Origin of the sequence: Cellulomonas sp. SG140 (genome assembly GCF_025770785.1) — a bacterium.
GTDB lineage: Bacteria > Actinomycetota > Actinomycetes > Actinomycetales > Cellulomonadaceae > Cellulomonas.
Genome location: NZ_JANZLA010000002.1, coordinates 498,361 through 555,085 on the forward strand (window position 1 = coordinate 498,361; position 56,725 = coordinate 555,085).

55 protein-coding genes and 1 pseudogene (1 of these 56 cut by a window edge) are annotated in these 56,725 nt (G+C 70.6%); 40 read left to right on the top strand and 16 right to left on the bottom strand.

Annotation, left to right across the window (positions count from 1 at the left end; translation table 11 throughout):
* Window positions 1-457, bottom strand: the start of a protein-coding gene (locus N0B34_RS06100; RefSeq protein WP_263730416.1) for a glycoside hydrolase family 3 N-terminal domain-containing protein. Its footprint begins 1,832 nt before the window's first position; only the first 457 of its 2,289 coding nucleotides appear in the window; its start codon is at window positions 455-457; its stop codon lies off the left edge, out of view.
* Between the two features lie 350 nt (window positions 458-807).
* On the opposite strand from N0B34_RS06100, the gene mscL reads away from it, so the two are divergent.
* The 3 genes from mscL to N0B34_RS06115 all read left to right on the top strand — a co-directional run bounded on the left by mscL (window position 808) and on the right by N0B34_RS06115 (window position 3,059).
* A complete protein-coding gene (gene mscL, locus N0B34_RS06105; protein WP_263730417.1) occupies window positions 808-1,191 on the top strand; it encodes a large conductance mechanosensitive channel protein MscL in 384 nt (127 codons plus the stop codon).
* Between the two features lie 224 nt (window positions 1,192-1,415).
* Entirely contained in the window at window positions 1,416-2,885 is a 1,470-nt protein-coding gene (locus N0B34_RS06110) for an NAD(P)/FAD-dependent oxidoreductase (RefSeq protein ID WP_263730418.1), read from the top strand.
* 3 nt (window positions 2,886-2,888) lie between these two features.
* A complete protein-coding gene (locus N0B34_RS06115) occupies window positions 2,889-3,059 on the top strand; it encodes a hypothetical protein (RefSeq protein WP_263730419.1) in 171 nt (56 codons plus the stop codon).
* On the opposite strand, the gene cobA is transcribed toward N0B34_RS06115, so the two are convergent.
* Genes cobA through N0B34_RS06155 form a run of 8 tightly spaced genes read right to left on the bottom strand, consistent with a single transcriptional unit; the run spans window position 3,028 to window position 11,886 of the window.
* Window positions 3,028-4,305, bottom strand: coding sequence for a uroporphyrinogen-III C-methyltransferase (gene cobA / locus N0B34_RS06120; protein WP_263730420.1), 1,278 nt, complete (start codon window positions 4,303-4,305; stop codon window positions 3,028-3,030). The genes N0B34_RS06115 and cobA overlap by 32 nt on opposite strands.
* Window positions 4,302-5,219, bottom strand: coding sequence for an ABC transporter permease (locus N0B34_RS06125; protein WP_263730421.1), 918 nt, complete (start codon window positions 5,217-5,219; stop codon window positions 4,302-4,304). Before N0B34_RS06125 ends, cobA begins: the two co-directional genes overlap by 4 nt.
* Window positions 5,209-5,985 (bottom strand): ABC transporter ATP-binding protein, encoded by a 777-nt coding sequence (locus tag N0B34_RS06130; RefSeq protein ID WP_263730422.1) that lies wholly within the window; start codon window positions 5,983-5,985, stop codon window positions 5,209-5,211. The genes N0B34_RS06125 and N0B34_RS06130 overlap by 11 nt, the downstream gene beginning before the upstream one ends.
* A gap of 3 nt (window positions 5,986-5,988) precedes the next feature.
* Window positions 5,989-7,116, bottom strand: a complete 1,128-nt coding sequence (locus N0B34_RS06135; RefSeq protein WP_263730423.1) for an ABC transporter substrate-binding protein — start codon at window positions 7,114-7,116, stop codon at window positions 5,989-5,991.
* A gap of 60 nt (window positions 7,117-7,176) precedes the next feature.
* Window positions 7,177-8,484, bottom strand: a complete 1,308-nt coding sequence (locus N0B34_RS06140) for a sulfate adenylyltransferase subunit 1 (protein ID WP_263730424.1) — start codon at window positions 8,482-8,484, stop codon at window positions 7,177-7,179.
* A complete protein-coding gene (gene cysD, locus N0B34_RS06145; protein ID WP_263730425.1) occupies window positions 8,484-9,446 on the bottom strand; it encodes a sulfate adenylyltransferase subunit CysD in 963 nt (320 codons plus the stop codon). The genes N0B34_RS06140 and cysD overlap by 1 nt, the downstream gene beginning before the upstream one ends.
* Complete coding sequence (locus N0B34_RS06150; RefSeq protein ID WP_263730426.1) at window positions 9,443-10,156, bottom strand: phosphoadenylyl-sulfate reductase; 714 nt, start codon at window positions 10,154-10,156, stop codon at window positions 9,443-9,445. Before N0B34_RS06150 ends, cysD begins: the two co-directional genes overlap by 4 nt.
* A complete protein-coding gene (locus N0B34_RS06155; protein WP_263730427.1) occupies window positions 10,153-11,886 on the bottom strand; it encodes a nitrite/sulfite reductase in 1,734 nt (577 codons plus the stop codon). Before N0B34_RS06155 ends, N0B34_RS06150 begins: the two co-directional genes overlap by 4 nt.
* Before the next feature lie 460 nt (window positions 11,887-12,346).
* Here N0B34_RS06155 and N0B34_RS06160 point away from each other — a divergent pair, with 460 nt between their 5' ends.
* Both N0B34_RS06160 and N0B34_RS06165 read left to right on the top strand, forming a co-directional pair.
* On the top strand, window positions 12,347-13,846 hold the full coding sequence (locus tag N0B34_RS06160) for an arylsulfotransferase family protein (RefSeq protein WP_263730429.1): 1,500 nt from the start codon (window positions 12,347-12,349) through the stop codon (window positions 13,844-13,846).
* A 251-nt stretch (window positions 13,847-14,097) separates the two neighbouring features.
* Window positions 14,098-15,240: a tyrosine-type recombinase/integrase gene (locus tag N0B34_RS06165; RefSeq protein ID WP_263730430.1), complete on the top strand. Its 1,143-nt coding sequence runs from the start codon at window positions 14,098-14,100 to the stop codon at window positions 15,238-15,240.
* A gap of 185 nt (window positions 15,241-15,425) precedes the next feature.
* Here N0B34_RS06165 and N0B34_RS06170 read toward each other — a convergent pair whose 3' ends face one another.
* A complete protein-coding gene (locus N0B34_RS06170; RefSeq protein ID WP_263730431.1) occupies window positions 15,426-16,706 on the bottom strand; it encodes a hypothetical protein in 1,281 nt (426 codons plus the stop codon).
* A gap of 288 nt (window positions 16,707-16,994) precedes the next feature.
* Complete coding sequence (locus tag N0B34_RS06175) at window positions 16,995-17,222, bottom strand: excisionase family DNA-binding protein (protein ID WP_263730432.1); 228 nt, start codon at window positions 17,220-17,222, stop codon at window positions 16,995-16,997.
* A 285-nt stretch (window positions 17,223-17,507) separates the two neighbouring features.
* On the opposite strand from N0B34_RS06175, the gene N0B34_RS06180 reads away from it, so the two are divergent.
* From N0B34_RS06180 to N0B34_RS06260, 17 genes are all read left to right on the top strand, one after another.
* Window positions 17,508-17,948 carry a hypothetical protein gene (locus tag N0B34_RS06180; RefSeq protein WP_263730433.1) on the top strand — a complete coding sequence of 147 codons (441 nt, stop codon included), beginning with the start codon at window positions 17,508-17,510 and terminating at the stop codon, window positions 17,946-17,948.
* Window positions 17,949-18,034: 86 nt separating this feature from the next.
* A complete protein-coding gene (locus N0B34_RS06185) occupies window positions 18,035-18,895 on the top strand; it encodes a hypothetical protein (RefSeq protein WP_263730434.1) in 861 nt (286 codons plus the stop codon).
* Between the two features lie 357 nt (window positions 18,896-19,252).
* Window positions 19,253-19,696: a hypothetical protein gene (locus tag N0B34_RS06190; RefSeq protein WP_263730435.1), complete on the top strand. Its 444-nt coding sequence runs from the start codon at window positions 19,253-19,255 to the stop codon at window positions 19,694-19,696.
* Between the two features lie 476 nt (window positions 19,697-20,172).
* Complete coding sequence (locus N0B34_RS06195; protein WP_263730436.1) at window positions 20,173-20,613, top strand: hypothetical protein; 441 nt, start codon at window positions 20,173-20,175, stop codon at window positions 20,611-20,613.
* 38 nt (window positions 20,614-20,651) lie between these two features.
* Window positions 20,652-21,329 carry an SAF domain-containing protein gene (locus N0B34_RS06200; protein ID WP_263730437.1) on the top strand — a complete coding sequence of 226 codons (678 nt, stop codon included), beginning with the start codon at window positions 20,652-20,654 and terminating at the stop codon, window positions 21,327-21,329.
* On the top strand, window positions 21,326-22,093 hold the full coding sequence (locus N0B34_RS06205; protein WP_263730438.1) for a hypothetical protein: 768 nt from the start codon (window positions 21,326-21,328) through the stop codon (window positions 22,091-22,093). The genes N0B34_RS06200 and N0B34_RS06205 overlap by 4 nt, the downstream gene beginning before the upstream one ends.
* The gene (locus N0B34_RS06210; protein ID WP_263730439.1) at window positions 22,090-23,529 is read left to right on the top strand and encodes a CpaF family protein; all 1,440 of its coding nucleotides are present in this window, start codon (window positions 22,090-22,092) and stop codon (window positions 23,527-23,529) included. Before N0B34_RS06205 ends, N0B34_RS06210 begins: the two co-directional genes overlap by 4 nt.
* Window positions 23,526-24,383, top strand: coding sequence for a type II secretion system F family protein (locus N0B34_RS06215; protein WP_263730440.1), 858 nt, complete (start codon window positions 23,526-23,528; stop codon window positions 24,381-24,383). Before N0B34_RS06210 ends, N0B34_RS06215 begins: the two co-directional genes overlap by 4 nt.
* Window positions 24,380-25,279 (top strand): type II secretion system F family protein, encoded by a 900-nt coding sequence (locus N0B34_RS06220; protein ID WP_263730441.1) that lies wholly within the window; start codon window positions 24,380-24,382, stop codon window positions 25,277-25,279. The genes N0B34_RS06215 and N0B34_RS06220 overlap by 4 nt, the downstream gene beginning before the upstream one ends.
* 12 nt (window positions 25,280-25,291) lie before the next feature.
* Window positions 25,292-25,492: a hypothetical protein gene (locus N0B34_RS06225; RefSeq protein ID WP_263730442.1), complete on the top strand. Its 201-nt coding sequence runs from the start codon at window positions 25,292-25,294 to the stop codon at window positions 25,490-25,492.
* Window positions 25,492-25,905, top strand: coding sequence for a TadE/TadG family type IV pilus assembly protein (locus tag N0B34_RS06230; protein WP_263730443.1), 414 nt, complete (start codon window positions 25,492-25,494; stop codon window positions 25,903-25,905). The genes N0B34_RS06225 and N0B34_RS06230 overlap by 1 nt, the downstream gene beginning before the upstream one ends.
* The gene (locus N0B34_RS06235; RefSeq protein WP_263730444.1) at window positions 25,902-26,330 is read left to right on the top strand and encodes a TadE/TadG family type IV pilus assembly protein; all 429 of its coding nucleotides are present in this window, start codon (window positions 25,902-25,904) and stop codon (window positions 26,328-26,330) included. The genes N0B34_RS06230 and N0B34_RS06235 overlap by 4 nt, the downstream gene beginning before the upstream one ends.
* Entirely contained in the window at window positions 26,327-26,770 is a 444-nt protein-coding gene (locus N0B34_RS06240; protein ID WP_263730445.1) for a pilus assembly protein TadG-related protein, read from the top strand. The genes N0B34_RS06235 and N0B34_RS06240 overlap by 4 nt, the downstream gene beginning before the upstream one ends.
* Window positions 26,767-29,685 (top strand): LysM peptidoglycan-binding domain-containing protein, encoded by a 2,919-nt coding sequence (locus tag N0B34_RS06245; RefSeq protein ID WP_263730446.1) that lies wholly within the window; start codon window positions 26,767-26,769, stop codon window positions 29,683-29,685. Before N0B34_RS06240 ends, N0B34_RS06245 begins: the two co-directional genes overlap by 4 nt.
* A 296-nt stretch (window positions 29,686-29,981) precedes the next feature.
* The gene (locus N0B34_RS06250) at window positions 29,982-30,422 is read left to right on the top strand and encodes a very short patch repair endonuclease (protein WP_263730447.1); all 441 of its coding nucleotides are present in this window, start codon (window positions 29,982-29,984) and stop codon (window positions 30,420-30,422) included.
* Between the two features lie 66 nt (window positions 30,423-30,488).
* Entirely contained in the window at window positions 30,489-31,679 is a 1,191-nt protein-coding gene (locus N0B34_RS06255) for a DNA cytosine methyltransferase (protein ID WP_263730448.1), read from the top strand.
* A 78-nt stretch (window positions 31,680-31,757) separates the two neighbouring features.
* A complete protein-coding gene (locus tag N0B34_RS06260; RefSeq protein ID WP_263730449.1) occupies window positions 31,758-32,606 on the top strand; it encodes a hypothetical protein in 849 nt (282 codons plus the stop codon).
* Between the two features lie 556 nt (window positions 32,607-33,162).
* Here the strand turns inward: N0B34_RS06260 and N0B34_RS06265 are convergent.
* Window positions 33,163-35,145 carry an ATP-dependent nuclease gene (locus tag N0B34_RS06265; protein WP_263730450.1) on the bottom strand — a complete coding sequence of 661 codons (1,983 nt, stop codon included), beginning with the start codon at window positions 35,143-35,145 and terminating at the stop codon, window positions 33,163-33,165.
* Between the two features lie 595 nt (window positions 35,146-35,740).
* On the opposite strand from N0B34_RS06265, the gene N0B34_RS06270 reads away from it, so the two are divergent.
* From N0B34_RS06270 to N0B34_RS06335, 14 genes are all read left to right on the top strand, one after another.
* A complete protein-coding gene (locus N0B34_RS06270; RefSeq protein ID WP_263730451.1) occupies window positions 35,741-36,040 on the top strand; it encodes a DUF6112 family protein in 300 nt (99 codons plus the stop codon).
* A 1-nt stretch (window position 36,041) separates the two neighbouring features.
* The gene (locus tag N0B34_RS06275; RefSeq protein ID WP_263730452.1) at window positions 36,042-37,157 is read left to right on the top strand and encodes a type IV secretion system protein; all 1,116 of its coding nucleotides are present in this window, start codon (window positions 36,042-36,044) and stop codon (window positions 37,155-37,157) included.
* Entirely contained in the window at window positions 37,154-38,575 is a 1,422-nt protein-coding gene (locus N0B34_RS06280) for an SCO6880 family protein (RefSeq protein WP_263730454.1), read from the top strand. Before N0B34_RS06275 ends, N0B34_RS06280 begins: the two co-directional genes overlap by 4 nt.
* Window positions 38,572-39,852: an ATP-binding protein gene (locus N0B34_RS06285; RefSeq protein WP_263730455.1), complete on the top strand. Its 1,281-nt coding sequence runs from the start codon at window positions 38,572-38,574 to the stop codon at window positions 39,850-39,852. The genes N0B34_RS06280 and N0B34_RS06285 overlap by 4 nt, the downstream gene beginning before the upstream one ends.
* Window positions 39,852-40,952, top strand: coding sequence for a DnaB-like helicase N-terminal domain-containing protein (locus N0B34_RS06290; RefSeq protein WP_263730456.1), 1,101 nt, complete (start codon window positions 39,852-39,854; stop codon window positions 40,950-40,952). The genes N0B34_RS06285 and N0B34_RS06290 overlap by 1 nt, the downstream gene beginning before the upstream one ends.
* A complete protein-coding gene (locus N0B34_RS06295) occupies window positions 40,949-42,757 on the top strand; it encodes a type IV secretory system conjugative DNA transfer family protein (RefSeq protein ID WP_263730457.1) in 1,809 nt (602 codons plus the stop codon). Before N0B34_RS06290 ends, N0B34_RS06295 begins: the two co-directional genes overlap by 4 nt.
* Window positions 42,754-43,482 carry a hypothetical protein gene (locus tag N0B34_RS06300; protein WP_263730458.1) on the top strand — a complete coding sequence of 243 codons (729 nt, stop codon included), beginning with the start codon at window positions 42,754-42,756 and terminating at the stop codon, window positions 43,480-43,482. The genes N0B34_RS06295 and N0B34_RS06300 overlap by 4 nt, the downstream gene beginning before the upstream one ends.
* A 1-nt stretch (window position 43,483) precedes the next feature.
* Window positions 43,484-43,762, top strand: coding sequence for a hypothetical protein (locus N0B34_RS06305; RefSeq protein ID WP_263730459.1), 279 nt, complete (start codon window positions 43,484-43,486; stop codon window positions 43,760-43,762).
* Between the two features lie 251 nt (window positions 43,763-44,013).
* Complete coding sequence (locus N0B34_RS06310; protein WP_412175701.1) at window positions 44,014-44,355, top strand: ArsR/SmtB family transcription factor; 342 nt, start codon at window positions 44,014-44,016, stop codon at window positions 44,353-44,355.
* Window positions 44,352-44,660, top strand: coding sequence for a zf-TFIIB domain-containing protein (locus N0B34_RS06315; RefSeq protein ID WP_263730461.1), 309 nt, complete (start codon window positions 44,352-44,354; stop codon window positions 44,658-44,660). Before N0B34_RS06310 ends, N0B34_RS06315 begins: the two co-directional genes overlap by 4 nt.
* A gap of 7 nt (window positions 44,661-44,667) precedes the next feature.
* Window positions 44,668-45,630, top strand: coding sequence for a cation diffusion facilitator family transporter (locus N0B34_RS06320; RefSeq protein ID WP_263730462.1), 963 nt, complete (start codon window positions 44,668-44,670; stop codon window positions 45,628-45,630).
* Window positions 45,631-45,845: 215 nt separating this feature from the next.
* Window positions 45,846-46,277: an ArsR/SmtB family transcription factor gene (locus tag N0B34_RS06325; RefSeq protein WP_263730507.1), complete on the top strand. Its 432-nt coding sequence runs from the start codon at window positions 45,846-45,848 to the stop codon at window positions 46,275-46,277.
* Window positions 46,274-48,232 carry a heavy metal translocating P-type ATPase gene (locus tag N0B34_RS06330; protein WP_263730464.1) on the top strand — a complete coding sequence of 653 codons (1,959 nt, stop codon included), beginning with the start codon at window positions 46,274-46,276 and terminating at the stop codon, window positions 48,230-48,232. Before N0B34_RS06325 ends, N0B34_RS06330 begins: the two co-directional genes overlap by 4 nt.
* A gap of 44 nt (window positions 48,233-48,276) precedes the next feature.
* Window positions 48,277-48,612, top strand: a complete 336-nt coding sequence (locus N0B34_RS06335) for a YnfA family protein (RefSeq protein WP_263730465.1) — start codon at window positions 48,277-48,279, stop codon at window positions 48,610-48,612.
* Window positions 48,613-48,753: 141 nt separating this feature from the next.
* Here the strand turns inward: N0B34_RS06335 and N0B34_RS06340 are convergent, their stop codons facing one another.
* On the bottom strand, window positions 48,754-49,143 hold the full coding sequence (locus N0B34_RS06340; protein WP_263730466.1) for a heavy metal-responsive transcriptional regulator: 390 nt from the start codon (window positions 49,141-49,143) through the stop codon (window positions 48,754-48,756).
* A 98-nt stretch (window positions 49,144-49,241) separates the two neighbouring features.
* Here N0B34_RS06340 and merA point away from each other — a divergent pair, with 98 nt between their 5' ends.
* The 3 genes and pseudogenes from merA to N0B34_RS18035 all read left to right on the top strand — a co-directional run.
* Window positions 49,242-50,681, top strand: a complete 1,440-nt coding sequence (merA, locus tag N0B34_RS06345; protein ID WP_263730467.1) for a mercury(II) reductase — start codon at window positions 49,242-49,244, stop codon at window positions 50,679-50,681.
* A gap of 35 nt (window positions 50,682-50,716) precedes the next feature.
* On the top strand, window positions 50,717-51,367 hold the full coding sequence (gene merB, locus N0B34_RS06350) for an organomercurial lyase MerB (protein ID WP_263730468.1): 651 nt from the start codon (window positions 50,717-50,719) through the stop codon (window positions 51,365-51,367).
* 284 nt (window positions 51,368-51,651) lie between these two features.
* Window positions 51,652-51,807, top strand: a pseudogene (locus N0B34_RS18035) (mercuric reductase); the annotation flags it as partial.
* Between the two features lie 20 nt (window positions 51,808-51,827).
* On the opposite strand, the gene N0B34_RS06355 reads toward N0B34_RS18035, so the two are convergent.
* The 3 genes from N0B34_RS06355 to N0B34_RS06365 all read right to left on the bottom strand — a co-directional run bounded on the left by N0B34_RS06355 (window position 51,828) and on the right by N0B34_RS06365 (window position 55,656).
* A complete protein-coding gene (locus tag N0B34_RS06355; protein ID WP_263730469.1) occupies window positions 51,828-52,982 on the bottom strand; it encodes a hypothetical protein in 1,155 nt (384 codons plus the stop codon).
* 1,196 nt (window positions 52,983-54,178) lie between these two features.
* Complete coding sequence (locus tag N0B34_RS06360) at window positions 54,179-54,526, bottom strand: helix-turn-helix domain-containing protein (protein WP_263730470.1); 348 nt, start codon at window positions 54,524-54,526, stop codon at window positions 54,179-54,181.
* A 17-nt stretch (window positions 54,527-54,543) separates the two neighbouring features.
* Window positions 54,544-55,656 (bottom strand): tyrosine-type recombinase/integrase, encoded by a 1,113-nt coding sequence (locus tag N0B34_RS06365; RefSeq protein ID WP_263730472.1) that lies wholly within the window; start codon window positions 55,654-55,656, stop codon window positions 54,544-54,546.
* A gap of 211 nt (window positions 55,657-55,867) precedes the next feature.
* Between N0B34_RS06365 and N0B34_RS06370 the strand changes: the two genes are divergently transcribed.
* Window positions 55,868-56,716, top strand: coding sequence for an ImmA/IrrE family metallo-endopeptidase (locus N0B34_RS06370; protein ID WP_263730473.1), 849 nt, complete (start codon window positions 55,868-55,870; stop codon window positions 56,714-56,716).
* Window positions 56,717-56,725 lie beyond the last annotated feature (9 nt).

Sequence of the window (56,725 nt, forward strand, 5' to 3'; positions counted from 1 at the left end):
CGAACGTCTCGTCCACGCGGCCCCAGCGCAGGTCGCGCGCGATGCAGAGCACGGGGGAGAACGTCCAGTGGATGCCGGTCGCGGCCACCTCGACCGCCGTCACCCGTGCGGCGCGCTCGAGCAGCTCGGGGTCCCAGGTGGCTGCCATGCCCAGCTGGGTGGGGAAGATCGTCGCGCCCTCGAAGAACGAGTGGCCGTGGATGCAGTCCTCGGCCACCAGGAGGGGGATGCGCAGCCGGGTGCGTTCCGTGAGGTCGTGCGCCTGCAGGACGTTGGCCGGGGAGGCGTGCAGGATCGAGCCGACGTGGAAGTCCCTGACGAGCGGTTCGACGCCGTCCTTGGCGTTGAGCTGCAGCATCTGCCCGACCTTCTCGGGCAGCGTCATACGGGCGAGCAGATCGGCGACCCGGGCGGGAACCGCGAGGGTGGGGTCCTGGTACGGCAGGGGCTCGGTCACGACGACGGGTCCTCTCTCTGCTGCGCGACGCGATCTCGAATCGATTCGAGGTTGGTCGGCGGCCACTGTAGCGGTTTCGCGGCACGGTGTGGAAGCGCTCCCGCGCGCTGGGTCGCGGCGAGCAGGAGCCGTGGAGAGGAGGGGACCCGTCGGGTGCGCGGCGCCGCCGTCGCTGGACGGCTGCGGGGCCACCGGCCCGGGTGCTCGGGCGCCGAGCGGACGATTCCGGGGCGGCTCGATGCGACCGCAACGGTGGCGGGACCTGCGGGAACGGGTGGAGCATCGCCCCGAGGCTGACCGGCAGAGGCGGCCCGGGGGACAACGCCACACCAGACAGAGGAGCAGCAGCCATGAAGGGCTTCAAGGACTTCATCATGAGGGGCAACCTCGTCGAGCTCGCCGTCGCCTTCATCATGGGCGCCGCCTTCGGGGCGGTGGTCACCGCGTTCACCAAGGTGATCATCGAGCTGCTGGCGAAGGCCGGCGGTGCCCCGAACTTCGACCAGTGGAAGCCGGGCGGGCTGGTGTCCGTCGGGCCGTTCCTCACCGCGCTGGTCGCGTTCCTGATCCTGGCGTTCGTCGTCTACTTCTTCATCGTGAAGCCGTACGAGGCGGCCAAGCGGCGGTTCGTCCGCAAGGAGGAGGTGGATGCGACGCCGGACGAGGACACGCTCCTGCTGCGCGAGATCCGCGACGCGCTCGTGCGCGGAGGCGAGGGTCCGGCGCGCGTGTAGCGCGTCGGTGAGCGGGTCGGCAGCCGACCGGGATGCGCCCGCCGAACCGCGTCCCAGTCGGCTGCCGAGCCGGACCCGCGGGGCATCGGCCGGCTCGGCAGCGTCCCGTCGGACGCCAGCGGGACTAGGTTCGAGGTGTGGCCCGCGCAGCGGCGGGACCGTCTTGGCGGACCGACGCTCGCACGGGAGTTCGTGAGCCTCAGTCCCGCCTCGAAAGGGTCGTCATGGCCGACATCGTCGTACTCGGCGCCGGGGTCTCCGGGCACACCGCCGCGCTCCACCTCGCCCGGCAGCTGGGGCGGACCGGCCCGGGCAGCGCCCACACCATCACCGTCGTCTCCCCGAACTCCCGCTGGAACTGGATCCCGTCCAACATCTGGGTCGGGGTGGGGAAGATGCGCAAGGAGCAGGTGGTGTTCCCGCTCGAACCCGTCTACCGCCGGAAGGGGATCGAGTTCCGGCAGGCGCGCGCGGTGGCGATCCGGCCGCTGGGCGACGACGACGACCCGCGCGGCGCGGTCGACGTCGTCTACACGGGCCAGGGCCGAGCGGGCGAGGAGGAGCGGCTGCGGTACGACTACCTGATCAATGCGACCGGGCCCCGGCTGAGGTTCGAGGCGACCGAGGGTCTGGGACCGGAAGGTCACAGCGTGTCGGTGTGCACCGCGGACCACGCCGCCGGGGCTGCGCGGGCCCTCGACGCCGTGGTGCAGCGCCTGCGAGCCGGGGAGCGCCAGACGCTGGTCGTCGGGATGGGGCACGGCACGTGCACCTGCGAGGGCGCCGCCTTCGAGTACGTGTTCAACGTGGACCACGTGCTCCGGGACGCCGGTGTCCGGGACCGCGCGACGCTGTACTACCTGACCAACGAGGCGCACCTCGGCGACTTCGGCGTCGACGGGATGACGTTCGAGGACAAGGGCTTCCAGACGTCGAGCGAGCTGTGGACGTCGTCGCTGTTCCGGGAGCGTGACGTCAGGCCGATCCTGGGGGCCCACGTGGAGCGGGTGGACGAGGGTCTGGTGAGCTACGAGACCCTCGACGGGAACCGCCACACGCTGCGCTTCGACTTCGCGATGCTGCTGCCGCCGTTCGGCGGGGTGGGCCTGACGGCCTACGACCGGGAGGGGCAGGACATCACGGCGGAGCTGTTCGCGCCGAGCGGTTTCATGAAGGTCGACGCGGACTACACCGCCCGGCCCTACGAGGAATGGCGTGCGGCCGACTGGCCGTCGACCTACGAGGTGCCCGGGTACCGGAACGTCTTCGCCGTGGGTATCGCGTTCGCGCCGCCGCATCCGATCTCACGCCCCCGGAAGAGCGTGAACGGAACCGCGATCGCACCGTCGCCCCCGCGGACCGGCATGCCCTCGGGCGTGATGGGACGCAACGTCGCGATGACGATCGTCGACCGCATCCACAAGGGTCCGTCCGCCCTGCCGCACCGGGCGTCGATGGCGAACATGGGCGCAGCCTGCGTGGCGTCCGCAGGGTCGGACCTGCGCACCGGTTCCGCTGCGGCGATGACGATGATGCCGATCGTGCCCGACTACGACCGTTACCCGACGGGTCGGGTGCTCACCGACACCCGCGGCGAGATCGGGCTCAGCGGGCACTGGGTGAAGCTGATGCTGCACTTCCTGTTCATCTACAAGGCCAAGGGTCGTCCTGGCTGGTTCCTGATCCCGGAGTGAGAGATGACGAGCCTGAACGCACTGCCCGGCGACCAGCCGGTCGTGGACCTGACGACAGCACCGTTGCCGACCGCGGGCACGCTCCGGCGTCGACGCAACGTGCCTTATCAGCTCACGCGCTTCGTGGTGTTCAACGCGCGCATCATGCGGATGGTGCTGCGGGGGAGCCACTGACGTCACGGCGACCGGCGTGCGCGTCCCTCCAGGCAGGGGAGAGGCGGACGACGTCGCCGACGACGGTGACGGCGGGCGATCGCACGCCGACCCGTTCGGCCAGGTCGGCGATCGTCCCGAGGGTCCCGACCGTCGCGCGTTCGCCCGGCCCGAAAGCGTCCTCGACGATCCCGACGGGCGTGTCGTCGGGGCGGCCTGCGGCCCGCATCGCCCGGCAGGCCCCGGCCAGGCCGGCCACCCCCATGAGGAGCACGACCGTGTGGTCGCGAACCGCGGGGACGGCGCCGATGTCGTCGTGCGCCGTCACCACCGTGAAGCCGCTCGCCACACCGCGGTGGGTGACCGGGATGCCGGCCACCGCGGGAACGGCCACGGCGCTGGTCACCCCCGGCACGACCTCGACCGGCACGCCGGCGCGGCGGCAGACCTCGGCCTCCTCGGAGCCACGGCCGAAGACGTACGGGTCGCCGCCCTTGAGGCGGACGACCCGCCGGCCGGCGAGGGCGTGCTGGACGAGAAGGGCGTTGATCTCGTCCTGCGGCACGGCGTGATGACCGGGGGTCTTGCCGACGTCGACCACCAGCACGTCCGGGTCGAGCTCGGCGAGCACGGCGTGCGGGGCGAGCCGGTCGACGACGACCACGTCGGCCTCGGCGAGCAGGCGTCGGCCGCGGAGAGTCAGAAGGCCGGGGTCACCGGGGCCGCCGCCGACGAGGGCGACCGAGCCGACGGCGCGTGCGGCCGTGCTCGTGCCCGCAGCAGGGCGGCGTCGCCGGCGCAGCGGCAGGGAGCCCGACTTCAGGAGCGCGCCGATGGCGTCCCGCAGCCCGCTCGCGCGCCGAGGGTCGCCGCCGGCGTTCACCGCGACCACGACGTCGTCCACCGTGGCGACCGCCGGCACCCAGGCCGTCGCCTGCGCCGCATCGCCGGCGTGCACGCACCAGACCCGGGCGGCGTCCGCATCGGCGAGCACCTGTCCGTCGACGTCCGGATCCCCCGTCGCGGTGTGCACCAGCCACGCCCCGTCCAGGTCACCGCTCCGGTAGCGGCGGCCCGACCAGGTGATGGTGCCCTCGGCGGCGAGGTCCGCCAACGAGGGGTCAGCCTGGGGCGCGACCACGTGGACGGCGGCACCGGCGTCGACCAGGGTGCGTGCGCGCCGCGCGGCGACCGGTCCACCGCCCACCACGAGGACCCGGCGTCCCGCGACGGAGAGGGTGAGCGGGTACTGCGGAAGGTCCGTCATCGTGCGGTCTCCGCCGACAGCCCGCGCCGGCGCAGCAGGCCGCGCTCGACCGGGGCGAAGAACGCGAGCTCCACGGTGACGCCCACCACGAGGATCAGCACGATCGCCGCGATCACGGTCGTCATGTCGCTCAGCTCGCGGCCCTGCTCCAGGAGCGAGCCGAGCCCGAAGCCGATCCTGCCGCCGACCGCGATGATCTCGGCCGCCATGAGGGAGCGCCACGAGAACGCCCATCCCTGCCGCAGGCCGGCGACGTACCCCGGCAGCGCCGCCGGCAGCAGGACGTAGCGGACCTGCTGCCATGGGCCGGCACCGAGCACGCGGCCCACCCGTCGGAAGAGCGGCGGGACCTGGTCGACCCCCGACACGAGGCCGTTGACGATCGACGGCACGGCGCCCATCAGCACGACGAAGTACACCGTGGCGTCGGACAGCCCGAACCAGATGATCGCGGCGGGTACCCAGGCGACGGACGGCAGCACCTGCAGCCCGGAGATCAGGGGCCCGACGGACACCCGCAGCCAGCGCACCCGCGCGACCAGCAGCCCGGCAGGGGTGGCGATCGCCACCGCGACGACGAACCCGGCGAGGCCCCGTCCCAGGCTGGTCAGCAGGGCGGTCTGGGCGTCGCCCGCGCGCCACAGCCCCAGGAGCGTGCCGGCGACGTCGGCGGGCCCCGGCAGCACGTACCGAGGCTTGACGCCGAGAGCCACGAAGGCCTGCCAGCCGGCGAGCAGCAGCACCAGTGCCAGGGCCGGGGGCCACGCACCGGTCAGCCGGCGGCGGACGCGGCCCGCACGGTCCTGGTCGACCGTCTGCAGCGCGTCGAGCCCGGCCTCGAGCCGGCGGTCCACGTCGGAGGGATCGGTAGCCGGTGCGGGCGGCACCGTCCGGACGGTGCTGTCAGACGGCATGGCGGCGGATCTCCTTGCGCAGGTGGTCGGTGATCTCGACCGCGAGGGCGGCGACCTGGGGCGCCTCGATGCGCCGATGACCCTCGATGTCGACGGTCCACTCCCGCACGATGCGCCCGGGACGGCTCGACATCAGCAGCACCCGCTGCCCGAGACGGACGGCCTCGCGGACGTTGTGGGTGACGAAGACGACCGTCCGGCCCGTCCGCAGCCAGATGCGCTCGAGCTCGTCGTGCAGCAGGTCGCGGGTGATCGCGTCGAGCGCGGCGAACGGCTCGTCCATCAGCAGCACCGGGCGGTCCTGGGCCAGCGCCCGGGCCAGTGCGACCCGCTGGCGCATGCCGCCCGACAGCTCGTGCACCCGCTTGGCGCCCGCGCCGGCGAGGTGCACGAGGTCGAGCAGCTCTGCCGCACGGACTGCCAGCTGGGCGGCGGGCACGCCGTTCAGCCGCAGGGCGAGCTCGATGTTGCGGGCGGCGGTGAGCCACGGGAGCAGCGCCGGTTCCTGGAACATCAGGGCTGCGCTGCCACCGGGCACGTGCACGGTGCCGGCCGTCGGCCGCTCCAGGCCGGCGAGGATCGACAGCAGCGTCGACTTGCCGCAGCCCGAGGCCCCGAGCAGGCAGACGAACTCGCCCGGGCGCAGGGTGAGGTCGATGCCGTCCAGCACGGGTGCGCCGGTCCCGGCGTACTGCTTGCTGACGCCCTCGACCCGGAGGGCGTCAGCGACGGGACCCGCGTCCTGGGAGATGGCGGTGGAGGTCATGGGTCATTCCTTCCCGAGGCCTGCGGCCGACGCCGGTGCCGCGCCGGACTGCCTGCGCAGCTCGTTGAGCAGGCGCAGGTCGTAGATGCCGTCGATCGAGGCCTGGTGCGCGGTGCCTGCGGCGACGGCGTGCGCCAGGGACGTCTTGAGCGTCGCGGCGAGCGGATCGGTGGAGAAGGCGGTCTCGGCGAACGCGCGTGCCAGCACCTGGTCGGACAGGGGTTTGCCGCCGGTGGCGACGAGCTGGGCGTTGACGGCGCTCGCTGCTGAGCCCGGGTTGGCGTGCAACCAGTCGACCGAGTCCTGCAGGCCCTGCAGCAGGGCGCGGACCGTGTCCGGGTGGGCGGCCAGGTAGCGGCGCGACACGATCAGGTGCGTGGTGACGAAGCTGCCGCCCGGCCACAGGTCCTTCTCGTCGACGAGCACGTGGGCGCCGCCCTCGAGCACCAGCCGGGACGCCCACGGCTCGGGCAGCCACGCCCCGTCGATCCGGTGGTCGGTGAACAGCTGGAACGTCTGCGCGTCGTCCGTCGGTGTGATCGTCACGTCTCCGCTGCCGCTGAGGGGGCTGCGGAGCCCCTGGTCGTGCAGCCAGGACCGCAGCGCGACGTCCTGCGTGCCGCCCAGCTGCGGCGTCGCGAGGTCGGTGCCCACCAGGTCGTGCACCGAGGTGATCCCGGTGCGGACGACCAGCTCGGCGCCTCCCGACGTGCTGCCGGCGACGATCCGCAGCGCGTCGCCGCCGGACCGGATGAAGCCGTTGATCGCCGGGTTCGGCCCGACGAAGGCGGCGTCGACCGCACCGGCGTTCAGCGCCTCGATCGCGGCGGGACCGGCGTTGAACACCTGGGTGGTCAGGGTCGGGGTGCCGGCCGCCTTCAGCCGGGCGGCGAACAGGCCGCGGCCGACGCCGACGAGCGCGGGGGCGTGGGTGACGTTGGCGAAGTAGCCGAGGCGCAGCTCACCGGCCGGGCCGGTCTGCACCGGCGCCGCGGCACCCGCGGCGGGGCTGCAGGCGGCGAGCGTCGCGGCCACGACGGTGACGGCGGCACCGCTCAGCAGGCGGCGCAGCCGACGCCGTGACGATGCGGGCTGGATAGCCCGCCCGCTGGGGACGGTGGTGCGGGACATGCAGGTGCCTCTCGGTGGGTGTGCTCGGGCAGCAGGGACCCGCCTCAGATCGCGTCCGGATCAGATCGCGTACTGGACGGGCCGTGCGCCCGGACACCGCGCCGCGCTCAGCGGGTCACCGACCATCCCGGCGGCGAGCGTCATGCCGTCGTGCGCGTCGACCAGCAGGAACGCCCCCGTCCGCCGCGCCACGACGTACTCCTCGGCGGCGACCGGCGAGGCCAGGCGCAGCCGCACCTGCCCGATGTCGTTCAGCTCCAGCGCGTCGGCCGGCTCGAGCTGCGCGGTGTCGAGGTCGAGACGTCCGTCGACCTCGCGCACCACGGCCTGCACGGTCCTGGTGGTGTGCTTCACCAGCACGCGTGCGCCCGGCCGGAGCGGCCGGTCCGACAGCCAGCAGACGGTCGCCTGCAGGTCCTGCGTCGTGGTCGGTGCGTCGACCGCGGCGGCGAGCAGGTCACCGCGGGCGATGTCGAGGTCGTCCGCCAGGCGCAGCGTCACCGACTGGGGCGCGAACGCGACCTCGAGGGGACCGTCCGCGGTGTCGATCGCCTGCACGGTGCTGGTGCGACCGGACGGCAGCGCGACGACGGGGTCGCCGACCGACACCACGCCGGCGGCGATCTGACCGGCGTAACCGCGGTAGTCCCGCAGCAGGGGGTCGCGCGCCGCGTCCTGCGGGCGCAGCACCACCTGGACGGGGAAGCGGAAGGCCTCCGTCGCCGGATCGACGCCGGCAGGCAGCTCCTCGAGGAGCTCGAGCAGGCTCGGTCCGGTGTACCAGGCGGTGCGCGCCGAACGGTCGACGACGTTGTCGCCGTCCAGGGCGGACACGGGCAGGGTGCGGACGTCGTCGAGGCCGAGATCGGCGGCAGCGGCCTGCACCTGCGCCGAGACGTCGGCGAACACCGCCTCGTCGAAGCCGACCAGGTCGATCTTGTTCACCGCGACGACGACGTGCGGCACCCGCAGCAGGGACGCGACGGCGAGGTGGCGGCGGGTCTGCTCGAGCAGGCCCTTGCGGGCGTCGACGAGCAGGACGACGACGTCGGCCGTGCTCGCACCCGTGACCGTGTTGCGGGTGTACTGCACGTGACCCGGGCAGTCGGCCAGGATGAACGACCGGCGCGGGGTGGCGAAGTAGCGGTACGCGACGTCGATGGTGATGCCCTGCTCGCGCTCGGCACGCAGGCCGTCGGTCAGCAGCGCGAGGTCGGTCGCCTCGAGCCCGCGGTCGCGGCTGACGCGTGCGACGGCGTCGAGCTGATCGGTCAGCACGGACTTGGAGTCGTAGAGCAGACGGCCCACCAGGGTCGACTTGCCGTCGTCCACGGATCCGGCGGTGGCCAGGCGCAGCAGCGTCGCCATCAGAAGTACCCCTCCTTCTTGCGGTCCTCCATGGCGGCCTCCGACAGGCGGTCGTCGGCACGGGTCGCGCCTCGTTCGGTCAGCCGCGTGGCGGCGACCTCATTGACCACGTCCTGCACGTCGGCCGCGTCGCTCTCGACCGCGCCGGTGCAGGACATGTCGCCGACGGTCCGGTAGCGGACCCTCCGGACCGTGACGGGCTCGTCCTCCCGCGGCTCGGTGTACGGACCGACGGCGATCCACATGCCGTCGCGCCGGAACACCTCACGGTCGTGCGCGTAGTACAGGGACGGCAGCGCGATGCGCTCGGCCGCGATGTAGCGCCAGATGTCCAGCTCGGTCCAGTTGCTCAGCGGGAAGACGCGGACGTGCTCGCCGGGTGCGTGGCGGCCGTTGTAGAGGTTCCACAGCTCGGGGCGCTGGTTGCGGGGGTCCCACTGGCCGAACTCGTCGCGCAGGCTGTAGATCCGCTCCTTGGCCCGCGCCTTCTCCTCGTCCCGGCGGCCGCCGCCGAACACGGCGTCGAAACGGTGGTCACGGATCGCGTCGAGCAGGGGGAGCGTCTGCAGCGGGTTTCGAGTGCCGTCGGTGCGCTCCCGCAGCCGGCCGTCGTCCAGGTAGTCCTGGACCCGCGCCACCTCCAGCCGCAGGCCCAGGCGGTCGACCGTCGCATCCCGGTACGCCAGCACCTCGGGGAAGTTGTGCCCGGTGTCCACGTGCAGCACGGGGAACGGTACGGGTGCCGGCCAGAACGCCTTCAGCGCCAGGTGCAGCATCACCACGGAGTCCTTGCCACCGCTGAACAGCAGGACGGGGCGCTCGAACTCGGCGGCGACCTCGCGGAAGACGTGGACCGACTCGCTCTCGAGGGTCTGCAGCTGGGTCAGCCGGCGCGGCGGCAGCGCCTGGTCGACGGTCCGGCCGGCGGCCGGTGCGGCCGTGGCTGTGGTCGTGGTGCTCATCGGTGGATCCCGCATTCGGTCTTGGCGAGGCCGGCCCAGCGGCCGGATCGGGGGTCGTCGCCCGGGGCGACCCGGGCGGTGCACGGCTGGCAGCCGATCGACGGGTAGCCGTCGCTCAGCAGGGGGTTGAGGGGCACCTCGTTGGCCCACGCATAGGTCAGCAGCTCGTCGAACGTCCATGCCGCCAGCGGGTTGATCTTCACCAGCCCGTGCGCGGCGTCCCAGGTGACGATCGGCGTGCTCGTCCTGGTCGGCGCCTCCTCGCGACGCACGCCGGTCACCCAGGCCTCGTAGCCGGCGAGCTGCTCGGCGAGGGGTTCCATCTTGCGCAGCCGGCAGCAGGCCGCCGGGTCCCGCGCGAAGAGGTCCTTGCCGTGCGTGGCGTCCTGCTCGGCGACCGTCTGCCGCGGCAGGACGTCGACGACGCGCACCGGCAGCTTCTCGGCGACGACGCGGCGGGTCTCGATCGTCTCGGGGAAGTGGTAGCCGGTCTCGAGGAACAGCACGTCCACCCCCGGAGCGGCCTGCGCGACCAGGTGGGGCAGCACGGCGTCGGCCATCGAGCACGCCACCGCGAGCAGCGGGCCGAACTCCTGCGCGGCCCAGGCGGCGACCTCCGTGGCGGGCGCTTCGGCCAGCCGGGGGGCGGCCTCCTCGACCACCGCGCGGAGCTCGTCGTCGGTGCGGCGGGTGCGGGTCGGTGCGGTCACTGCAGTGCCTCCTCGTCGGCGCGGTGGGCCCACTCCGCGAAGGTCTCGGGCCGGTCGGGACCCTCGGCGCGGTCGGCGACGTACCGCCGCACCACGCGCTCGACGTAGTCGGCGACGCCGTCGACGGTCACCTTGAGACCGCGCACGGTGCGGCCGAGCCCCGGCTCCTCGCGGTCCGCCGACGCGAGGCCGCCCCCGAGGTGCACCTGGTAGCCGGGCACCTGCTCACCGTTCTCGCCCTGGACCAGCTGACCCTTCAGGCCGATGTCGGCGGTCTGGATCCGGGCGCAGGAGTTGGGGCAGCCGTTGATGTGCAGGGCGATCGGGGTCAGGGCGTCGAGGTCTCCGAGCCGTTCCTCGAGCGAGTCCACGACGCGCACGGCCGCCGCCTTCGTCTCGACGATGGCGAGCTTGCAGAACTCGATGCCCGTGCACGCGATCGTCGACCGGCGGAACGGACTCGGCTCCGCCTCGAGGCCGTTGGCGCGCAGCCCGTCGACCACGGTGCCGACGTGCTCGGCCGGCACGTCCAGCACCAGGAGCTTCTGGTACGGCGTCAGGCGCAGTCGGGTCGAGCCGACGCTCTCCGCGAGGTCGGCGATCGCCACCAGGGACGGCCCGGAGACCCGCCCGACGTAGGGCGCGGCGCCGACGTAGAACCGCCCGTCCTTCTGCTCGTGGACGCCCACGTGGTCCCCGGACCGGGTCGGTGGCGGAGCCGGTGGACCGTCGGGCAGGGCATAGCCGAGGAACTCGTCCTGCAGCACCTGACGGAACCGCTCGGCTCCCCAGTCCGCGAGCAGGAACTTCAGCCGCGCCCGGTTGCGCAGCCGCCGGTAGCCGTAGTCGCGGAACAGGCGCGTCACCGCGAGCCACACCTCGGGCACGCGCTCCTCGCTGACGAACGCCCCGAGCCGCTCACCGAGCCGCGGCGCCACGCTCAGGCCGCCGCCGACCCACAGGTCGAAGCCGGGGCCCAGCTCGGGGTGCACCACGCCGACGAACGCGACGTCGTTGATCTCGTGCACGACGTCCTGGCTCGGGTGGCCGGTGAGCGCCGTCTTGTACTTGCGCGGCAGGTTCGACAGCTCCGGGTCGCCGATGTAGCGCCGGGCGATCTCGTTGATCGCCCACGTCGGGTCGATGATCTCGTCGGCCGCGATGCCGGCGACGGGGCTGCCGAGGATCACGCGTGGGACGTCACCGCACGCCTCGGTGGTGCTGAGCCCGACCGCCTCGAGGCGACGCCAGATCTCGGGCACGTCCTCGATCTGCACCCAGTGCAGCTGGATGTTGTGCCGGTCCGTGATGTCCGCCGTGCCCCGCGCGAACTCGGTGGAGATGCCGCCGACCGTCCGCAGCTGCTCCGTGGTGAGCGCCCCGCCGTCGACACGCACCCGCAGCATGAAGTAGCGGTCCTCGAGCTCCTGCGGCTCCAGCGTGGCGGTGCGTCCGCCGTCGATCCCCGGCTTTCGCTGCGTGTACAGGCCCCACCACCGGAACCGCCCGTGCAGGTCGTCGTCGGCGATCGAGTCGAAGCCCTGCTGCGCGTAGACCTGCTCGATCCGCTCCCGGACGTTGAGGCCGTTGTCCTGCGCCTTCATCGCCTCGTTGCCGTTGAGCGGCTCCCGGCCGTCGACCGCCCACTGCCCGTTGGGCTTGGACGACTGGTGGGCCGGACGAGCGGTGCGAGGTGCTCGGACGGTGCTGGTGGGGGACGAGGTGGACATGGTTCTCCTCGGGTGACGAGCGGTTCAGCGCGCACGTGACCCGCCCACCGGATCGGGGGCGGGGCGTGCGGGTGCAGCCGGCGAGGGCTGGCGTGGCGCAGCGACAGACGCTCGACGGCGCTGCGGTCCTGGCCAAGGACGCGGACGAGGGCCGCGTCAGGGGGTGGTCAGCGACAGAGCTGACACGAGCGCCGAGGCGCGCAGACGGCGCGGCCCGGAGCCGGTCGACAGCTCGCCGTGGGCACGAAGGTGCTCACGGCGGCGGCGCGGGACGCGCTGGGTCGACCGGTCATGCGTCGAGGCTAGGAGCGGTGTCCACGATGTGTCCACGAGTGCCCACGGAGTGGGACGTTCGGCTCTTGCGACCGACCTTCGCCGCGGGCCGGCGCGGCCCCCGGGACACAGGCAGGGGACCGGCTCCGCACAGGCGGGCTCCAGGACCCCGTGCGAGGGTGCCTCGATGCGTCCCTCGATCACGCCCCGTGCCGGGTGGTTGCTCGCAGCCGTCCTGACCGTGGCGCTGACCGGCTGGGCACCGGCGGTGCAGCACCCCGCCGCGGTGACCCCGACGCCGACCTCGTCCGCCGTGACCAAGGCCCCGGCTCGGCACTTCGTGTCCCGCCCGGACCTCACGCCGCCGGTCATCACGGCCACCACCGCCGACGCGGGACTGGCGCTGGCACCTGCGGCTGAGAGCGCGGACGTGTTCCTCGGCCCCAAGGACCTGGACACGGGCGTCGCCATGCAGGGCGAGCTGATCGTCGACGCCCACGGCCAGCCGGTGTGGGTCGCCGGATCCAGCACGGGGACGTTCGACTTCCGCGAGCAGACGTACCAGGGCAGGCCCGTGCTGACCTACTGGGTAGGGGCGTCCTCGTCGTACGGCCACGGGGACGTCGTCGTCCTGGACCAGACGTACACGCAGGTCGCCACGGTGACCACCGGCGGTGACCTCGGCCCTCATCAGGCCGACATGCACGAGACGACCATCACGCCGCGGGGCACGATGCTGCTGACGTCGTACCCGGAGGTCCGTGCCGACCTGAGCAGCATCGGCGGCCCGAAGGACGGCTGGGTGCTCGAGGGCGTCGCGCAGGAGGTGGACATCGCCACCGGACGCGTCCTGTTCGAGTGGCGCTCGCTCGACCACGTGCCGATCTCCGACACGTTCCAGCCGCTGTCGCCCGGCCAGGGCACGCAGGCGAACCCGTTCGACTACCTGCACATGAACTCGGTGTCGCTGGACGGTCCGGACCACCTGCTGATCTCGGCGCGCAACACGCACACGGTGTACGAGGTCGCGCGCGGGACCGGTGCTGTCACGTGGCAGCTCGGGGGGCGGCACAGCAGCTTCACCTTCGGGCCAGGAGCCGCGTTCGCGTGGCAGCACGACGCGCGTCGGCAGGCCGACGGCACCGTCACCCTCTTCGACAACGAGGCCCCGCCGACGTCCTCACGGGGAGTGCGACTGTCGCTGGACACGACGACCATGACGGCGACGCTCGTCGTCCAGTACCTCCCGCCTGCGACCAGGGCCGCGGCCACGCAGGGCGACGTTCAGGTGCTGCCGGATGGCAACGTGGTGGTCGGCTGGGGCCAAGAGCCGTACTACTCCGAGTACACGGGCGCCGGCCAGCTGCTCTCGGACGCCACCTTCACCGCCGGCTCGAGCTACCGGGCGTTCGTCGCGCCGTGGACGGGCACGCCGACGGCGCCGCCGGATGCGGTGCTGCGGCGCAGCGGATCGGCGGGGACCGTCTACGTCAGCTGGAACGGCGCGACGCAGGTGGCGTCGTGGCGGGTGCTCACCGGGAGCGACGCCTCCGATGCGGCGCCGGCGGCCACCGTGCCACGAGCGGGCTTCGAGACCGCGATCCCGGTGAAGCACCCCGGCAGCTACGTCGAGGTCCAGGCGCTCGACGCCGCGGGGGCGCTGCTCCGCAGCGTCGTGGTCGGGTAGCAGGTGACCCGACTGGCCCGTCACAGGTGCTGCACGTCGGTACGTCATCGCAGGTCAGAGTGGTGCCCCGAGTGGGATTCGAACCGCCTCTGCGGGGCAGCTGACGCTGGTGCTACGACCTTACCGGATATAGCCTCTGACGTGCAGGAACGGCCCGACAACCTAGGCGGATGAGGGGAACATCGGGGCCTGCTTACGAACCGCGTGGAAGAGAGATCTTCCACGTATCTTCCACGCCGAGGGGGCGGGCGGTGCCAGGACGAAGCTCATTCGGCTCTGTCGAAGCGCTGCCCTCGGGACGCTACCGGGCCCGCTACGCAACTGGTGTCGGCTCATGGAAGTCGGCCCCGACGACCTTCTCCACGAAGACCGCAGCACGGGCCTGGCTCGCCCGCACCCAGGTCTCGCTCGAGCAGGTCGCGGCGGGATCGCCGAAGGCGGTCCAGGCATCCCGGCCGCCGCGGCTGCGCGACTACGTCGCGGAGTGGATCGCGGAACGCCGGAACGGTCGCGGTGAGCCGTTGCGGCCGTCCACACGACGCACGTACGAGAGCTACCTGCGGCTCCATCTCAGCCCGAAGCGACTCGGTGGGATGCGACTGGACGAGATTTCCCCTGAGCACGTCCGCGCCTGGCACCACGAGCTGGATTCGGCGCACCCCACTGGTCGAGCACGCGTCTACGCCTTCCTGCGCACCGTGCTGGCCACGGCAGTGTCGGACGACCTGATCGCCGCGAACCCCTGTCGGATCCGAGGCGCCGGACAGGCGCGCGCCGTGACGCCTGTCGAGGTGCTGACCCCGCATCAGGTCGCAGACCTCGCGGAAGCGGTGGGTGAGCGCTACGCGGCAGCGATCCACCTGGGCGCATGGTGCCAAATGCGGGTCGGGGAGGTCTTGGCCCTCAGGCGGCGTGATGTCGACCTCGATACCCGGATCGTGCACGTCCGGCGGGGCGTGACCTGGATCGACGGCGTCGCCATGTTCGGGCCGCCGAAGACCGACGCCGGCATCAGGGACATCGCGATGCCTGACATCGTCGTTGAGGCACTCCAGCGCCACCTGATCGGAGTCGGGGGCAGTGGAGACGCGCTCCTCTTCGTCGGCCGCACTCCGGGGTCGCCCCCGCCCGTGCAGACGTTCGCCGACGCGGTGAAGCGCGCCGCGCGCCGGAGCGGGCTTCCACTGACCTTCCGCTTCCATCACCTGCGCCACGCAGGCTTGTCTCTGCTGGCCGAGGCCGGCGCCTCCGTTGCGGAACTCCAGGCCCGCGCCGGCCATTCCACGCCCGCCATGGCGCTGCATTACCAGCACGCGCGTGCCATTCGCGATCGTGACCTCGCCGCGCGCCTCGACGTCGTCATCGCGGGTGGGGCAGGGCAGATCAAACAGTAGACACAGGCAGTCAGCCCATCTTGCAAGACGAGCTCCTGGGAACATGTCGTGCTTGCCGCCCCACGGACCGAGTCCAGCGTGGCGGGTCAGCCACCTACCGGCCTCAGCAGGCCGCAGCCCAAGCGCCTTGACGGGGCCGAGCCACGGCGCCCGAGTGCGCGAGAGAGGTCGGAGTCGCCCCGCTGTCAGTCCTCCGCGGAGTCCACGTCCTCAGCCGTCCCGTCGAGAACGTCATGCCACGCCGCGGGCCTGAAGTCACCCATTAGCAGGAAAGCGTTCGTAGGATCCTCCGGATCCTCAATCCCATCCAGTCGCCGATCCCACAGCATCTCCACGTCGACATCGCCCACCAAATGGGGAAGGATTTCCTCGTACTTCCCGTCCCATTCCGGGTCGGTCGGCAGGGAGTTGAACTTCGCGGTCACACCCATCAGGTCCGCAGTGTCGCGACCCCATTCCACATAGCTCGTACGGGTCGCCAAGGCGATCAAGACTTCTTCACCGACCGTACGAGGTTCAAGATCGTGCAGCGCACCGGTTCGAGCCGCCGTAAAGAGGCGATCGGCTGCATCACGCATCGGCACCCACCATTCGCGCGGCTGAGCCAGAACCGTCAGAGGCATGTCGTCACGCACAACTGAATCCACATCCTCGCCCCAGTCGGATAGGAGCGTATCCAGGTCGGCCGTCATTGCCAGCAACGTGATGTACAACTCGAACCGGTTCCTCGGGCTCAACGGCCCGCGTGCTTCCGTGTCCGAGTCGTCCTCCGCAGCGAAGCGCAGGAACACGTTCGAGTCGTCAATGAGTTGATCGAAGTGCTCGACGACGATCGTCGCGCTCGCCGAGTCCGGATCGTCCTCCTCCTGCACCCACAGCCAGTACGCACGGGAGACGAACGTCTCCCACACGGGGTCACGGAACACGTCGAGCAGGTCGTCCTCGCTTGGGTAGGTCCGATCGAGCAAGGGTGCGCCGTTGGGTGCAGGCAGCCATTGCGGCGACGGCGTGTATGGAACCTCCATCTCGTCCCCGAAGAGCGTGGCCTTCAGCCGCACATCGTCCGGAAGAGACTCGTTCGTGACCAGAAACTGAAGACCGAGTGTAATCCCGCTTTGCAGATGCTCAACAATCTCATCCGGCGACGTAGCGAAGAACTCGCGTACGACGGGCAAGTCAGACGGGACTGCGGGCAAGCCGACGCTAGAAGCGGCACGCTCCAAGGCCCGGCGGCACGCGAGCGCTACCGCTTCAGGCAGATCCGTGAGGTAGTCCTCGACCGAGGACCGATCACCGGAGCTGACGGAAGAATTGAGGTGCTGCACCAGGGCGGCAGCGGCCGTTGCTGAATCTGCCAGCGTCGTGACTTGCTCAAGAGCTGCCGGCGGGCTGCCCTCCGCAGCCGTCAGAAGGTATATCCGGGATCGCCGTTCAGTTGAAAGTGCTAGAAACAGGGGAGTGTTCACCGGGACAGAAGTCATCTCACGCCTCGCAGTTGGCGGACGGGCACTCCGTACACGGACGTGCCGCAGTTTCGATGGGCCGCTGGGCTAGTTACGGGCCAACCTGCTCGGCATCACCAACGGTATCAGCGTCGGTCCTGCGGACTGCGCCTCCAGACCGTCATCCGCTAGCGCCACAGCCGTCCCGCGACTGCGACTGCGGGGCCCATGGCCAAGGGCGGCGCGCTGTAGTCCGCGGTGGAGCGGGCAAGGACCTGATCTGCTTGAACGCAGATCAGCGCCATATTTGACTCATACGAGCTGGTTGCGTGTGTTCTTCGTTCCCTCCGAGATCCAGGTCTCGATGGGGCGAAGGACGTGGTCGACGTCCTCCTTGCGGAGACGGATCGAGCGCCGCCCGAGCCGCATTGCGGGGAGTGTGCCGTCGGCGATGAGCATGTGGATGTACCGGGTCGTCACCCTCAGCCGATCGGCGGCTTCGGCGACCGTGAGCAGCTCGTGCTCGACGCTGATCGTCATGCTTCCTCCTTCGTCGTGACGCGCGGCCGGCACCGTAGACGACCTCGGTCGTGTGGTCTGGCGACCGATCCGAGCTGCGTCTCGTGCCTGTACGGGACATCGACGGTCCTCTGCGGCCCGGTACATCGCGGTGACATCTGCGATGTCCTCGCGCATCCCCTGCCTGGGCGCGGTGACAATCCAGTGACACCGCGCTCCGGGCACTCGATCAGGGGCCGCGCGGACCGGGGCTCTGAAGTGACATCCGGCGACGCCGTGGCTCCTCGGGCGGCTTAGGATCCACACATGGGTTCGAACAGGCGTTCGAGTCGAGTGATCGCCTCGAGTTCGGCTGCGACGCGCGCCGTGCGAGCGGCCGCGTGGGCCGCCGCCAAGGCTGGTGACTCAGAGGCGTTGCTGCGGGTGGCGACCGACCCGACCGCCGACGACGAAGCCCTCGCGATCATCTGCCCGCCGATGAACGAGCTCGGGCGCCTTCCGATGGGTGTGGCTCTGGCGATCCTGGAGCATCCGCAGTGCCCAGGTGGCCTCGCGGACCGTCTCTCGAGGCATCCCGACGTGGTCGTCCGGCTCGCGGTGATCCGCCATCGCGGCTGTGGGGCGATGGCCCAGGCGTCGCTCCTCGGTGACGCCGATCATGCGGTGCGGGCTGCCGCGCGCGAGGTCTTTGCCGAGTGGACCGCACCTGGCGGTGACACCTCGGGAGGCCCGAGGACATTGAGGTGACATTCGGCCGCGAGGCCTGATGTCACCGCGTTATACAGCGCCTGTGCGGAACGTCTCCCTTGTCCATGCGACACGGGGAGGCGAGCATGACCATCGAGAACCAAGCACGGCAGCGCGAGGATGGCGAGCGGATCGTCCGCACGCGCGAGTGCCTGCTCAGCGTGCTGGCGACGATCGACGGCGAGGGCTGGGACGGGGCCGCGGGCACCCGGCTGCTGACGTTCATCCGCGCCGACCTTGTCCGGCCGCTGGTCGCGGGTTGGGGCCTGCGCGGGTTCGCTGCCTCTCAGGCCGAGGCTTCCGCGTGGCAGGCGGCGTGGCGTGTGCTGACCACAGCCCGGCTGCGTGAAGCCGACTCGCCCTGGGGGGTGGTGTGGAAGGCCGCGAGCCGAGCAGTTCACGGCGAGGCCGCCGCTGCGCTGTTCGGCAAGGCCGAGCGGCGCTCATGGGAGCTGCTCGCGGGGGCCAATCCTTCGGCGCAGTTGGAGAGCCTCGAGAAGTGGACCGACATGGGTCTGGACGCGATCAGCGACGACTACCTCGCCGAGAGCGTCGACTTCACCATCGCGCAGGAGACGGCGGCGGTAGCGCTGTCCGCTGCCGGCTGGCAGCGCGACGCGGCTGACCACATCGTCGCCATGACCGTGCAACTGCAGGCACTGCCCAGGGATCGCCGATGCACGGTGATCGGCTGGCGAACGATGGCCGACGAGCTCGGTCTGCCACCCTGGCAGGCCCGCCGACTGTGCGTCGTCCTGCTCGGCACCCCGGAGTGGCCGGGCCTGATTCCGCGGCTCATGTTGAACGGTCCAGAGGCAGTGCGCACACCCGGGATCGGCGCCGCGCTGCGGTCGACCCGGGTGCGCCGGCACCGCTCACCCGTCCTCGCGGCGCAACGCGCGGAACGTCTGGCGGAGCCGACTTGTCCACAGCGGGCGGCGAGCTGAGTGATGTCCACAGATCTCGGGCCGACACCCCCGACCGTGCCGGCAGCGGCGCACACCAGTGCCAAGCGATGCGCTTCAGTCAGGAAGCTCCTGACCTGTCGAGGGTTGGCCTATGACGAATCGGGGTGTCCAATGGGACAAACCGACACCGCCGTCAAGCCGGCCCGCCGTGCTTGTGGGCCGGACGGGAGCAGGTGTGCGCCGATGGGCAGTCGACACAGCACCGCAGGGGGCGCGACCGTCGTCATGGTCGTCGCGCTGCTGGTGGCCGCCTGCGCACCGCACGCCCCAGAGCCGGCCCCCTCGGTCAGCGCGCCGTCGGTAACGTCGCGAGCACCATCGCCTACCGGCTCGCCCTTGGTCGACCCGACCGTCGAAGCGGTGCAAGCGCCGATCCTCACTGCGTACCGGGGCTACTGGGATGCGCAGGTGCGGGTCCTCAAGGACCCGGGTGCCTATGCAGATCTGACCGGCGGCAACTGGGCTCAGGTGCAGCAGGTCGCGGTCGACAAGGCACTTGCGAACCTCGCATCAACTGCCCAGCTGTACGCCAAGAACGGGATCGCGAACGTCGGCGAGCCCGTCCTCGCACCGGTGGTGTCCAAGGTGGTCCCGGGACAGAGCGCAGCTATCGCGGACTGTGTCGATGGGACCAACTGGCAGCCCGTCTACACGACCAGCGGGAAGTCTGCGGCTGCTCCGGGTCAGGCGCTGCGCTTGGTCGTGAACTCGACCGCCATTTTCTATGCCGGACGTTGGGTGGTCAGCGATTCGCTGGTCGATCGGCAGTCGACGTGTTGACCCACCGTTTGCTCATCGGCCTGGTGGCGATGGCGACGACGCTCCTTCCGCCGTCGCGAAGCATCGCGCCGTCGGACGTTACGTGTCCTCCGGAGCAGCTCTTCTGCATCGTGCAGGTTGCCGTGCCCCCGACGCCGGCGGCCTCGACTCCGGGCACCGGGGGCGGTCCATCGTCGGGTCCGGGTCAGCGCATCTGCACGGTCGCCAAGACGGGTGAGCAAGTCCCGTGCTTCGTCGACCTGTGGGGTTGGTGGAACGACCAGGACAGCTGCTACTGGAAGCAGCTCGATCCCCAGCCGCCAGACAGCGTGACCTGGGAGGGCCACTATCCGAACGGGGCGATCTGGGCCGTGATCTGCCTGCCGATCGTTCCTGGCAGCAGCGCAGGCGGATGGGCGTGGCGGGCGTCACCGCCGCCGGGCTACGGCGGCACGTCGGTGACGCCGGCGCAGCTGGCGCAGCAAGCGGTGGATCAGATGACGCTGACGGGTCCGGAGATCCACCTGTCCATCCCCGCTGACAAGTTCGCCACGGTCGGGGTCCCGGTGTGGTTGTGGACGGACGTGACGCCGACGACGTGGGGCCCGAACTCGGCGACGGCCGCAGTGCCCGGGCTGTCGGTGACCGCAACGGCGCAGGCGCGCCAGATCGTCTGGGACACCGGCGACGGCCTCTCGGAGACGTGCCGCAACCCCGGCACGGCGTACTACGCGGGAGGCATGACGTCGCCGACGTGCCAGCACGTCTACCAGCGCTCGTCGGCCGAGCAGCCGGGGCTGGCGTACCCGATCAGGGCGACGACGACGTGGGACGTGACCTGGACCGGTGGCGGGGCATCGGGGTCCTTGACGGTCACGCGGGTCTCGACGGGGCAGGTTCGGGTTGGTGAGGTGCAGGTGCTCGTGACCACGAGCTGAGCGAACGGGCCGCGTGCGGCTACCGGGGAGGGAGACCGATGACGACGACGGGCGAGCGGCGAGGGCTGGACGGTCGGACCGCCGTGGACGGGTTGCGACCGGCCAGCGTCGTCGGGCCGCGTGGCCGACGCCGTCCCGGGCTGGTGGTCGCAGGGGTGGCGATGGTGGTCCTGGGGGCGTTGGCGGCGATCTGGCTGGTGTCCGCCTCTGGGCATCGGGTGCCGGTGGTGATGGTGGCCCGCGACGTGGCCTACGGCGCCGTGGTGACCCGCGAGGACCTGACGACGACGTCGGTCGCGGTGGATCCGACGGTCGCCGTGGTGCCCGCCGGCCAGGCGAGCTCGCTGGTGGGGCAGCGGGCGACTGTGGAGCTGCGGGCGGGGGCCCTGGTGACCCGTGCCGATGTGACCTCGGCGGGCGTGGTCGGGGCCGATCAGGTGCTCGTGCCTCTGCCGCTTGCGGCAGGTCGCGTGCCGGCCAGTGGCCTGTCGGCTGGTGACCGGCTGCTCGTAGTCGACGCGCCGGCGGCGGGAGCCGACCCGGCGCCGGGCGCGCCGCGCTCGTTCACCGCGCAGGTGGTGCGGGTCGGGCCCGCGGACGTGAACGGCACGGTGGTCGTCGACGTCGTTGCCTCGGCGGGCGATGGTCCGGCGCTGGCGACCCGGGCGGCGACAGGCCGGTTCGTGATCGTGGTGCTGCCGGCGGTGACCCCGTGAGCGTCGTCGCGCTGACCTCGGCCCATGGCGCGCCGGGGGTCACGACGATCGCGTTCGCTCTGGCGTCGGTCTGGCCGGAGGTGCGTTCGGGTCGCCGGGTGCTGCTGGTCGACGCCGATCCTGCGGGTTCGGGTCTGGTGAGCGGGCCGTTGCGGTCGGGGATCCCCAACGCCGCAGGGGTCTCGGTGCTGGCGGCAGCTCGCCTGCCGCTGTCGGTGGAGCAGGTGATCGGCTGCTGTGTGGCGTTGGACCCGGGCGGCGCGCGGATGGTGCTGCCCGGGGTAGCCGACCCGCGTCAGGCCCGGCCACTGGGGGCTACGTGGGCGGCGCTCGTCGATGTGGCGCGGGACCTGTCGGCGGGCGGGGTCGATGTCGTGGTCGACGTCGGGCGCCTGGGGCATCGGTGGGAGCCGACGGCCTGGTTGACGGGGGCCGATCTGCTGGCGGTCGTCGTGCGCGGCGACCTGGCCTCGGTGCTGCCGGCGGCGGCCGCGGTCCGCGCTCTTGCTCCGCAGCGACAGGGGGGCTCCGCTCCGGTCGGAGTGGTGGTGGACCCGGGCCCGTACGGGGGCGCGGAGATCGCATCCGCACTCGGTGTGGGGGAGGTGCTCACGGTTGTGCGCGACGTTCGGGCGACCCGAGCGCTGATGGAGGGCGGCTCCGGTGGGTGGATCGACCGGTCGGCGCTGATGCGCTCAGCCCGCTCGGTGGTGCGGCGGGTGGCCGAGCTGGTGCCGGACGTCGAGTCGGTGGTGGCGCGATGACCGGCCTCGACGAGCGCCCGGCGCTCCTGTTCGCACCCACCGGGCTGGTCGTCCCGACCGCGATCCCGGAGCTGGCGGCCGGTGAACCCGTGCTGCCTGTCGCGGACCCGGCGATGGTGCGGCTCGTGCGGGCCGTCGTGGCCGAGCGGCTGGCGGAGCGGCTGCAGAACCAGCCGATCCAGGCACCGGACGCCCGTCGCGAGCTGGCCCGCTCGCTCGTCGCCGCGGAGCTGTCCGAACGTGGGCGTGAGCGGGTGCGCCGGGGCGAGGAGCCGTGGCCAGTCGATGTGGAGCTGGCTACCGCTCGGGCGGTGATGGCGGCCTTGTTCGGGTTGGGCCGGTTGCAGCCGCTGATCGACGACCCGGACGTGGAGAACATCGAAGTCGACGGCTACGACCAGGTCTGGGTCTCCTACGCCGACGGCCGCGACGTGCGCCACCCACCGGTGGCGGACTCCGACGCCGAGCTGATCGAGGCCCTCCAGCTGCTGGCCGCCCGCACCGGCGGCGCCGAACGCACGTTCACCTCCGCACACCCGGCGTTGCACCTGCGCCTGGAGGACGGGTCCCGACTGGCCGCCGTCGCCTGGACGACACCCAAACCGCACGTGGTGATCCGCCGGCACCGGGTGCGGGACATCGACCTGGACGACCTCATCACGCTGGGCACCCTGGACACGGTGCTGGCGGGGTTCCTGCGGGCGGCCGTGCGGGCGGGAAAGAACATCGTGGTCACGGGCCTGCAGAACGCCGGCAAGACCACGTTGATCCGAGCGCTGGCCAACGAGTTCGACCCGATGGAACGGTTCGCCACCATCGAGAAGGAGTACGAGCTCCACCTGCACGACATGCCCGACCGGCACCCCCGGGTCGTCGCACTCGAAGCCCGCGAAGGCTCCGCCGAGCACGACGCCGCCGGGCGCCGGGCAGGCGAGGTGACGTTGTCCGACCTGGTCGTCGACGCCCTGCGGCTGAACCTGCGCCGGATCATCGTCGGGGAGGTCCGCGGCCCCGAGGTCCTGCCGATGCTCGAGGCGATGTCCACCGGCGACGGGTCGCTGTGCACGCTGCACGCCCGCACCGCGGCGCACGCCATCGACCGGATCGTGACCTTGTGCCTGTCGGCCGGGGTGCACATGACCGACACGTTCGCCTACCGGCTCCTGGCCGGCTCGGTGGACCTGTTCGTGCACATCGAGCTGCTCACCGAGCACGGACAACGACACCGGTACGTCTCGCAGGTCCTGGAGGTCAACGGCCTGGGGGAGACCAACCGGCCCGCCACCACCGCCGTGTTCGGACCTGGTCTGGACGGACGGGCCGTGCCCCTGCATCAGCCGGGGTTCTTGCACGAGCTGGTTCGGGCGGGGTTCGACGAGCACCTCCTGGACCAACGCGACGGCACCTGGCCCAGCCCCGTGGACGGTGCCCGATGAGCACCCTTCTCGCCGCCATTGCCGGAGCCGTGTTCGTCGCCGGGCTCCTCGTCACCGCGCGGGGCTTGCGGCGCACCGAACCCGCGCCCCCGAAGGCTCGTCGGCGCCGGCCACGGCCCGCGGCGGGCTGGTGGGGTCGATGGCGGTGGCTGGTCGCCGGCGGTGCGGGGCTGACGATGTGGGCGGTGACCCGTTGGCCGGTCGCCGGGCTGATCGTGGCCGCGGTGCTCGTGGGGCTGCCTTACCTGCTCGGCTCGGCGAAGGTCGCCGCCCGGGCGATCGACCGGGTCGAGGCGATCGAGGAGTGGACCCGCCGTCTGGCCGACGTCCTGGCCACCGGCGTCGGGCTGGAGCAGGCCCTGACCGCCTCGGCATCGTCCTGCCCACCGCCGCTGCGCACGGAAGTCGGCGCCCTGGTCGCACGACTGAGCGCCCGGTGGCCGACCGAACAAGCCCTCCGCGCCTTCGCCGACGATCTGAACGACGCCTCGGGCGACTTCGTCGTCGCATCGCTCCTGCTCGCATCCCGACGCCGCGGCCCCGGCCTGGCGGGGGTCCTCACTGCCGTGGCCGGCTCGGTTGCCGACGAGGTCGCCTCTCGCCGCAAGGTCGAAGCCGAACGCGCCAAGCCCCGCTCCACCGCCCGGCTCGTCACGCTGATCACCCTCGCCGTGGCCGGAGTCCTGACCCTCAACGGCACGTACCTGGCCCCCTACGGCGACACCCTGGGCCAGCTCGTCCTGGCCGCGATCGCCGCCGCGTTCACCGGCTGCCTGCTGTGGATGCGGGCGCTGACCCTGACCCCGCCCGCCTCCCGGTTCCTCACCGGGACCCAGGCCGGGGGTCCGCGATGACCCCGGTGTGGCTGACCCTGCTGGCCGGGGGACTGGTAGGCGCCGGACTGGTCGTGATCCTCGCCGGTCTGGCACCGGCCCACCCCGACCTGGCCGACGCGGTGCACCGGCTCCTGCCTGCTGACTCCGACCTGCGAGCCCAAGCCGCCGAGACGCCAGGCGGACGCGTCGGCCGGCTGAAGGCGCGGATCCTGCCCCAGGCGGTGCTGGGGCTGGGTCTGGCGCGGTTCGCCCTGGACCTGCGCACGGTCCAGGTGCGCCCCGAGGAGCTCGCCGCGAAGAAGATCGGCTACGCCCTGGTAGGCCTGGCATTCCCGCCGGTGATGAGCGCGGTCCTGCTGCTGACCGGGATCCGGTTGCCGCTGGCGGTCCCGGCCGCGGCGGGGCTGCTGCTGGGCGGCGTGTTCTTCTTCCTGCCGGACCTGGCGCTGCGCCAAGACGCTGCGAACACTCGCGCCGCGCTGCGGGCGGCGACGTGCGTGTTCCTGGAGCTGGTGGCGATGGAACGCCTCGCCGACGCCGGACCCACCGAAGCCCTCGACCGTGCCGCGGCCATCGGCGGATCACCGCAGTTCACCCGCATCGGCGACGCACTCCTGCGCGCCGAGCTGGCCGGCCAACCCTCCTGGACCGGGCTCACCGACCTCGCTGCCGAGACCGGGGTCAGCGAGCTGGCCGACACCGCCGACATCATGCGGCTCGCAGGCCGGGACGGTGCCGCGGTCTACACGACCCTGCGCGCCCGCGCCGCGTCCCTACGGACCCAGCTGCTCGCATCATCCACGGCCCAGGCGAACGCCGCCTCCGAACACATGGTCGTGCCCGTCTCCCTGCTCGGCCTGTGCTTCATGGCCCTGCTGGGCTACCCCGCCCTGATGCGCATCCTGCTGACCTGAACGGAGAAGAAGATGCCCGTCCTGCTCACGCTCACCTACCTGCAGGCCCTGATCACCACCACCCGCGCGAACGTGCGCCGGCACATCGACAGCGACGTGGGAGCCACCACGCTCGAGCTGGTGATCATCATCCTCGGCCTGATCCTGATCGCCGGGCTCCTCGTCGCGGCCATCACCGCCGCCGTCCAACGGCGCATCAACCAGATCAACTGATGCCCGCCCCACGCCCTGTCCGGCGCACCACCAGTGACCGTGGATCGGTCAGCCTCGAGCTGGCCATCGTGTTCCCCGTGCTGCTGCTGATCGTCACTGCGCTGATCCAGTACGCCCTGTGGTTCCACGCCCGCTCGCTCGCCCTGGCCGCCGCACAACAGGGCGTCAGCGTCGCCCGCGCCTACCACTCCACCCCGGCTGCAGGACGTGGCAGCGCGCTGGCCTTCATCGCCGACCACGGCGCCGACACCCTCCTCAACCCGGACGTCACCACGGCCAGCCCTGCGGCGGGGCAGGTGCAGGTCGTCGTCACGGGCCGATCTGTCTCTGTGCTGCCCGGTGTCCCTGGGATCGCGGTGTCCCAGTCCGCGGCCGGGCCGCTCGAGCGGTTCACCACAGCGGGCGCACCATGAGACGGGCGCGGTTCGGTCACGGCGAGCGCGGGTCGGTCAGCCTCGAGCTGGCGATCCTGGCGCCGGCCCTGCTGCTCCTGCTCGGGGCGCTGGTACTGGCCGGACGCGTCGAGACCTCGTCCGCCGCGGTCGAGCAGGCCGCACGCGCAGCCGCCCGCGACGCCTCGCTGACCCGCACCGCAGACACCGCCCGCGCGACCGCCACGACGTCAGCCCAGCGGGAGCTGGCCGCATCGCACTGCGCCTCGACCCAGATCACGGTTGACACGACTGGATTCGCCGCCCCGCTGGGGGTGGACGCGGCGATCAGTGTCCAGGTGGTCTGCGTCGTGTCGCTGGCCGACTTGGCCATCCCTGGCCTACCCGGCTCACACACCATCACGGGGCAGGCGACCTCACCCCTCGACCGGTACCGATCCCGATGACCCGCCGGCCCGCGCCGTGGCGCACCGACCCGGACCGGGGATCGGTGACGGTCTTCTTCGCGATCAGCGCCCTCGGGCTGCTCGTCCTGCTCGGCCTGGTCGCCGACGGCGGCGCGAAGCTGCGCGCCACCCAGCAGGCCACCGCCACCGCCGCCGAAGCAGCCCGCGCCGGCGGCCAGGCCCTCGACACCGCCGCCGCCACCGCCGGCAGCACCGGCCACGTCGACCGCACCCAAGCCGTCCAGGCCGCCCAGCACTACCTCACCGCAGCCGGCGCCACCGGCACCGTCGAGGTCTCCACCGACCGCACCCGCCTGACCGTCACCGTCACACGCACCACACCCACCGCGTTCCTCTCGCTGATCGGCATCGACCAGCTGACCGTCACCGCGCACGCCCAAGCCGTCCTCGTCGGAGCCATCACCGGAGGTGGCACATGACCACAACCCCCACCCGTCCCAACCGCGCAGACCTCGCCCGAGGGCTCGTCGCGGTGATCGCGCTGCTTGGCTTCGTCGTCGGCGTCCCGGCCGCCTTGGTCGCCCTCGCGCCGGTCTACCTGCCCGACCAGGTGGCCACCTGGGGGCAGCTGTGGGACCGGGTCATGTCACCCGACGACGGGTCCCTCCTCCTGGCCGTGCTCGGCGCCGTCGCCTGGATCGCCTGGGCCGCGTTCACCTGCTCGGTCCTCGTCGAGCTCGCCGCCTCCGCCCGACGGGTGCACGCGCCCCGGATCCCGCTGCTCAGTGGCCTCCAGCGGACGGCCTCGCGCCTGATCGCCACCGCCAGCCTCCTGGTCGCCACAGCGAGCGCCATCACCACACCAGCGAGCCCCGCCGCCGCCAGCACGCTGGTCGCCACCTTCGCCACCTCAGTTGCGCCAGCAGACGCCGCGGCGGTTGCTGCGCCGGCCGCACCGCCGACGACGCCCGCGCCCGCCGCCGCGGCACCGTCGGCAGCGCTGCCGTCGATCACCGTCGAACGCGGCGACACACTGTGGGACCTCGCCGAGCTCTACCTTGGCGACCCGCTGCGGTACACCGAGATCCGGGACCTGAACACCGGCCGGACCCAACCCGACGGTGCGCAGCTACGCGACGCGGACTTCATCAAGCCCGGATGGACCCTCCTGCTCCCCGCCGACGCCACGGACCTCCCGCCCGTAGTGCACACCGTCGCCTCCAGTGCCGAGGGTGCGTCCGTCATCGTGAAGCTGGGAGACACCCTCTGGAGCATCGCCGCCGCACACCTCGGTGACGGCCACCGCTACCTCGAGATCGCCGCCCTCAACGCCGGGATTACCCAGGCGGACGGAAGTCACCTCTCCGACCCGGACGTCCTGCGACCGGGCTGGGTCCTGCGCCTACCGACCACTGCACCGGTGCCCGAACCTCCGCTGCAGCAGCCGAAGGCCGAGTCAGGAGTAGGGCCGGACCTTCCCCCACCACCGGCACTGTCGCCCGCACCGATGGCCAAGCCCGCCCCGACACTCCCCGCGGCGCCACCACCTGCCGCCACCACTACAGACGGTGGCTCGCGGGAGCATGCAACCGGCACGTCCACCGCCCTCGCACACGATGACGAGCGTCAAGCGGCGAGCGACTGGTTCGTTGGCCTGGCTGCACTCGGCGCCGTTGGCGTCGTCGGCGAGATCGCCCGCCGCCGACACCTCCAACAACGAGCCCGACGCGTGGGGGAGACCATCCCCATGCCCGAACCCACCTCGGCCGCAGCATCCGCCGAACGCACCCTGCGCACCGCCGCCACCCCCGTCAGCATCGACGCGATCCGCACGACTCTGCACAACCTCGCCTGCCGTTGCTTCAACGCCAGTCGCGAGCTCCCGCGGGTTGCAGCGCTCCTCCTCGACGAGCACCACTTGACCCTTCTGCTCCTGCAGGACGTCGCAGACGCGGTAGCGCCGTTCACCGCGACGAACCCGCGCACCTGGGTTGCATCGACGGCCGATGTCGCTACCCAGGAAGCTATCGACGACCCCGCACAGGGCACCCCGTACCCACTGCTTGTCACCCTCGGCCACACCGAGGACGCAACCCTCATCCTCAACCTCGAGGCAGCCGGAACACTGACCTTCGCGGGCGACGACACCACCGCCGACGAGGCGCTGCGCGCACTTGCCCTGGAGGCGGCCACCTCCGATCTGGCCAGCCAGCTCGCCATCCACACCGACGACACCTTCGCCGACCTGACCGACGCCTTTGAGGACTTCCGCCTGCGCGCCACCGACGAACGCGACGACCGCACCGGATGGGCCCAGTCGGTCGCTGGCCTGCTCGCCAGACGGGGCCTCGCCGATGTCCTGCAGGCGCGCGCACGCCGCGAACTGGACGACATCTGGCTGCCGATCGTCTTCATCGAAGCAAGCCTGACCGCGCCCCCGAGTCGACCCTGGAGCGGCGTGGTCACCCTGACCCGCCAGGACGTAGACGACGCCTGGACCATCCGAGTCGACGCCGCGGGAAGCGCCAGACTCGAGCCGATCGACATCGCCTTCCAAACCCAGCGGCTGACCTCGGAACAGGCCGACCACTTGCGGGACCTGCTCATCACCTCACTGCCGCCCGACCCACACCCCGCCGACGCGGCTCCGAGAACCACCGCGCAGGAGGACACCGCGGCGCTACGTGCAGCCCATCCCGTCATCAGCGAACCCAACGTCGCGGCCGCGGGCATCAGGCTCAACCTGTTGGGTCCGATTCAGGTGGACGGCATCGGTGGGCGGCCGCTTACCCCACGGACCGTCGAACTTCTCGTGTACCTAGCCCTGCACGGCCCCGCTTCCGGCCCTGATCTCGACGAGATGATCTGGAACGGCAAACGAGGAAGCGCCAACACCCGCAACGTCTTCATGCGACGTGCGCGAGAGCGCCTCGGCGACGAAGTCCTGCCTACGGTCGGCATTGACGGACTCTTCCGCCTCGGTGAGGGCGTCGAGACCGACTGGTCCGGATTTCAGTACCACCTCGCCGAAGCGGTGGCTCGCGACGGGCAGGGGCAAGTGGACGAGCTCGCAGCCTCCATAGCCCTCGTGCGCGACCGCCCATTAAGGGGGGTCCCGCCAGCCGCCTACGTCTGGGCCGACCACGACATTCAGGAAATGGTCAGCGCGATCACCGACGCAGCCGAGCTTCTTGCGCGGACCCACAGCGAGGCAGGGCGACACCGCGACGCAATCAAAGTTGCGACACTCGGCCTGCTGGTCGACCCCGGTTCGGAAGAGCTTCAGAGGATCGCGATTACCTCGACCTTCGCGCGGTCCGGGCCAAAGGAGGCCAATGAACTTCGCCGCCGATACTCGGAGTTTATGGCGAGGCTCGATCCAGAATTGACCTAACACCAGCGCCCGGCGCGTACGAGTGATGTCCGCGTGAGCTACGTCGGGCCGGGTCGAATGGGTCTTGCTTACGCAGCCGGGCCCCGCGAGCCTCGAAGGGCTCCAAGGCGGCGGCCCACGGAGCACATTTTGAATCTTGAGAGGGTTTCGGGCCAAACGTCGACACTCCCCGTTGTCGCGACGCAACCCGGGAAGGCGGCGCCTCAACTGCGACCATGTTGTACCGGTGTCCGGGCTGTCGTCGCCACTGGGTGTGACGTTGTGCCACACCGGCTGGTGTCATGGACACTGGTGGTGTGTCCAACTGGCCAGCGACGGACGCTGCGACCACGGCGCGTATGCGCGCCGTCCGACGTCGGGATACCGTTCCGGAGCTTGCACTCCGACGCGAGTTGCACCGCCGCGGGCTTCGCTACTTTGTCGACCGTGCACCCACGGTCGACAGTCGAACGAGAGCCGACATCCTGTTCCCCCGACGCAAGGTTGCGGTATATGTCGACGGGTGTTTCTGGCATGGCTGCCCGGAGCACGGAACGGCACCCGTGAGGAACGCTGCCGCCTGGGCGGCCAAGATCGCCGCGAACGTTGCCCGAGACCGCGACACTGACTCCCGGCTGGACGAGGAGGGCTGGAGGGTCGTCCGGATCTGGTCGCACGAGGCCGTGGACGACGCGGCCGAGCGGGTCATCGAGGCGCTCGGCCGCCCGACAGCGACTCGTGTTGGTGGCTCGTCGTAGCCTCCCGGGACGCCCTGCCGACCTGAACTAGCCTCAGGTCCGAGCCCAGCCCTTCGGAGGAACCACGTGACAAGCCCGACCTTCACGGTCGCCGGTCTCTTTGCTGGTATCGGCGGCATCGAGCTCGGGTTCCAACGGGCACTCGGGCACGAGGTGAGCACCGCGCTCCTCTGCGAGTGGTGGGACCCGGCCAAGGCCGTGCTGACCGAGCGGTTCCCGGGTGTGGAGATCCACCCCGACGTGCGCGAACTCAAGGACCTGCCCGACAGCGTGAACGTCGTCACCGCGGGCTTCCCATGCACCGACCTGTCCCAGGCCGGCCGCATGGCGGGCATCGATGGCGTGAACTCCGGGCTGATCAAGCACGTCTTCGACGTGCTGCAGGTGGTGCGCCACCGGCGGACACTCCCGACACTTCTGATCGAGAACGTCCCCAACATGCTGGCGCTCAACCGCGGTCAGGCCATGACGTACCTCGTGCAGGAACTTGAGGACCTCGGCTACCGGTGGGCCTACCGGGTGGTCGACTCCCGGTTCACCGGTGTGCCGCAGCGTCGGCGCCGTGTCGTGCTCGTCGCCTCGGTCGACCTGGACCCCCGGGCGGTCCTGTTCTCGGACGACGATGGCCCGCTCGATCCCGAGTCGCTGGCTGACGATGCGTACGGCTTCTACTGGACCGAAGGCCGCGGCGGCTTGGGCTGGGCGCAAGACGCCGTCCCCACCTTGAAGGGTGGCTCGACCATTGGCATTCCTTCACCGCCAGCAGTCTGGCTACCCAAGGCGACCCTCGGACGCCGGTTCCTCAAGCCCAGCGTCGAAGACGCGGAGGCGATGCAGGGCTTCGATCGCGGCTGGACCGCCGTCGACGCAACGACCGCCCGGCGCAACGGCCCACGCTGGAAGCTCGTGGGCAACGCAGTCACCGTGGGCGTCGCGAAGTGGGTGGCCGGACGCCTCGCCGAACCCGGTACCCCTGAGGTCACGTACGAGTCGTGGACCCCGACTCGGAAGGCGTGGCCCACGGCGGCCTGCGGGGAGAACGGCAAGGTGTGGACCGTCCCTGGCTTGACCGAGTTCCCCACCACCTCGGCGTATCGCCACCTCGTCGATGAGCTCGACATCACGTCCGCCGAGCCATTGACCCTGCGAGGAGCGAGCGGGTTCAGGAGTCGGCTCGAGCAGGGAAACCTCGGTCGCCACCCTGGCTTCCGAGAGGACATCGCCGCACACATCGACGCGATCGCACAAGTGAAGTAGCGGCCGAACGGTCGATTCGGCCTAGACCCTTGAGCGGGTCGCCCCCTGATGGAGGTCGTCGCGGCTACCGTCTCGGACGTGCACGGGCCGCAGATCCTCGCTCGCTTCCTCGAAGTCCCCGCAGATCCAGACCGGTACGGGAACGTCTGGCAATACAACTCCCGTTCGGATCGACACTCACAGGTCGGCTGCTGGGGAGTCGCGTTCGACCTCCTCTCGACATCAGCGCTGCTGGCCCGTCACGCGCGGGAAGGCAAGGTCGTTCTCGGCGTCAACCACTCGATGCGCGACTGGGGGACCAACCGGGAGAAGAAGCTCGACCTGGTCGTTGCGAGGCCCGTCGGGCCGCTCCCCACGGGACACCGTTCTCTGCGCTCACTGGCTGCCAGCAACCACATCCCTCTCACCGACGCCGAGCTGGCGCTTCTCGCAGGCCTCCCCGACGTTCCCGTCGCTCCTGTCGGTGCAGTGCTCATCGCGCTGGAGGCGAAGGCTGCGATGACGGCGCACGTGAAGGCCCGACCGCGGATCTACGACGAGCTCAACTCCTCACACCTGTGTGTCCACGGCGCGTCGGCGCAGGCGTTGGCTATCGGGTACGTGCAGATCAACGTTGCGGACCAGTTCGCATCTTCGGTCACGAACAACCGGCCACTCGACGGCGCACCGCCGATCGTCACGCAACACCGGCAACCCGCAGACGCCATCCGGATGCTCGAGAAGATCGCCGAACTTCCGAGGCGGCAAGGCACCACCGGCACGGGCTTCGACGGCATCGGCGTCACCGTGCTCGACTTCTCCAACATGGGCGGGCCGGTGAACGTCGTCAGCCGCCCACCGGCTCCGCAGCCGGGGGAGCCGTTCCACTACGACTCGATGATCGTCCGCATGGCGAACGAGTACGACTCACGGTTCCACTCCATCTGACGCGCTCCGAGAGGCCGTCGATGCCCGGCGCGATCGCCCGTTGAGTACTCGACGTTGACCGCTGGCGCGCCGGCTCCGGATCGCACGTGGGGAATGACGCCCGGAGTAGGGGAGCTGCTTACCTTACGACGCTGTGCGGGGCGCCGGGGTCGCGAGGCCGCAATGCTCTTCGAGCGCCGGGGGAACTAATTGTGGGCGCCCCATGTTGTTCGGGAGATGAACCACTTCGGCTTCCAGGTGACGAATGCCGCCGGCTCGAACGAGGTGTCGAGGATCTCTACGTCCACTATCTGGTCATCGCGCAGCGAAATGTTGTGATTTCGTCCGCTGTCGCTCTCGAAATCCCAGAAGTGATAGCGCGGTGCTGAGTCCCCTGCGCGACGCCACGGCCCATAGTCCATTGGGGCGCAGCGGCGAGCTTGAATCCTCCCCCCATCGTCCTGAGATCGCCATCGAAGGCGCACCTCACGGCAGTCTGAAATTGCCGCAAGTACGTCCTCGTGATTCTCAATCAAGGTCTCGGCCCTCTATCCCGTGTTTGTCGTCTGAATCTGATCTAGTGAGAGAATCTGGTGATGACCTCGACTAATGAGCGCAAGTTGAGCGGCAGGTCGGCAGGATCGGCCGCAAGTGCGGCGGTCTTGTACGCCAGTTGATGCTTGTTCGCCCGGGCTTCCACGGGTGCGCCACAGGCGCTCGCTTGAGCTGAGAAACTCTCCCACGCACCGAGTTCCTCCTCGATGTCGTCATTCCAGATCGTGAAGCGATCTGTGACAACTGTCGAATCGCCGTAGTTGAAGGGAAGCGTGCCACAAACGGCCTTCGAGGTTGGTAGCCATGCAACGGCCTTTTCGGTGGCCTGCTTGTGACTCGCGTCGACCTGTGCCCGCTTCGCGGCGTCCTTAGGGTGCTTCCGTCTAGCGCCCAACGCATCGCCGTCAAGCACGATGTACGTCGGCACCCCGAGGGCGGTGAGGATCGCGTTCGACACGTTCAGGGACGTCTTGCCCTCGGCGTCCAGAACGGATGTGCCTCTTGCGTCAAGGTTGGTGCCGAGCAACGCTGCCGTCGCCTCGATGATCACGCGATCTGTTGGACCTTCGACCAATACGACGGCGTCCGAGAAGAAGCCCTCCGAGAACTCGGTGGGCAGCATACGTTCGACAGCTGTGTTGATCTTGTCGGGGTCGAGGGCCGTCTGCTGCGCGACGGACGCAACGGTTGCCTGCGCGGTGCTGGTCACTCCATCCACGAGGGTGAATCGCCGAAGCGAAGCAAACTGTTCAGGTCGAACGAAGTATGGACTGTGCGTGGCGACGATTACCTGAACGTTGTTCTGCCCACTCAGCTCCGTGAGAGTCCGCGCGAAGGATCGCGCCCGCACCGGGTGTTGATAGATCTCTGGTTCCTCGATGCAGACTACGATGCTCGGCAGTGCCTCAAGCGCATTGGCTAGCCGTCGCTCGCCGTCAACTGCTTCTTCTCCATCGATGGGAGCGTGCAATCCTCGCGTCAGTTCCTCGTCGGGCACGAGTGCCTGAAACATCGAGATCATGACTGCGCGCTGCACGCCGTGGCCTTGTCGCGATACATCGTTCGAAACCCCGTCGACCGTGACGGTGGTCGTCACCGTTGGCTCGGCCTTGGGAGTCCAATCGGGTACCTCTGGCGTTAGGGTCACCGTCGCATTCGGGACCAGTGATGCTAGCCGAGCATTGATGCGGTGGGCTTGTATTCCAGTTGAGCTCTCGATGCTCGCTTTGACTTTGGACTTCAGGCCGGCAATCGTGTCAGCATTCTCAGCGAGCCATTCCGCCTGGGCTCTTGCGCTCGCATCAGCCATGACTGCGCCGATGAGCTGGGTCAAGGCCGATCCCCTGCCGGACTCGCCAATTTGGCTGGCGATGTTCGTGGCAGCGGGGATCAGGATGAAGCGGAGACAGTCTTTGATTACGTTCGGTCCGTTGATCCCGAACATATGATTGGCGTCCGCGTCCGACACGGCAACTAGGTCGCTCCGGTGATCGGCGTCGCGTTCCCATTCCGCAAGTGCTGCCTCAATCTCTTGTTTGCTCGCCTGCTTGCCCAGATCCGGTAGGTCGGTGAGCAAGCCCCGCAGTGCTTCGTAGGCGGGCCGGAATTCTCCGACCCGGCTCATTGCGCGAACTTCCGCGAAGCCGGGACCTTGCCTTGCGTTACCGACAACCTTCGTCTTGCCGTCTCGTAAATGCCACGTCTTGCGGAACTCTGCACGTTCACCTCTCCCGTACTGACCGAGGAGCTCACGATCGTGGAGGGATAGGTCTGTGAGAGTCACCGATACTTCGATACGCGCATCGTCTGGCAGGGGTTCGCCGTCGACGTGACCGTGCACATCCGATTCGGAGAGCCGGCCGTTGTTGAAGAACCAGTCGAGGGCGTAGAGCACCGAGGACTTACCTGCGCCGTTCGCCCCGATGAACGCGGCATAGTCGTCGAGGTCGATTGAGACGTCCGCTAAGCAGCGAAAGCCTTTAATCGAAACGCTGTCGATCTTCACCCGTGCGCTCCGTCCGGAATTGCGTGTTGTGTCCCCGTCTGAGCGGTTCATTAGCAGCGCTCCGCAAGGAGTTGCATCGGTCCGGGGCACTGGACCAGAGGGTTCGCTGTTCACATGACGTGCCTTCGCCGGTTTGGGTCGGCTCGCGGTAGGCCTCATTCGAGGCGTTGCCAGCGGGCCCGTTGCGGCTACCGTTAACGTAGCGACGGTAGATAGCCGTGACCGGCGTTTTGGTTTCTTGTGCGTGCCAGGTTCGCGGACCGGACGAGAACGTGCCGTGCTGGCTAGGACTTAGGCCCTGAGTTGGCGTTGTCGATAGTCGACCCCGATGGCGCTGGGCCGGGCGACAGCCTTGCCGTTGCCTCCGTGCGCCGTCCGCGCGATCGCGGTCCGGTCGGCATCCGCAAGTGGGGACGCGGCGGTCTGCGAGGCTGCTGGGCGTTGGGCAGAGCGGTCTCCCGGGCCTTCCGTGTGCTGGAGCCGAGAGCCACCGTGCCTGCCGTCGCGTGTTGCGGCCGCGGGTGCACTCCCGCTAGTAGAGGCTCCCTGACGGTGGGCGCCCTGGACTGGCATGGGGTGCGCCATGAGGTCGTCCGTGAACGTGTTGCTCCTGCTCCCGGCTGCCGACCCTGGGATTACGCCCAACGACAACGGGCTTCCGGGACTGGCAGTTCTGCGTCAGATCGTCGGCGCGCTCCTGACGTGGGGCCTGGTCGCCTGTGTTGCTGGGCTGGTGATCTCGGTCATCACCTGGGCGGTCGCCCGCCAGCAGGGCAACTACGGCTACGCCTCCGGTGCCAAGACGGGCGTTCTCGTCTCGGTGGGTGGTGCGCTGCTGATCGGTGGGGCGAACGCGATCGTGGCGTTCTTCTCCGGCATGGGCGGGCGGATCTGACATGGCCGCCGTGGTGGCGAGCGGGTGCTCTGGCCCGCTCGATCTGGTCTGCCAGGTCACGGACGCCGTGCAGGGCGCCGCGTCCGACTACGTGCTGGGCGGCCTCGGCTCCGCCTTCGTCGGCGGTTCGGCCCAGGTGGGCCAGCTGGCCCTGACCGCCCTGGACACGACCACGGCGATCAATCTCGGCGCGACCTGGTTCCAGGCCAACGTCGCAGTGATCGCCTCGATTGCGCTGCCTGCGGTTGTCGGTCTGTTCGTCATCCAGGTGCTCACGTCGGTGCTACGTCGCGAGCCGGGTGGCCTCGTGCGTGGAGTCCTCGGGGTGGGCAAGGCCGTGCTGGGCGCGGCGCTGGCGTTGGCCGTGACACAAGTCGCGCTCACCTTGGTCGACGCGCTCTGCGGGTACATCGCCGGCTCGGCCGGGTACACGGTGGGTTCGGCGGCGGCGCGGTTCTTCAGGTTCAGCTTCCTGACCGGGTTGTCGCCGGCGTTGCAGCTGCTGCTCGGGTTGCTGCTGACGGTCGGGTTCGTGCTGCTGTGGGGTGTTCTGCTGTTCCGCAAGGCGGCACTGATCTTGGTGGCGGTGTTCGCGCCGATCGCGTTCGCCGGGTCGGCGTGGGACCAGACGCGGGTGTGGACCCGCCGGTGGTTGGAGATCGTTGCCGCGCTCGTGTTCTGCAAGGTCGTCATCGTCGTCACGTTCGTGGTGGGCGCCTCAGCGTTCTCGGGCACCGGCCCGGCTGTCGGCAGCGTGCCGGCCGGCAGTGACAGCACCGGCCTGTCGGACCTGCTCGTCGGGGTCCTGCTGCTGGCGATCGCCATCTGGGCGCCGTGGTTGACGTGGCGGTTCGTGCACTGGTCGGGGCTTGAGGCCGCGACCGTGATGCACGCCAACGTGGCGGCCAACCCGATCAGCAGGGTCGGGCAGTCCGCCGCGACGACCACCAAGTTCGCAGCCCAGCACGTGGCGTTGACCGCGGTCACCGGCGGTGCAGGTGCAGGCGCAGCCGCGGCTCGAGGCGCGGGGACAGCGGCCGGTGCAGCGAGCGCCGTACGTCCGCCCCGGCAGCCACCGGCCGCGCCGCGGCCCTCGACTGGCGGTGAGGGTCGATGAGCGCGTCGCAGTCCGGATCCACGACGGTGTTTGGTCGGCTCGAGCGCCGCGGCGTCCTGCTCGGCCTGTCGGCTGCCCAGCTGGCCGCCGTCGGTATCGCCGCGGCAGTCGCGGTGACGGCGGTCTACTCGGCCGGTAGCGGGGGACTGCTCGTGTCGGCCCCGTTGTGGGTGGTGCTGCTGGTCGTGGGCACCGTCACCGTCGGTGGCCGTCCGCTGGTCGGTTGGCTCCCGCTGATGACGGCGTGGCGGGGCCGTCAGCTGCGCGGGGCGACCAGCGCGGCTCGGAGCACCCGCGTTGAGCATCAGCCCTGCACCCTCACGTTGCCCGGCGTGGCCGGGCATCTCGAGCTCGTCGAGGAGCCGGCCCTCGGCGGCGTCCTGGTCGTCGACCGGAGGGCCGGCACGACCACCGCGCTTCTGGCAGTGAATGCGTCGGGGTTCTTGCTGGACGACGGTTCGGTGCAAGAACACAAGGTCGGCGCGTGGGGACGGGTCCTGGCCGGTGTCTGCCAGCAGTCGACGATCGTGCGGGTTCAGATCCTGGTTCGGACCGTGCCGGGTGGTCTGACCCCGGCCCGGCAGTGGTGGCGTGCGCACCGCGGGGCAACCGGCAGCCGGATCGCAGAGGCCGTCTCCGCGATGCTGGACGACGGCTTCGTCGCCGCCCATCGGCGCGAGACGTTGCTCGCGGTGGCGGCGCGTCTTCCTCGCGGCTACCGGGGCGGGCACCGCGAACGTCTGCAGCCTGTCGTCGCGCAGCTCGACGCCGTGGCCTCGTCCCTGCGGGCCGCCGACCTAAACCCATCGGGCTGGCTGAACACCGCTCGGTTGGCCGAGGTGCTCACCAGTGCCTACGACCCGCAGACGGCCGCACGGCGCGAGGGCCTTCCCTGCTGGTCGATGCCGCCAGCAGACGGCGTCAAGGAGCGTTGGGCGTCCATCGTCGTCGGGACGGCGTTCCACGCGACGTACTGGGTGAACGAGTGGCCTCGCTCAGCGACGCACCTGGGGTTCTTGCAGCCGTTGCTGCTCGGGGACACCGGGACCCGGGTTCTGAGCGTGATCGCCGAACCGCTGCCGACCGTGCGTGCCCTGCGGGAGATCCGCAAGGCGAAGGTCGAGCACGCCGCAGATGCCGCGCAGCGGCATCGGATCGGGCAGATCGAGGACGAGGCGACGCGCGCTGAGGTCGCCGACCTGCAACGCCGCGAGGCCGAGCTCGTTGCCGGACACGCTGACCTGCGGTTCACCGGCCTGGTGACAGTCTCCGCGGGAACCGAGACGCAGCTGGAGGACCGGTGCGTGGCGCTGGAGACCGCCGCTGCGCAGGCGATGTGCGAGGTGCAGCGTCTGGTCGGCCAGCAAGGTGTCGCGTTCCTGGCCGGTGCCCTTCCCCTGGCGCGAGGTGTGCTGTGAGCGCCTGGTTCCGCAGCCGGGCCGGTCACTACTCGGCCGGGCCGGCACTTCGAGTGCCTGCGCACCGTGCGTCCTCGGCGGTCCTGGCAGGGGCGTACCCGTTCCTGGCCCCGCCCACCGTTGATCAGGGCGTGCCGGTGGGGGTGGACCTGTTCAGCGGGGGCGCGTTCTGCTTCGACCCCTGGACCCAGTACGCCGACGGGACCCTCACCAACCCCAACGTGCTGCTGGCCGGGGTGATCGGGCAGGGCAAGTCCGCGCTGGCCAAGTCGCTGGCTCTCCGTTCGATCGCTGCCGGCCGGACCGTGTACGTGCCGGGGGATCCGAAGGGGGAGTGGGCTGTGGTTGCCGACGCGGTCGGCGGCACGGTCCTTCGCCTCGGCCCCGGGTCGCCCACCCGGCTGAACCCGCTGGAGGTCGTGGGCGAGGACCGGCAAGCGCTGCGGTCGCAGCTGCTGGCCGGCGTGGCCTCGGCGACCTTGCGCCGGGATCTGACGGCTGCCGAGCACAGCGCCCTGGACGCCGCTCTCGCTCACCTGTCGGGTCGAGGCACGATCACGATCCGAGAGGTCATCGAGGCCCTGGTGTCCCCGGATACCCGCCTGGCGCGAGCGGACGGGATGCGGGTGCAGGAGCGGGCGGCCGACGGCCGCGATCTGGTGCACGGGCTGCGTCGCCTGGTCTCCGGGGACCTGGCCGGGCTGTTCGACGCCCCGACCACCGACGCCCTGGATCGGATGGCGTCGATGGTGGTGCTCGACCTGTCGGCGTTGGGGTCTGACGACGACGCCCTGGCGATCGCCTCCACGTGCGCTGCCGCCTGGGTCGAGGGTGCCCTGGCCTCGTCGACGAACCCGAGGTGGGTGATCTACGACGAGGCGTGGCGGCTGCTGCGCCACCCTGGGCTGATCCGGCGCATGCAGGCCCAGTGGAAGCTGTCCCGGGCCTACGGGATCGCCAACCTCCTCGTGCTGCATCGCCTGTCCGACCTGGACGCGGTCGGCCACCGCGGATCCGAGACCCGGGCGCTGGCCGACGGGTTGCTGGCCGACTGCTCCACCCGGGTGATCTACCGGCAGGAGGCCGACCAGCTGGCGGCCGCGACGGCGTCCCTCGGGCTGACCGAGCCGGAGCGGGACCTGCTGCCGCTGCTGTCCCGCGGCACCGGGCTGTGGAAGCTGCCCGGGCGCAGCCACGTGGTGCAGCACGTGCTGCTGCCCATCGAGGAACCGTTGGTCGACACCGACGCCGCGATGCGGGTCGGGGGGTGGTCGTGATGCTGCGGTCCGACGTCGAGCAGCTGGCTGAGCGGTCGCTGCTGCGTGCGCTGATGGACGACCCCACACCGGTCGGGGAGGTGCGGGGCTGGTTGCGGCCGGGGGACTTCGCAGACAGCTGGCACCGTGCCCTGTACACCGCGGTGATCGAACGGCATGTCGCAGGGGAGCCCGTTCACCCGCGGGCGATGGCCGACGCGCTGACCGACCGGCTCGGCGTACGGCTGGCGGACCGGCCGCGGTTCGCGGCGCTGATCACCGCTACGCCCTACACGCCGAACGCCCTGGCGTACGCGCGGATGGTGCTCGACACCGGGCTGCGCCGCGAGCTCGTCGGGTTGGGGGTGCTGCTGCGGGCCGGTGCGGTGCAGTCCGCGGTCGACCGCACCAGCGTCCCGCTGACCACCACGTGCAACCTCGTCGACGTCGGCCTGGACGCCGCCGCCAGCCGCTGGGCCGCCGCCATCGGCGCCGCGCAGCAGCAGGAGAACGTCGTGCCCCTGGCGCTGCGAGCCGCGTTCCGCAACGGCGAGGAGCAGGAGGGCGCAGCCCGGTACCTGGAGGCCCACGCGGGACGTGACGTGGAGGCCGAGCGGAGCCACGTCGTCGAGCTCGTCGGCGCCCTGATCGCCCACCCCGAGGCGGTCGGCGAGGTCGCCTCGTGGTTGCCGATCGCCGCAGTCGGTGACCCTGGCTGGCGGCTGATCTACGGCACGACGATCGAGCTGACCGAGCTGGGCGAACCGGTCGACCTGGTCACCGTCGCGTGGACGGCCCGCCAGCACGCCCAGCACGGCCCCGCGCTGCCCTCCCTGGAGGAGCTGGGCCAGGCGGTCGAGACCGGCTGGTACGCCTTCCCGACGGTCGCGGCCCGCACGGTCGCCACCGACCAGGCCCGGCGGCTGGCCGACACCGGTGCCCGCCAGCTGCAGCAAGCCGCCGCCAACCCCGGCGTCCTCATCGGCGACCTGGTCGACACCGGGCACACGATCACCCACGCCCTGCGCCGCACCGCGACCGTCCTCCCCGTCGACCACGACACGACCGCCCGGGTCATCCCGTTGCTCAGCATCACCCGCACCCAGGAGCTGGCCCGATGAACGGCCGACCGCCCGTCAACCGGCAGCTCGCGGCCACCGGCGGCGGTGACCAGACGGGTTGGGCGCTGGCCGCCCTCGGTGGCCTGCTCGCCCTCGCCGGAATCCTCTGGGCCGGTGCACTGGTCGGCTGCCTCCTGACCGGACGTCGAGCACCCGACGGCGGACTCCTGCCCGCACTGGTGTCCTTGGCGCACGCCGGCGACCCAGCCGCGGCCTGGCCGAACCGCAGTCAACTGCCAGGACCGATCGCCTACTGGTCCGGCACCGCCATCGTCCTCACCCTCGTTGCCGTCCTCGCCCTCGCCGGCCGCAGGCTCTACCGGCGACTGGCCGGGGCGGGCACGGAGGCGAACCGGCTCCGGCACCTGCCGGGCACCGCCCACCCCGCTGAGGTGCACCGGGCAGCCGATGCCCGAGCCCTGCGGGCACGTGCCGCCGTCGTACGACCCTCGCTCGACAAGCGCGCCGAACCGCAGCGAATCGGCTACCGGCTCGGGTCGCTGCGCGGCCGGGACCTGTGGTGCACGGTCGAGGACTCAGTGCTGCTGGTCGGCCCGCCCCGGATGGGCAAGGGCCTGCACCTGGTGATCCCCTGGGTGCTGGACGCTCCGGGCCCGGTCGTGACCACCTCCACCCGACCCGACACGCTCGCCGTCACCGTGCGCGCCCGGCGGCGCCAGTCCCGACCGGTCGCGATCTTCGACCCCCAACGCCTCGCCGGTATCGCCGGTGGGCTGGCCTGGTCGCCGATCCGCGGGTGCGAGGCACCGCACACCGCGATGGTCCGCGCCCGCGGCCTGGCCGCGGGCGCCGGCCTGGGCAAGTCCGTCACCGACGCGGACTTCTGGGCCGGGCAGACCGAAACCGCACTGCGCTGCCTGCTGCACGCCGCCGCCCTGGATGGGCGCCGCACCATCGACTTGTACCGGTGGTCCCTGAACCCGGCCCTGGCCGACGACGCCATCACCATCCTGAACCGGTACTCCCCGGCCGAAGGCTGGGCAGACGCCCTCGACACCGTGGTGCACAGCGACCCGCGTACCCGCGACTCGATCTGGCTCGCCGTCCGACAGGCGCTGGGCGCGATGGCCGACCCCGACGTCCTGGCTACACTCGACCCCAAACCCGGAACGGAGTTCGACCCGGCCACCTTCCTGCGTGAGTCCGGCACCCTCTACCTGCTCGCCTCGTCGGTCGCTGCCGCCTCGTGCGCCCCGCTGATCGCGGCGTTCGTCGAGGACATCACCGAGACCGCCCGCACCCTGGCCGCCCGTGCACCCGGCGCCCGACTGGATCCGCCGCTGCTGCTCGCACTGGACGAGATCGCCAACCTCACACCGCTGCCGTCCCTGCCGTCCCTGATGTCCGAGGGCGGCGGGTCCGGGATCACCACCTTGGCGGTGCTGCAGTCCCTCGCCCAAGCCCGCAACCGTTGGGGCGAGCACGCCGCCGACACCATCTGGGACGCCGCCACCGTCAAGGTCGTCCTCGGCGGGCTGGGCAAGTACCGGGACTTGGACGAGGTCGCCCAGCTGCTCGGCCACATCGACGAGCTCGTCGAGACCCGCACCGCGGGCCGTGGCGGTGACCGGTCCTCGTCGACCTCGGTGCGGTCCGTGCCGGTGATGCCACCGGCAGTGCTGCGCACCCTCCCGTTCGGCACGGGGGTGCTCCTGTTGCGGCAGACCAAACCCACCGTCATCGACCTGTGCCCGTGGACCGCCCGCCGGGACGCCACCCGCCTGGCGGCCGACCGGACCGTCGTCGAGCACGCCACCGCGACCGGAACGCAGGTGCCCGCATGATCGGCAAGCTGCTGACCGGCGCCCTGCTCGTCCTCACCGTCCCGGCTCTGGCCGCCGTGACCGCGCTGTCCGTGGGGACCAGCACACAGCGCTGCATCGCCTCGAGCGGCACGGCTCCCGCACCGGAGGCGACGTTCACTGCTGAGGCACTCCTGCCGGACTCGGGGCCCACCCCCACGCCCGAGCCGACGAGTGGCGGCTGTGTGCCGGGCGTGGGCGCCAGCCCCGCCGCGGCGGCCATCCCCGCCGGCACGTCGGCCGATGTGGCCGCCGCGGTCAGGACCGGGTTGGCGTACGTCGGGGTGACCGGCGGCTGGTACCAACGCTGCGACCAGCTCGCTTGCCGCGCCTACGGGTACGCCAACTCCGGGTACGTCTCCGCGCACACCCACTGGCTGGCGATGCTCGCCACCGGCCACGCCCACCCCGGCGATCCGTGCCCACCGTTGGGTTCGTTCGTCTTCTTCAACACCGGCCGGCCCGACGGGCACGTCTCCCTCGTCGTCCAAGCCGACCCCTCAGGCTGCGACCCGAACGTCATCCAGATCACCGCGAACGAGATCTTCGACCGGGCCACCGGCAACCACGGCGGTGTCTACCAGCTGTCCCTCGGCCGGCTCGAAGGCATGTACCTGGGCGGCCACGGGTACCTCGGCTGGTCCGACCCCGTCTGCGCCGGTGCCCTGCTGCCCGCCGGCGCCCGACCCGTCGCGGCCGGGAGCTGACATGCGCCCCACCGGTGGTCCCTCCACGGAGGAGAAGCTCACCGCGCTGCACGCCCAGCTCGTCGACGCCGTCGCCGAGCTCGTCCACTCCGACAAGTGGGCCCAGATGCTCACAGTCGCGGCCCGCTTCACCACCTACTCAGGTGGCGGAGTAGGCGTATTCGAACGCCGTGAGTTCTCTCCCTCCTGTGCGAATCCCGCCATTGAGTGGGCCCAGAGCGGAGCCCACATCGCGGTGGAAACCCTTGCGGGTGTCAGCGATCTCGATGCAGCGACTTGATCGATTTCTGGATGGCGACAGCACGGCCGTCTCCTCAGCGCCCGTGCTCACATGGCTGGCGCTTGTGAGAGCAGGTGCTGGTTGCCCGGAGGAGGCCCAGGTTCACGGCACCAGCTTGCTCGATCGTCTGATAGTTTGTTCAGATGTTCCGAGAGACTGATCGCGTGACAGGTGCGACACACCCGTGTGCGCCGGAGTCCGGCTCGGATCGGATTGCTGCGCTGACCGGCGCACTGCCACCTGAGTCGACCGTGGAGGACCTGGCGGCGGTCTTTGGGCTGTTGGGTGACCCCGGCCGGTTGCGGCTGCTGATCACGCTCCTGGAGGGCGGCGAGGTGTGCGTGCATGACCTGGCGGCAGTGACCGGCCAAAGCGAGTCGGGGGTCAGTCACGCTCTGCGGCTCCTCCGTGCGCACCGGGTCGTGGTCGTGCGGCGCAGTGGGCGATCGGCGTTCTACCGACTGGCCGATGGGCACGTCCGCCTCCTGTTGGACGTCGCCCTGACCCACCTCGGGCATGCGCCCGCGGCACGGGCGGTCCGGACCGACGAGCTCTCGTCGGTCGCCGCCGAAAACAGAGAGGCTCTCGCATGACGCAGGACCAGCAGCTGTCCACGACGCTCACGTGCCCCAAGTGCGGCTCGGACATGCGCCCGTACGAGCGCAATGGGGTGCTCATCGATCAGTGCACCGGCTGCCGGGGCATCTTCCTGGACAGGGGCGAGCTCGAACGCCTCACCGAGGCTGAGAGCGCGTACTACGGCTCGTCCCGTTCCGCCGTCCCGCAGGCCCCCGAGCGGCGCGAGTACGAGGACCATGGCCGTGAAGAGCACAAGAGCGGACACGGGTACGAGCGCAAGCGTCGCCCGGGCGGCTTCCTCGGCGAGCTGTTCGACTGACGATCCGATGACAACCGACCACAACACGGACAACGGCCCATGCGATGACAGCACTTCGCACGCCAGCGTCGATGGTCACGCGCACGGCCCGAGGATCGGCAGCGCGGGCTCCCGACACCAGCGGCCACTGGCCATCGCCTTCGCCCTGACCGCGAGTTACGCGATCGTGGAGGTCGTCGCCGGCCTCACCACAGGGTCGCTCGCTCTGATCAGCGACGCCGCCCACATGGGGACCGACGTCCTCGGGCTCGGTATGGCGTTGGCCGCGATCCAGCTGGCGAAGCGCCCGGCGGCAGGTGGGCGGACCTACGGCACCTACCGGCTCGAGGTCCTTGCCGCTGTGATCAATGGGCTGTTGTTGTTCGGGGTCGGGTTCTACGTGCTCTACGAAGCAGTGCAGCGCTTCCGGAACCCACCCGAGGTCGCCGGGATGCCGATGCTGGTGGTCGCCTCTATCGGCCTGGTCGTCAACATCATCTCCTTCCGGCTGCTGACAGCGGGGTCCAAGGAGAGCCTGAACCTCAAGGGCGCCCACCTTGAGGTGCTGTCGGACATGCTCGGCTCCGTCGGGGTCATCGTCGGCGCGATCATCATCACCGTGACCGGGTTCCGGTACGTCGACGCGATCGTCGCGGTGGGGATAGGGCTGCTGATCCTGCCCCGCACCTGGAACCTGATGCGCCAGGCTCTGCGGATCCTCATGGAGGTCGCGCCCCCCGGCATCGACATCATCGCCGCTACCGCTGAGCTCGCCGCCCTGCCTGGGGTCCGGGAGGTCCACGACCTGCACATCTGGACGCTGACCAGCGGGATGGAGGCCGCGACCGTGCACATCGTGGTCGACGACGACGCCACCTGGCACCGCGTGCTGGACCAGACACGTCGGATCCTCACCGAGAAATACGCGGTCACTCACCCCACCATCCAGCTCGAGCCCGCAGACCACGTCGAAGCACCCGTCGGCTTCTGACCAGCGCGCGGAGACGATCCCCGACACGGTGCGCACTGGCGCTGCCACTGCACACCAGGGAATCGAGCTGAAACTCGGCACGGCGTCGTTCTCGTGCCCGGTCGAAGCCGGAGCCTCGCGGGCACTGGGCACCGGTACTCGCGCAGGGCTGAGAGGGACCGGCCCGCCGGCGAAACTGGCGCACCGCGAGACTGCGCTATTATCGCCGCATGCCGATGCTGAGCGACGGATCCCCACCCAGTCCTCCGACGCCTCCTGCGGGCGGAGTGCTGGCGCTGGCACCGGCTGCTGCGTTGTTCCGTTCGCTGTCCGACCCGACGCGTCTGGCTGTGCTGCAGCATCTGGCCAACGGTGAGCATCGGGTGCGGGACTTGACCGAGCACATCGGTCTGGCGCAGAGCACGGTGAGCGCGCACCTGGCATGTCTGAAGGAGTGTGGTCTGGTCGACTCGCGTCCTCAGGGTCGGGCCTCGATGTTCTTCCTGACGACGGGCCCCGAGCTTCTTGCGGTCCTCGCGGCGGCTGAGCGGTTGCTGGACGCGACCGGGCACGCGGTCGAGCTGTGCCCCACTTACGGCCTGGGCCAGACGGTCGGCCAGACCTCGCTGTCCACGAACACATCGACACACGAGGAGACCACCCGGTGAGCGACGCCTGTTGTGCCGATCGGACCACCGCCGATGAGATCGATGGTGACGATGATGACGACGTCACCAGCATCTGGGGTGTCAGCGAGATCCGTGCCGGTCTGGTCGCGGGCACGCTGCTGTTGGCCGCGTTCCTGCTCGGGCTGAGCGGTCAGGACGGGTGGGCGCTGGGACTCAATATCGGCGCTCTGGTGGTCGGGGCGAGCACCTTCGTGCCCGAGACCCTGAAGAAGCTCTCCCGGGGCAAGATCGGCGTCGGCACCCTGATGACGATCGCCGCCGTCGGGGCTGTGATCCTCGGTGAGTTCGCCGAGGCCGCCACGCTCGCCTTCCTCTACTCCTTGAGTGAGGGCCTGGAGGAATACTCCCTGGCCAAGACCCGCGGTGGGCTGCGGGCCCTGCTGTCCCTGGTGCCCGACACGGCCACGGTTCGACGCGCCGGAGTCGAGCAGGTGATCGACCCGGCCGACCTGGTCGTCGGCGACACCATGCTGGTGCTGCCCGGGGAACGGCTCGCCACCGACGGCACCATCCGTGCCGGGCGCACGACCCTGGACGTCTCGGCCATCACCGGAGAGTCCATCCCCGTGGAGGCGGGCACCGGCACCGAGGTGTACGCGGGATCCATCAACGGCACCGGAGCGCTCGAGGTCGAGGTCACCGCCACCTCCGAGAACAACTCGCTCGCCCGCATCGTGCACATCGTCGAGACCGAGCAGTCCCGCAAGGGCACGACCCAGCGCCTCGCCGACCAGGTCGCCAAGCCCCTCGTGCCCGCGATCATGATCGTCGCCACCCTCATCGCGGTCGTCGGCTCCCTGCTCGGGGACCCGGGACTATGGATCCAGCGGGCGCTGGTCGTGCTGGTCGCCGCGTCCCCGTGCGCCCTTGCCATCTCCGTGCCGGTCTCGGTCGTCTCCGCCGTCGGGGCCGCCAGTCGATTCGGTGTCCTGATCAAGGGTGGCGCCGCCCTGGAAGCGCTCGGCGCCATCCGCTCGATCGCCCTGGACAAGACCGGCACCCTGACAGCCAACGCCCCCACCGTCGTCGCCGTCGCCACCACTTCGGGCCACACCCGCGAGCAGGTCCTCGCCGTCGCGGCCGCCCTGGAGGCGCGCAGCGAGCACCCCCTAGCCCGAGCGATCCTCGCGGCGGTCGACACCGTGCCCGACGCCGCCGACGTCCAGGCGATCCCTGGCGCCGGGCTGACCGGCACCGTCGAGGGTCGGGCCGCGCGGCTGGGCCGCCCCGGCTGGATCACCGCCGGGGACCTGGCCGACCAGGTGCAGCAGATGCAGGAAGCCGGTGCCACCGCCGTTCTGGTCGAGGACGACGGGCAGGTCATCGGCGCGATCGGCGCCCGCGACGAGCTGCGACCCGAAGCGCACGCAGTCGTCGCCGAGCTGCACCGCCAGGGCTACACCGTCACCATGCTCACCGGCGACAACACCGCCACCGCCCACGCCGTGGCCGCCCAGGCCGGCATCAGCGACGTCCACGCCGAGCTGCGCCCCGAGGACAAGTCCACCCTGGTCGCCGCACTGCGCACGAAGGCGCCCACAGCGATGGTCGGCGACGGCGTCAACGACGCCCCCGCCCTGGCCACCGCCGACCTCGGCATCGCGATGGGCGCCATGGGATCCGACGTCGCACTGGAGACCGCCGACGTCGCCCTGATGGGCACGGACCTGCGCGCCCTGCCTCAGGCATTCGCCCACGCCCGACGGGCCCGGCGCATCATGCTGCAGAACGTCGGCCTGTCGCTCACGCTAATCGCGATCCTGATCCCGCTGGCTGTCGCCGGCGTGCTCGGGCTGGCCGCCGTCGTCCTGATCCACGAGCTCGCCGAGGTCGTCGTCATCGCCAACGGTGTGCGCGCCGGACGCGCCACGAAGCTGCACACCACCAGTCCCGTGACCAGCACATCCAGTCCGCAGCGGGCCATGGCCAGGTAGAAGCTGCCCAGCGCCGGCCCGTTGCCCGGCCTAGGCTCGCGGACATGCTGATCGCCAGGTCCGTCGCCCTGTTCGTCCTGGCCGCTATCGCTGAGATCGGTGGCGCGTGGCTCGTGTGGCAGGGAGTGCGTGAGCACCGCGGCCTGCTGTGGGTAGGAGCCGGGGTGATCGCGCTCGGCCTCTACGGCCTTGTGGCGACGCTGCAGGTCGACGCCAACTTCGGCCGCATCCTGGCCGCCTACGGCGGCGTGTTCGTCGCCGGGTCACTGACCTGGGGAATGGTGGTCGACGGATTTCGGCCCGACCGCTACGACATCATCGGCGCGGCTCTCTGCCTCGTGGGTGTCGCCGTGATCATGTACGCCCCCCGCGGGGCCTGACCGTCTCTCGCACCAATCGCCGACAGGGTGGGACTCAGTCGCCCGCTTCATCGCCGAACCCGACGCTGGCCGAAGCGACCCCCGCGCGCTCGACCCCAGATACGCAATCTGCTCCTGCAGAACAGTTCGTCTTGCTCCACATCACAGGTACCGGCAGACCTGATCGGGAGGGCAGGTTTCCGGTTCGGCGTCTGCTGCTTGGTCACGTAGCTGGGCGAGGGTGTCGCGAAGTGCGACCAGTTGGGCGATCTGGGTGTCCAGGTTGGTGAGCCGTTCGTCGAGCCGGTCGCGGACGTGTTCGCAGGGCGGCATGCCGCTGTCCCGGATGCCGAGGATCTGCCGGATCTGGGCGAGGGTCAGGCCGGCTGCTTGGCCGCGGCGGATGAAGTCGAGCCGCCCAAGGGACTCGGGCGTGTAGTCCCGGTAGCCGGAGGCGGTGCGCTCGGCGTGCGGGAGGAGTCCCTGGTCTTCATAGAACCGGAGCGTCTTGGTCGTGGTGCCGGTTGCGTGAGCGAGCTCACCGATCCGCATTGACTTTGTCCCCTCATCGCGCTTGACCTTCCACTGAACTGGAAGGTCCAGTATGGCTCCCGTCCACGCATCGACCCAAGTCCAGGGAAGGCATCATCATGGGGAACTCGCAGGTCGATCTCGCGATCGTGGGCTCGGGTGGTGCGGCGTTCTCCGCCGCGATCCACGCCACCAAGCTGGGCAAGTCGGTGGTGATGGTCGAACGGTCGACGGTCGGCGGCACGTGCGTGAACACCGGTTGCGTTCCCTCGAAGGCGTTGATCGCGGCGGCCGAGGCGCGGCACGGCGCGCTGGACGCTGATCGCTTCCCGGGCATCGCCGCTTCAGCGGGTCCGGTGGATATGCCTGGACTGATCGCCGGCAAGCAGGCGCTGGTTGAGGCCATGCGCGACCAGAAGTACGTCGACCTGATCGCGTCCTACGGGTGGCAGCTCCTGCAGGGGGAGGCGACGTTCGCCGGCACCCGCGAGGCGCCGGTACTGCGAGTCGCTCGGCCCGATGGAACAACCGACGTAGTCCAGGCCGACCACTATCTGGTGGCGACTGGGTCGCGGCCGTGGGTCCCACCGATCGACGGTCTCGGTCCCGACGGTGCCGGCTATCTGACATCCACGACAGCGATGGAGCTGGGTGAGGTGCCTGAGTCGCTGCTCGTGCTTGGCGGCGGGTACGTCGCGCTGGAGCAGGCGCAGCTGTTCGCCCGGCTCGGATCGAAGGTGACGATGCTGGTCCGATCGCGGCTGGCCTCGCGTGAGGAACCGGAGGCGTCCAGTGCGCTCATGGCCGTGTTCGGCGACGAGGGGATCAGGGTGGTTCGCCGTGCCGCGGTCACCGCTGTCCGCCGGGATGACGCGACCGATGAGATCGTCGTCACCGCCACCGTTTCGGGTGGGGCGCAGGAGTTCCGGGCATCGAAGCTACTGGTCGCGATGGGCCGTCGCCCGGTCACCGAGGGCCTGAGTCTCGCGGCGGTCGACGTCAAGACCGGCGACGCGGGAGAGGTCGTGGTGGATGACGGATTGGCCAGCTCCAACCCGCGGATCTGGGCGGCTGGGGACGTCACCGGGCACCGGGAGTTCGTGTACGTCGCGGCGGCACACGGCACGCTGGTGGTTGACAACGCCTTCGCTGGCGCCGGCCGGGCGGTCGACTATCGGCACCTGCCTAGGGTGACGTTCACCAGTCCGGCGCTCGGCGCGGTGGGCATGACCGAGCGAGAGGTGGTCGCCGCCGGCATCGAGTGCGAGTGCCGCGTCCTGCCGTTGGAGTACGTGCCCCGGGCACTGGTCAACCGCGACATCCGCGGCTTCATCAAGGTCGTCGCCGACGCCCGCACCGGGGCGATCCTCGGCCTGACCGCGGTCGCCAAAGACGCCGGTGAGCTCGCCGCGGCCGGCGTCTACCTGCTGGCGGCAGGCATGACTGTCGACCAGGTCGCCCGCCAGTGGGCCCCGTACCTGACCATGGCCGAGGGCATCAAGATCGCCTGCCAGTCCTTCACCACCGACGTCTCCCAGCTCTCCTGCTGCGCCTCGTGAACCCGCACCGAACAACAAGAAAAGGAACACCTTCCATGACCTCCGCCCACCATGACCTCGGCGACCGCCTGATCTCCCCGAACACGACCGGGATGGACCCCGCCCTATGGGTGCCGCTGCTCCGGCTGCTGGCAACCGGAGAACCCGTCGAGCTGGGCAACCTCGCCCAGGCTGCCGGTCGGACGCTCGAGCAGACCCGCCAGGCCCTGGCCGCGACACCCGAGACCGAATACGACCAGCAGGGCCGCATTATCGGTCAGGGCCTGACCTTGCGACCCACCCGGCACCGGTTCACTCTCGACGGTGACGAGCTCTACACCTGGTGCGCCCTGGACACCTTGATCTTCCCTGCCCTGCTTGAGAGGTCCGCAACCATCGAGTCCACCTCACCGACCAGTGGCAGCACGATTCGGGTGACCGCCAACCCGACCGGCGTCACCACGGTCGACCCGGCCACTGCCGTCGTGTCGCTGGTCAACCCCGAGGACCTGTCCTCGATCCGCTCGTCATTCTGCAACCAGGTCCACTACTTCGCCTCGCCGGCGGACGCCCTCCCGTGGCTCGATGAGCACCCGGACGGCGAAGTGCTCCCGGTTCGTGACGCCTACCGGCTCGCCGTCGAGATGACCACGACGATGCTCGAACAACTCGCGCCCAGCGACCCTCAGGCCCACGGGTGCTGCTGACCAGAGCCGACCCGCAGGACCGAGACCACACCAACCACCAGAAGGGGACCTCAGAGGGTCGACGCACAAGCCAGAGCCCACCCGCGAGCCCGAGAAGCCCGGCCTCGCTGCTACGCGGGCCCGGAGTCGTCCTGAGCGCGGTCAGCTTGTGCGCCGGGCCCGCGCTCCTGACACCGGGTGCGGTCGGCGCGCTCGGTGCCTGGTTACCGGGGCCGCCATCGCCCTGCTCGTGGCCGCGACCGTACGACGCAGGAAGCGCTCTTCCCTAGGCTGACGGCGCCGGGGAGATCATGCTCGCCGCGACCGGCGCGCTCAAGGCCGGCATGACGGTCGACGACCTCGCCAACACCTGCGGGCCGTACCTCACGATGGCCGAGAGCCTGCCCCATCGTCGCCGGCCCCCTCGGCAACCAGTGGCACATACCTCCTGCTGTGCCTGACATGCACCCGTCGGCGCTCGTCAGGTTGCCCGGTCGGCTGCGTAGCGCCCCCAGTCGCCGCCCGCATAAGTGGTGTGCCGAACGACGTGCGAGGTCTTGAGGCCCAGGACGCCGGCGAGCATCGCCGGTGGGATCTCGGCGCTGAGCTGGTCGAGGGCGGCCAGCCGGGTCCGGCGCGGTTCGATGCCGATGGTGCGCAGCCGCCTTCCCAGGCTCGTGGCCGCGAGGTGGCGACCGGCCCGCTGACCCGGGAACAGCCAGTCGCCCGGGAACTGTTCGGCGACGCCCTGGCGACGCCGCAGCGGTAGCGACTGAATCAGTGTCGCGAAGGGTTCGGGGAGCTCGAGCCGGTCGCCGCCGAGGCGAACGGTCACGATGTCGCCGTCGGTGGCGATGTCGTCGGTGGTCAGCGCGCAGATCCGCACCAACGGTTGGGCGTACAGCACGACGAGGGCGCCGGCGACGCGGTCGAGGGGGTCGAGGTCGTCGTCTCGGACCAGGCGGCGGGCGATGGTCCACCGGTGTTCCGGATCGGTGCGCAGGTCGCCCCGGCCGCTGAACGCTGGCGGCAGGATGATCGCCGGGGGCAGCACTCGGGTGCGCCTGGCCCAAGTCAGGAATGGCCGGACCTGGTGCGGTCGGGCGCGGAGGCTGGCGAACCAGCTGTCGATGTCGCCCTGGTGAACGCTCGCCAGGGTGCGGTGGGTGGCTTCGATGGTGGCCAGGAACGCGATGACGGACCGCAGCGTGCGCCTGGCGTTGGCGACGGCGGCGCCGAGGTCGACGGTCCCCTCGTGGTGGTGGCGCAGCCGCGGTAGGACCTGCCAGCGCAGCCAGCTGCGCACGACCCGTGCGTCGTTGACGTCCAGGGCCGCGAGCATCTGGTCGCTGTCGTGCTGGAGTCGGTCGATCGGCCGGTCCGGGTCGGGGGCCAGCGCGCCGGAGGCCAGGAGCAGGTCGCGCAGGTGCTCGATGGCCCTGGTTGGGGGTTGGGCGTCCATGGTGGCGTGGGTCAATGGTAGCCGCCCGGAGTCGAGAGCTGCGAGCAGCGCGGTGATCGTTGGTCGGCGCAGCCAGCGGCCGGTGGTCATGGGCTCGGCGGCCAGGATCGGTGCCCTCAGGGCGTGCAGGGCCCCGGGCGGGTGGTCGACCAGCAGCCCGTCGACGGTCCGCACCAGCGCGCACCTGTCGCACAACTGCTGTCCGGCGACGGCGGTCAGGGGCCGGTTCTGGTGGCAGTCGGCGCAGCGGCGCGCCGCCCGCTCCCGGCACCCACGGCACAGCCCCCGGTCGTCGAGGACCCGGTCCGGTTGGGCGCAGGTCGCACAGCGGCCCCGTCGCCGATGAGCGTCCCGGCGGCACCGTCCGCACACGCGTTCATCCTCGCGCCGGGCGGGCCTGGCGCACCCAGGGCAGTGCCGCACGCAGGTCCGGCACCGCACCCGAGCCCCGTACACGCTCGCGTCGCTGCCACAGGGCTGCTGGCAGGACTGGCACGGTGGGAAGGGCAGGTCAGCCCCCGCGACGCGCAACGCGATGACGAGCCGGGCGACGACGAACGGGAGTCCGGGGTCGGTCAGGCGGTGCTCGTCGAGCAGTCGGGCAAGGGTCCGCAGGTCATGGCCGCGGGGCGCCACAGCCGTCAGGACTCCGGTGAGTTGGGCATGGTCCAGCGACACCTGACCGGTCAGCACCGACGTGAGCTGCTCGAGCGCCTCGGCTTGTTCGACCTCTGCGCGGGCTCGGTCGGTGCAGCTGCGGCAGCGCGGGTGACCGGCCTCGTCGCGCGCGTACGGGCGCCGCCGCCGACCGCAGCCGCCGCACGGTCGTGCACTGGTACGTCGGGCATAGCAGGCGGAGCAGATCGTCGCCCCGCCGGGGAGCTGGTGGTGGGCGGGTCGGGTCCGCCCACACTCCCGGCAGGTCGGGTGGATCGACGTGATCGTCTCGGCCCCCGCTGCGACCAGGGCGCCGACGAAGCGGTCCAGGACCGGCGGCCGACTGTTCGGTCCGATGACCAGGACGCCGGGGTTGGCCAGCAGGTGGTCGGCGAGCTGCCCCAACCGGCGTCCGTCGGCCATCTGGTCGATGACTCGAAGGACGGTGGCCTCGGCCAACGCCGGTTCGGCCGCCGCGACGGCCAGGATCACAGCCCGGCGCCGGGCGGCCAGCCGGCCGGCACCGCCCGCGCGGTAGCAGGCGTCGCACCACGGCGCCCCGTCGCCGTTGCGGCCCACGAGTTTGCGGTGCCGACCGCACGAGGCGCACAGGCCCTGGTGGGCGCGGGCCACGCACGCTGTGCAGATGCGCCCGTGCAGGCTGGCGCCCCTGAGCGTGACCTGCCGCCCGCACCCGGCACACGGCGGATCGCTCACCGGTCGCGGTGGATCTCGGCCCGCCGCGGAACCTGTCCCCGCCGCCCGTCCGCTGACGCGATCGCTGCCGACCCGCTGGTGCCGGTCGCCCCGGTCCGGCGGGTCGCCGCGACGGGCTCGATCAAGTCGTTGGGGCTGCAGGCCAGGATGTCGCACAGCGCCATCAGCGTGAGCAGGCTCAGGCGTTCGGGGGTCTGGGTGACCAGGCGGTAGACCTGCGCGGCCGACAGGACCACGCCGCGCTCGGCCAGCAGCGGCACCAGGTCGGTGGTGGCGAACATGTTGTGCTCGGCCATCCGCAGTCTCAGGTGCCAGGCGTATCCCAGCTTGCGGGCGGGTGCCATCGCGGCGCTCCTGTCTGTCATGCGCCGGCGGGATCGGTGAACGCCCGGCCCAGGGCCCGGCGCAGCGCATGGTTCTTGTAATCCGAGCCGACCGTGGTGTACCCGGCGGTGGTCGACCCCCACGAGTGGCCGACCTGCTGCTGAACGAACAGGTGGTCGAACCCGTCCTCGATCAGGTGCGTGATGTAGGAGTGGCGCAGGCAGTGCGGCCCCAGCTCGCCCGGCAGACCGCACTGGTCGCGGTAGGCGGCGAACCTGGTGTTGATGTGATCGGTCGAGATCCTCGCTCCCCGCTCGGTCGGCCACAACGTCGTCGACGTCGAGGCGTAGGCGGGCCGGATCTCCTCAACCCACTCCGCGAGGGTCTCGGCAGCCCAGCCCATCGTGGTCAGCACCGTGCGTCGACGCGGCGGGCCACCCTTCATCGCCTTGCCGTAGCGCACCGAGACCGCGCCGTAGCGGCCGAACTGCTCGGCGTGCGGGTTGCCCGACAGGTCAGCCAGGTCCAGCATCGCCACCTCCCGGCGGCGCAACCCGAAGGCGTACACCGTCTTGAACAACGCCGCGTCACGAAACGCCGCCAACCAGCCCTTGCGCCCGGACCTACCCACCGCCACAACCCGCTCGTCGCAGTAGTCGAAGAACCTCTGCAGCTCCTGGCGGCTCAGCGGACGATTCCCGGGGCGCGCCTCGCTCTGGTCGCGGTGCACGGCGGTGTTCCACTCGTGGAAGACCTGCACAGGGTGGGTGCCGAACCGCTGCTCGCACACCTCGTCCCAGCCGTAGCGGCGATCGGTCACGTACCCGCAGAACAGCTGCACCGCCATCTGGTAGTTGCGCAGCGTCGAGTGCGCCAACCCCCGACCGACCAGCGCCGTCGTCCACTCCTCGACATCGCCCGGGGTCCACGCCCACGGGTAGGCGTTGGTGAACGCGACCAGTCGGCGCACCAACAACAGCCGTTGCTCGATCGTGGTGGCGGCCAAGAGCCTCGAGGTCTGCTGAGCGGCCCAGCCCGCCAGCATCGCCTCCACGACCGCCTCCTCCGGGGCAAGGAACGACACGCCCGCGGCCAGCACGGACGCGGCCGAGCCAGGCACCGCCACCCGCAGCGATCGATCAGCAGGCATCCATCTCCATCCCATACCCGTCGCGGTCCGATGACCGTATCATGTATCCGATGCAAGATTGCGGCGTTGTCCATCGTCCCCCGACAGCCCGTCCGGGCCCCCTATGCTCGGCCTTCGCCGTCCGCCGATGTGCCGAGATCCCGACGGCGGAACGCCGTGCAGTGCCCCTGAATCACGCACTCGATGTGATTGGCCGCAGTTACCCTCGAACGTGCTCCTCATCGCAGCCCAGCGCCCCGACGCCACTCGCGTCGCCGGTATCCGCACCTGGAACGGCCTGAACCGGCACGTGGTCAAGGGCGAGCACGGCATCGCAATCCTCGCCCCGTGCGTGTACCGAAGCCGCGATGAAGTACCGCCCGAGGCAGACGTGCGGGAAGCTGTTGCGCCGGCACGGCCGGGCGATGAGGAGCCCCTGCGACGGCGCGAGCTGCAGGGGTTCCGAGTGGTGCACGTCTTCGACGTCACCCAGACCGACGGCGCCCCGCTGCCCAGCGTTCAGCCGCAACTGCTCGCAGGTCAGGCACCTCGAGAGGTTTGGGACGGGCTCGCCACCCTCACGACGAGCGCTGGATACCGGCTCGAACGCCGCACTTGCCCCACAGGCGTGAACGGCTGGACCGCGCCCGAGGACAGGCTCGTCGTCGTCGCCGAGGACCTCGAACCAGCCCAGGCCACCAAGACACTCGCCCACGAGCTCGGCCACATCCGCGCCAACCACGCCAGACGATTCCCCGACTACGGCATCGACCGCACGTGCCGCGGCGCCGCCGAGGTCGAAGCCGAATCGATCGCCTACATCGTCACCAGCCACCTCGGCATGAACCCCGCGGCGTACTCCGTCCCCTACATCGCCGGATGGGCCGAGGACCTCGACGTTCTGCGCCACCACATGAGCACCGTCGTCACCGTCGCCCAAGAACTTCTCGAAGGTCTCGACCACGTCAGCGAACGGGCTCCGCGCTCGGGCCCGAGCCCTGAGCGGACCGTTCCGGTCAACGCTCCTACTCCCGCGCAACATATGCCTGCGCCGGGCGCCCTCCTTCAGCAGGAGAAGTGAGAGCGACCC

Coding starts and splice junctions, on each gene's coding strand:
- N0B34_RS06360 (WP_263730470.1), bottom strand. CDS start 54,526: ATGGCACCCGCCCGCAAGCTGGGATACGCCTGGCACCTGAGACTGCGG.
- N0B34_RS06195 (WP_263730436.1), top strand. CDS start 20,173: ATGACGCTGACGGGTCCGGAGATCCACCTGTCCATCCCCGCTGACAAG.
- N0B34_RS06295 (WP_263730457.1), top strand. CDS start 40,949: ATGAACGGCCGACCGCCCGTCAACCGGCAGCTCGCGGCCACCGGCGGC.
- N0B34_RS06320 (WP_263730462.1), top strand. CDS start 44,668: ATGACAACCGACCACAACACGGACAACGGCCCATGCGATGACAGCACT.
- N0B34_RS06305 (WP_263730459.1), top strand. CDS start 43,484: ATGCGCCCCACCGGTGGTCCCTCCACGGAGGAGAAGCTCACCGCGCTG.
- cobA (WP_263730420.1), bottom strand. CDS start 4,305: ATGACGGACCTTCCGCAGTACCCGCTCACCCTCTCCGTCGCGGGACGC.
- N0B34_RS06185 (WP_263730434.1), top strand. CDS start 18,035: ATGACCATCGAGAACCAAGCACGGCAGCGCGAGGATGGCGAGCGGATC.
- N0B34_RS06290 (WP_263730456.1), top strand. CDS start 39,852: ATGCTGCGGTCCGACGTCGAGCAGCTGGCTGAGCGGTCGCTGCTGCGT.
- N0B34_RS06300 (WP_263730458.1), top strand. CDS start 42,754: ATGATCGGCAAGCTGCTGACCGGCGCCCTGCTCGTCCTCACCGTCCCG.
- N0B34_RS06240 (WP_263730445.1), top strand. CDS start 26,327: ATGACCCGCCGGCCCGCGCCGTGGCGCACCGACCCGGACCGGGGATCG.
- N0B34_RS06225 (WP_263730442.1), top strand. CDS start 25,292: ATGCCCGTCCTGCTCACGCTCACCTACCTGCAGGCCCTGATCACCACC.
- N0B34_RS06130 (WP_263730422.1), bottom strand. CDS start 5,985: ATGACCTCCACCGCCATCTCCCAGGACGCGGGTCCCGTCGCTGACGCC.
- N0B34_RS06115 (WP_263730419.1), top strand. CDS start 2,889: ATGACGAGCCTGAACGCACTGCCCGGCGACCAGCCGGTCGTGGACCTG.
- N0B34_RS06200 (WP_263730437.1), top strand. CDS start 20,652: ATGACGACGACGGGCGAGCGGCGAGGGCTGGACGGTCGGACCGCCGTG.
- N0B34_RS06315 (WP_263730461.1), top strand. CDS start 44,352: ATGACGCAGGACCAGCAGCTGTCCACGACGCTCACGTGCCCCAAGTGC.
- N0B34_RS06210 (WP_263730439.1), top strand. CDS start 22,090: ATGACCGGCCTCGACGAGCGCCCGGCGCTCCTGTTCGCACCCACCGGG.
- N0B34_RS06175 (WP_263730432.1), bottom strand. CDS start 17,222: ATGACGATCAGCGTCGAGCACGAGCTGCTCACGGTCGCCGAAGCCGCC.
- N0B34_RS06140 (WP_263730424.1), bottom strand. CDS start 8,484: ATGGCGACGCTGCTGCGCCTGGCCACCGCCGGATCCGTGGACGACGGC.
- N0B34_RS06280 (WP_263730454.1), top strand. CDS start 37,154: ATGAGCGCGTCGCAGTCCGGATCCACGACGGTGTTTGGTCGGCTCGAG.
- N0B34_RS06110 (WP_263730418.1), top strand. CDS start 1,416: ATGGCCGACATCGTCGTACTCGGCGCCGGGGTCTCCGGGCACACCGCC.
- N0B34_RS06275 (WP_263730452.1), top strand. CDS start 36,042: ATGGCCGCCGTGGTGGCGAGCGGGTGCTCTGGCCCGCTCGATCTGGTC.
- N0B34_RS06325 (WP_263730507.1), top strand. CDS start 45,846: ATGCTGAGCGACGGATCCCCACCCAGTCCTCCGACGCCTCCTGCGGGC.
- N0B34_RS06155 (WP_263730427.1), bottom strand. CDS start 11,886: ATGTCCACCTCGTCCCCCACCAGCACCGTCCGAGCACCTCGCACCGCT.
- merB (WP_263730468.1), top strand. CDS start 50,717: ATGACCTCCGCCCACCATGACCTCGGCGACCGCCTGATCTCCCCGAAC.
- N0B34_RS06215 (WP_263730440.1), top strand. CDS start 23,526: ATGAGCACCCTTCTCGCCGCCATTGCCGGAGCCGTGTTCGTCGCCGGG.
- N0B34_RS06135 (WP_263730423.1), bottom strand. CDS start 7,116: ATGTCCCGCACCACCGTCCCCAGCGGGCGGGCTATCCAGCCCGCATCG.
- mscL (WP_263730417.1), top strand. CDS start 808: ATGAAGGGCTTCAAGGACTTCATCATGAGGGGCAACCTCGTCGAGCTC.
- N0B34_RS06365 (WP_263730472.1), bottom strand. CDS start 55,656: ATGCCTGCTGATCGATCGCTGCGGGTGGCGGTGCCTGGCTCGGCCGCG.
- N0B34_RS06230 (WP_263730443.1), top strand. CDS start 25,492: ATGCCCGCCCCACGCCCTGTCCGGCGCACCACCAGTGACCGTGGATCG.
- N0B34_RS06235 (WP_263730444.1), top strand. CDS start 25,902: ATGAGACGGGCGCGGTTCGGTCACGGCGAGCGCGGGTCGGTCAGCCTC.
- N0B34_RS06125 (WP_263730421.1), bottom strand. CDS start 5,219: ATGCCGTCTGACAGCACCGTCCGGACGGTGCCGCCCGCACCGGCTACC.
- N0B34_RS06160 (WP_263730429.1), top strand. CDS start 12,347: ATGCGTCCCTCGATCACGCCCCGTGCCGGGTGGTTGCTCGCAGCCGTC.
- N0B34_RS06340 (WP_263730466.1), bottom strand. CDS start 49,143: ATGCGGATCGGTGAGCTCGCTCACGCAACCGGCACCACGACCAAGACG.
- N0B34_RS06220 (WP_263730441.1), top strand. CDS start 24,380: ATGACCCCGGTGTGGCTGACCCTGCTGGCCGGGGGACTGGTAGGCGCC.
- N0B34_RS06335 (WP_263730465.1), top strand. CDS start 48,277: ATGCTGATCGCCAGGTCCGTCGCCCTGTTCGTCCTGGCCGCTATCGCT.
- merA (WP_263730467.1), top strand. CDS start 49,242: ATGGGGAACTCGCAGGTCGATCTCGCGATCGTGGGCTCGGGTGGTGCG.
- N0B34_RS06245 (WP_263730446.1), top strand. CDS start 26,767: ATGACCACAACCCCCACCCGTCCCAACCGCGCAGACCTCGCCCGAGGG.
- cysD (WP_263730425.1), bottom strand. CDS start 9,446: ATGAGCACCACGACCACAGCCACGGCCGCACCGGCCGCCGGCCGGACC.
- N0B34_RS06180 (WP_263730433.1), top strand. CDS start 17,508: ATGGGTTCGAACAGGCGTTCGAGTCGAGTGATCGCCTCGAGTTCGGCT.